The organism is Halorhodospira halophila (genome assembly GCF_016653405.1).
GTDB classification, from domain to species: domain Bacteria; phylum Pseudomonadota; class Gammaproteobacteria; order Nitrococcales; family Halorhodospiraceae; genus Halorhodospira; species Halorhodospira halophila_A.
Genome location: NZ_NHSN01000029.1, coordinates 1 through 47,677, shown reverse-complemented (window position 1 = coordinate 47,677; position 47,677 = coordinate 1). Strand labels below are relative to the sequence as shown.

General features: G+C 69.4%; 45 protein-coding genes and 1 tRNA gene. 21 read left to right on the top strand and 25 right to left on the bottom strand.

The window, feature by feature from the left end; all coding sequences use genetic code 11:
• Positions 1-146: 146 nt before the first annotated feature.
• Positions 147-359 carry a type II toxin-antitoxin system HicB family antitoxin gene (locus CCR79_RS11795; RefSeq protein WP_201172998.1) on the top strand — a complete coding sequence of 71 codons (213 nt, stop codon included), beginning with the start codon at positions 147-149 and terminating at the stop codon, positions 357-359.
• Between the two features lie 48 nt (positions 360-407).
• Here CCR79_RS11795 and CCR79_RS11790 read toward each other — a convergent pair.
• From CCR79_RS11790 to CCR79_RS11735, 12 genes are all read right to left on the bottom strand, one after another.
• Positions 408-483: transfer RNA gene (locus CCR79_RS11790), tRNA-Lys, on the bottom strand.
• 52 nt (positions 484-535) lie between these two features.
• Positions 536-1,276, bottom strand: coding sequence for a tol-pal system protein YbgF (ybgF, locus tag CCR79_RS11785; protein WP_201172997.1), 741 nt, complete (start codon positions 1,274-1,276; stop codon positions 536-538).
• A 15-nt stretch (positions 1,277-1,291) separates the two neighbouring features.
• Positions 1,292-1,909, bottom strand: a complete 618-nt coding sequence (gene pal, locus CCR79_RS11780) for a peptidoglycan-associated lipoprotein Pal (protein WP_201172994.1) — start codon at positions 1,907-1,909, stop codon at positions 1,292-1,294.
• 23 nt (positions 1,910-1,932) lie between these two features.
• Positions 1,933-3,210, bottom strand: a complete 1,278-nt coding sequence (tolB, locus tag CCR79_RS11775; RefSeq protein ID WP_345941499.1) for a Tol-Pal system beta propeller repeat protein TolB — start codon at positions 3,208-3,210, stop codon at positions 1,933-1,935.
• A gap of 33 nt (positions 3,211-3,243) precedes the next feature.
• Positions 3,244-4,062 (bottom strand): cell envelope integrity protein TolA, encoded by an 819-nt coding sequence (locus CCR79_RS11770; RefSeq protein ID WP_242510923.1) that lies wholly within the window; start codon positions 4,060-4,062, stop codon positions 3,244-3,246.
• A 10-nt stretch (positions 4,063-4,072) separates the two neighbouring features.
• Positions 4,073-4,489, bottom strand: coding sequence for a protein TolR (gene tolR / locus CCR79_RS11765; RefSeq protein WP_201172989.1), 417 nt, complete (start codon positions 4,487-4,489; stop codon positions 4,073-4,075).
• A 59-nt stretch (positions 4,490-4,548) separates the two neighbouring features.
• Entirely contained in the window at positions 4,549-5,247 is a 699-nt protein-coding gene (gene tolQ / locus CCR79_RS11760; protein ID WP_201172987.1) for a protein TolQ, read from the bottom strand.
• A 120-nt stretch (positions 5,248-5,367) separates the two neighbouring features.
• Positions 5,368-6,408, bottom strand: coding sequence for a Holliday junction branch migration DNA helicase RuvB (gene ruvB / locus CCR79_RS11755; protein ID WP_201172985.1), 1,041 nt, complete (start codon positions 6,406-6,408; stop codon positions 5,368-5,370).
• 2 nt (positions 6,409-6,410) lie between these two features.
• Positions 6,411-7,025, bottom strand: a complete 615-nt coding sequence (gene ruvA, locus CCR79_RS11750) for a Holliday junction branch migration protein RuvA (RefSeq protein ID WP_201172982.1) — start codon at positions 7,023-7,025, stop codon at positions 6,411-6,413.
• Positions 7,022-7,525 (bottom strand): crossover junction endodeoxyribonuclease RuvC, encoded by a 504-nt coding sequence (gene ruvC, locus CCR79_RS11745; RefSeq protein ID WP_201172980.1) that lies wholly within the window; start codon positions 7,523-7,525, stop codon positions 7,022-7,024. The genes ruvA and ruvC overlap by 4 nt, the downstream gene beginning before the upstream one ends.
• A gap of 3 nt (positions 7,526-7,528) precedes the next feature.
• Entirely contained in the window at positions 7,529-8,272 is a 744-nt protein-coding gene (locus tag CCR79_RS11740) for a YebC/PmpR family DNA-binding transcriptional regulator (protein ID WP_201172977.1), read from the bottom strand.
• Positions 8,273-8,355: 83 nt separating this feature from the next.
• Positions 8,356-10,089 (bottom strand): AMP-binding protein, encoded by a 1,734-nt coding sequence (locus tag CCR79_RS11735; RefSeq protein ID WP_201172974.1) that lies wholly within the window; start codon positions 10,087-10,089, stop codon positions 8,356-8,358.
• A gap of 134 nt (positions 10,090-10,223) precedes the next feature.
• Between CCR79_RS11735 and pabB the strand changes: the two genes are divergently transcribed.
• On the top strand, positions 10,224-11,552 hold the full coding sequence (pabB, locus tag CCR79_RS11730; protein ID WP_207190385.1) for an aminodeoxychorismate synthase component I: 1,329 nt from the start codon (positions 10,224-10,226) through the stop codon (positions 11,550-11,552).
• On the opposite strand, the gene CCR79_RS11725 is transcribed toward pabB, so the two are convergent.
• The gene (locus CCR79_RS11725) at positions 11,536-12,381 is read right to left on the bottom strand and encodes an HDOD domain-containing protein (RefSeq protein ID WP_201172968.1); all 846 of its coding nucleotides are present in this window, start codon (positions 12,379-12,381) and stop codon (positions 11,536-11,538) included. The two genes, pabB and CCR79_RS11725, sit on opposite strands and share 17 nt — an antisense overlap.
• A gap of 142 nt (positions 12,382-12,523) precedes the next feature.
• Here CCR79_RS11725 and phaR point away from each other — a divergent pair, with 142 nt between their 5' ends.
• A complete protein-coding gene (gene phaR / locus CCR79_RS11720; RefSeq protein WP_201172965.1) occupies positions 12,524-13,054 on the top strand; it encodes a polyhydroxyalkanoate synthesis repressor PhaR in 531 nt (176 codons plus the stop codon).
• Between the two features lie 264 nt (positions 13,055-13,318).
• Positions 13,319-14,065 carry an acetoacetyl-CoA reductase gene (phbB, locus tag CCR79_RS11715; RefSeq protein ID WP_201172951.1) on the top strand — a complete coding sequence of 249 codons (747 nt, stop codon included), beginning with the start codon at positions 13,319-13,321 and terminating at the stop codon, positions 14,063-14,065.
• 368 nt (positions 14,066-14,433) lie between these two features.
• Here phbB and CCR79_RS11710 read toward each other — a convergent pair whose 3' ends face one another.
• From CCR79_RS11710 to CCR79_RS11700, 3 genes are read right to left on the bottom strand one after another with little or no spacing between them, the layout of a single operon-like run.
• Positions 14,434-15,474 (bottom strand): alpha/beta fold hydrolase, encoded by a 1,041-nt coding sequence (locus tag CCR79_RS11710; RefSeq protein WP_201172949.1) that lies wholly within the window; start codon positions 15,472-15,474, stop codon positions 14,434-14,436.
• A complete protein-coding gene (locus tag CCR79_RS11705; protein ID WP_201172939.1) occupies positions 15,474-16,259 on the bottom strand; it encodes a poly(R)-hydroxyalkanoic acid synthase subunit PhaE in 786 nt (261 codons plus the stop codon). The genes CCR79_RS11710 and CCR79_RS11705 overlap by 1 nt, the downstream gene beginning before the upstream one ends.
• Positions 16,260-16,311: 52 nt before the next feature.
• Positions 16,312-17,772, bottom strand: a complete 1,461-nt coding sequence (locus CCR79_RS11700) for a M48 family metalloprotease (RefSeq protein WP_201172936.1) — start codon at positions 17,770-17,772, stop codon at positions 16,312-16,314.
• 103 nt (positions 17,773-17,875) lie between these two features.
• On the opposite strand from CCR79_RS11700, the gene CCR79_RS11695 reads away from it, so the two are divergent.
• Positions 17,876-18,973: an AI-2E family transporter gene (locus CCR79_RS11695; RefSeq protein ID WP_201172930.1), complete on the top strand. Its 1,098-nt coding sequence runs from the start codon at positions 17,876-17,878 to the stop codon at positions 18,971-18,973.
• Between the two features lie 30 nt (positions 18,974-19,003).
• Here the strand turns inward: CCR79_RS11695 and CCR79_RS11690 are convergent, their stop codons facing one another.
• Both CCR79_RS11690 and CCR79_RS11685 read right to left on the bottom strand, forming a co-directional pair.
• Entirely contained in the window at positions 19,004-20,338 is a 1,335-nt protein-coding gene (locus CCR79_RS11690) for a PhoH family protein (RefSeq protein ID WP_201172927.1), read from the bottom strand.
• A gap of 45 nt (positions 20,339-20,383) precedes the next feature.
• A complete protein-coding gene (locus CCR79_RS11685) occupies positions 20,384-20,911 on the bottom strand; it encodes a glycine cleavage system protein R (protein WP_201172925.1) in 528 nt (175 codons plus the stop codon).
• A gap of 160 nt (positions 20,912-21,071) precedes the next feature.
• Between CCR79_RS11685 and dapA the strand changes: the two genes are divergently transcribed.
• From dapA to CCR79_RS11660, 5 genes are all read left to right on the top strand, one after another.
• Complete coding sequence (gene dapA / locus CCR79_RS11680; RefSeq protein WP_201172922.1) at positions 21,072-21,959, top strand: 4-hydroxy-tetrahydrodipicolinate synthase; 888 nt, start codon at positions 21,072-21,074, stop codon at positions 21,957-21,959.
• A gap of 20 nt (positions 21,960-21,979) precedes the next feature.
• Complete coding sequence (gene bamC, locus CCR79_RS13720) at positions 21,980-22,555, top strand: outer membrane protein assembly factor BamC (protein ID WP_201172920.1); 576 nt, start codon at positions 21,980-21,982, stop codon at positions 22,553-22,555.
• Between the two features lie 2 nt (positions 22,556-22,557).
• Positions 22,558-26,457, top strand: a complete 3,900-nt coding sequence (purL, locus tag CCR79_RS11670; protein ID WP_201172919.1) for a phosphoribosylformylglycinamidine synthase — start codon at positions 22,558-22,560, stop codon at positions 26,455-26,457.
• A gap of 99 nt (positions 26,458-26,556) precedes the next feature.
• On the top strand, positions 26,557-27,450 hold the full coding sequence (galU, locus tag CCR79_RS11665) for a UTP--glucose-1-phosphate uridylyltransferase GalU (protein WP_201172918.1): 894 nt from the start codon (positions 26,557-26,559) through the stop codon (positions 27,448-27,450).
• A 32-nt stretch (positions 27,451-27,482) separates the two neighbouring features.
• Entirely contained in the window at positions 27,483-28,472 is a 990-nt protein-coding gene (locus tag CCR79_RS11660) for a quinone oxidoreductase family protein (RefSeq protein ID WP_201172917.1), read from the top strand.
• Positions 28,473-28,711: 239 nt separating this feature from the next.
• Here CCR79_RS11660 and CCR79_RS11655 read toward each other — a convergent pair whose 3' ends face one another.
• Genes CCR79_RS11655 through CCR79_RS11645 form a run of 3 tightly spaced genes read right to left on the bottom strand, consistent with a single transcriptional unit; the run spans position 28,712 to position 31,726 of the window.
• A complete protein-coding gene (locus CCR79_RS11655; protein WP_345941498.1) occupies positions 28,712-29,650 on the bottom strand; it encodes an ArsA family ATPase in 939 nt (312 codons plus the stop codon).
• A gap of 25 nt (positions 29,651-29,675) precedes the next feature.
• Positions 29,676-29,954 (bottom strand): cory-CC-star protein, encoded by a 279-nt coding sequence (locus tag CCR79_RS11650; RefSeq protein ID WP_201172916.1) that lies wholly within the window; start codon positions 29,952-29,954, stop codon positions 29,676-29,678.
• Positions 29,951-31,726 carry a carbon starvation CstA family protein gene (locus CCR79_RS11645; RefSeq protein ID WP_201172914.1) on the bottom strand — a complete coding sequence of 592 codons (1,776 nt, stop codon included), beginning with the start codon at positions 31,724-31,726 and terminating at the stop codon, positions 29,951-29,953. Before CCR79_RS11645 ends, CCR79_RS11650 begins: the two co-directional genes overlap by 4 nt.
• 95 nt (positions 31,727-31,821) lie before the next feature.
• Between CCR79_RS11645 and CCR79_RS11640 the strand changes: the two genes are divergently transcribed.
• On the top strand, positions 31,822-32,268 hold the full coding sequence (locus CCR79_RS11640; protein WP_201172912.1) for a universal stress protein: 447 nt from the start codon (positions 31,822-31,824) through the stop codon (positions 32,266-32,268).
• A gap of 21 nt (positions 32,269-32,289) precedes the next feature.
• Here CCR79_RS11640 and CCR79_RS11635 read toward each other — a convergent pair whose 3' ends face one another.
• Both CCR79_RS11635 and CCR79_RS11630 read right to left on the bottom strand, forming a co-directional pair.
• On the bottom strand, positions 32,290-32,655 hold the full coding sequence (locus CCR79_RS11635; RefSeq protein ID WP_201172910.1) for a hypothetical protein: 366 nt from the start codon (positions 32,653-32,655) through the stop codon (positions 32,290-32,292).
• A 125-nt stretch (positions 32,656-32,780) separates the two neighbouring features.
• Positions 32,781-33,251: an Hsp20/alpha crystallin family protein gene (locus CCR79_RS11630; RefSeq protein ID WP_201172908.1), complete on the bottom strand. Its 471-nt coding sequence runs from the start codon at positions 33,249-33,251 to the stop codon at positions 32,781-32,783.
• A 95-nt stretch (positions 33,252-33,346) separates the two neighbouring features.
• Between CCR79_RS11630 and CCR79_RS11625 the strand changes: the two genes are divergently transcribed.
• The 3 genes from CCR79_RS11625 to CCR79_RS11620 are packed head-to-tail and all read left to right on the top strand — an operon-like array spanning position 33,347 to position 36,728.
• On the top strand, positions 33,347-34,237 hold the full coding sequence (locus CCR79_RS11625) for an ion transporter (RefSeq protein ID WP_238633495.1): 891 nt from the start codon (positions 33,347-33,349) through the stop codon (positions 34,235-34,237).
• Positions 34,212-34,424: a heavy-metal-associated domain-containing protein gene (locus CCR79_RS13715; protein WP_011814972.1), complete on the top strand. Its 213-nt coding sequence runs from the start codon at positions 34,212-34,214 to the stop codon at positions 34,422-34,424. Before CCR79_RS11625 ends, CCR79_RS13715 begins: the two co-directional genes overlap by 26 nt.
• A gap of 30 nt (positions 34,425-34,454) precedes the next feature.
• Complete coding sequence (locus CCR79_RS11620) at positions 34,455-36,728, top strand: heavy metal translocating P-type ATPase (protein WP_238633496.1); 2,274 nt, start codon at positions 34,455-34,457, stop codon at positions 36,726-36,728.
• Between the two features lie 10 nt (positions 36,729-36,738).
• Here the strand turns inward: CCR79_RS11620 and uvrA are convergent, their stop codons facing one another.
• Positions 36,739-39,561, bottom strand: coding sequence for an excinuclease ABC subunit UvrA (gene uvrA, locus CCR79_RS11615; protein ID WP_201172904.1), 2,823 nt, complete (start codon positions 39,559-39,561; stop codon positions 36,739-36,741).
• A gap of 228 nt (positions 39,562-39,789) precedes the next feature.
• Between uvrA and ssb the strand changes: the two genes are divergently transcribed.
• Positions 39,790-40,272, top strand: a complete 483-nt coding sequence (gene ssb / locus CCR79_RS11610; protein ID WP_201172894.1) for a single-stranded DNA-binding protein — start codon at positions 39,790-39,792, stop codon at positions 40,270-40,272.
• A 169-nt stretch (positions 40,273-40,441) separates the two neighbouring features.
• Here ssb and CCR79_RS11605 read toward each other — a convergent pair whose 3' ends face one another.
• A complete protein-coding gene (locus CCR79_RS11605) occupies positions 40,442-40,966 on the bottom strand; it encodes a hypothetical protein (protein ID WP_201172886.1) in 525 nt (174 codons plus the stop codon).
• A 185-nt stretch (positions 40,967-41,151) separates the two neighbouring features.
• On the opposite strand from CCR79_RS11605, the gene CCR79_RS11600 reads away from it, so the two are divergent.
• From CCR79_RS11600 to CCR79_RS11575, 6 genes are all read left to right on the top strand, one after another.
• Positions 41,152-41,604, top strand: coding sequence for a hypothetical protein (locus CCR79_RS11600; protein WP_201172883.1), 453 nt, complete (start codon positions 41,152-41,154; stop codon positions 41,602-41,604).
• Positions 41,605-41,693: 89 nt separating this feature from the next.
• A complete protein-coding gene (locus CCR79_RS11595; RefSeq protein ID WP_201172999.1) occupies positions 41,694-42,314 on the top strand; it encodes a methyltransferase in 621 nt (206 codons plus the stop codon).
• Between the two features lie 86 nt (positions 42,315-42,400).
• Complete coding sequence (locus CCR79_RS11590; RefSeq protein WP_201172880.1) at positions 42,401-43,411, top strand: SDR family NAD(P)-dependent oxidoreductase; 1,011 nt, start codon at positions 42,401-42,403, stop codon at positions 43,409-43,411.
• 30 nt (positions 43,412-43,441) lie between these two features.
• Positions 43,442-44,785 (top strand): UDP-glucose dehydrogenase family protein, encoded by a 1,344-nt coding sequence (locus CCR79_RS11585; protein WP_201172875.1) that lies wholly within the window; start codon positions 43,442-43,444, stop codon positions 44,783-44,785.
• 82 nt (positions 44,786-44,867) lie between these two features.
• Positions 44,868-46,463, top strand: a complete 1,596-nt coding sequence (gene pgi / locus CCR79_RS11580) for a glucose-6-phosphate isomerase (RefSeq protein ID WP_201172872.1) — start codon at positions 44,868-44,870, stop codon at positions 46,461-46,463.
• 217 nt (positions 46,464-46,680) lie between these two features.
• Positions 46,681-47,643: a metal ABC transporter solute-binding protein, Zn/Mn family gene (locus CCR79_RS11575; RefSeq protein ID WP_201172869.1), complete on the top strand. Its 963-nt coding sequence runs from the start codon at positions 46,681-46,683 to the stop codon at positions 47,641-47,643.
• Positions 47,644-47,677 lie beyond the last annotated feature (34 nt).

Genomic DNA, 47,677 nt, shown 5'->3' with positions numbered 1-47,677 from the left:
ATTAACCGCAAGACGGTGGTGGTCCACACCGAGGATCACCGTCAGTGGAAAGTCTCCCCCGGGCTCATCAAGATGCTCCGGGATGTCCAGTGATCCCCGTCAACGACGTCACGGAATGACCGCTTACTTAGCGCTGGGGGAGACTGATGTCGATTAAGTACGAGCTGATCATCTACTGGAGCGATGGGGACCAGTCCTTCGTCGTGGAGGTTCCGGAGTTGGCGGGCTGCATGGCGGACGGGGAAACCTACGAACAGGCCGTGGCGAACGTTCAGCTGGTCATCGAGGAGTGGATCGAGACGGCGCGGGAGCTTGGCCGGCCAGTCCCCGAGCCGCGAGGGCGTTTGATGTATGCATGACAAGGGCCCATCGCGAATCGCGTGGGTGACCACCAGGGAGAGGGAAGTTGGTGGGCCGTGCAGGATTCGAACCTGCGACCAGCGGATTAAAAGTCCGATGCTCTACCAGCTGAGCTAACGGCCCACCGGAGCGCGCATTCTAACCAAGCTGCCGCCTGCAGGGAAGCGCCCGGCGGCTATTCGTCCTCGGGCAGCAGACGGCGGATCTCCGCGACCCGCTGTTGCGCCAGGTTGGCGGCGGTGCTGTCCGGGTGCTCCTCCTGGACAGCCTCGAGCTTGTCGCGGGCGTCCTCCAGTCGATCCTCCTCGAAGGCGATGTAGCCGAGCTTCAGGCGGGCGTCCGGCACCTTGTCGCTGTCGCCGTACTCGTCGATCACCCGTTCGAAGTGTTCGCCGGCGGCCTCGAAGTCGCGCTCGGCGTAGTACGTCTCGGCGATCCAGTAGACGGCGTTGGCGGCGTAGTCGCTTTCCGGGTCGGCTTCAAGGACGCCACGGAAGCCCTCGCGGGCGTCCTCGTAGAGGCCGTCGCCGAGCTGGCGGAAGGCCGCCTGGTAGAGTTCCCCGGCGTCGGCGTCCTCTTCGCTGGCCTCGCTGTCCGGGCCGTCGAGGTCGGGGATGGGGACCTGCTCCTGCTCCTGGGCCAGCCCGCGCTCCTGAAGCTCGCGCAGCCGGTCGTCCAGGTCGGCGTAGTGTTCGCGCTGGCGTTCCTGGAGTCGGCGGACCTGGCGGTCGAGGCTCTCGATATCGCCCCGCAGCTCGCGGTTTTCCTGCTTGATGCGCTCGACGTCGCGGACCAGTTCGGCCAGTCCGCGTCCGTCGAGCAGGTCCTCGAGGCGGTCGAGGCGCTGCTCGACGTCCTCGGCCACGGCAGGCGCGGCGAAGGCCAGAAGTACGGTGATGGTGGCGATCTTTCGCATAGCCGGTGTACCGCGTTAGCGCTCGTAGAGCAGCTCCGCGCGGCGGTTTTCCGCCCACGCGTCTTCGTTGGATTCGTCGATCAGCGGGTCTTCCTCGCCGTAGCTGACCACCTCGAGCTGGTCCGAGCGGGCCCCGTTGGCGCGCAGGAGCCGTTCGACCGCCTCGGCGCGCCGCTCGCCCAGGGCCAGATTGTACTCCCGCGAGCCGCGCTCGTCGGTATGGCCCTCGATGGTCATCCGCTCGTCGGGGTGTTCGCGCAGGAACTCGGCATGGGCCTCGAGGACCGGTATGTCCTCGTCGCGGATGTCGCTGGAGTCGAAGGCGAAGTGCACGCGCCGGGTCGCCAGCGGGCTGTCGGGCTCATCCAGGACGGCGGCGTCCAGCGGGTCGTCGGGGTCCAGCCCCTCGGCGCGTGCCCGCTCCAGGCGTTCTTCGTCGGCATCGCTCGGGTCTTCCAGGGCCTCGGCCTCGGTCGGATCGAAGTCTTCCGTTTCCAGTTCGGTCTCTTCGCCGGGTGCGGTCTCCGGGTCCTCGATCCAGTGGGCGCAGCCGGCCAGCAGGGCCAGGCTGGCTGCCAGCCCCAGGGTGCGCAGGGGGCGGAGCGCGACGTTTCGGTGGCTTCTGGCGGTCATGGTGTCTCGTCCTCGCAGGTGGTTTACCAGGCCGGTTCGCGTACGCGGGTATCCGGTCGTTCGGTGGACTCCAGTGGGGCCACCGCGCCGCCGATGACCGAGGCTGTGGCCAGTCGCTGCCCCTCGGTGCCGCCAGCGGTGTAGATGACCAGGTCACCGTTGGGGGCGAAGCTCGGCGATTCGTCGGCCGGCCCGTCGCTGATGATCTGCACCGCCTCGGTCTCCAGATCCTGCAGGGCGATATAGTACTGCCCGTCGTGGCGGTGAACCATGGCCATCCGCTCACCGTCGGGTGAGATGCTCGGCCGGGCGTTGTACGCCCCCTCATAGGTAACCCGTTCCGTCTCGCCGCCATCCGGCGTGGTGCGGTAGATCTGTGGCCGTCCGCCCCGGTCGGAGGTGAAGTAGATCCACTCGCCGTCGGGGCTCCAGGTGGCCTCGGTGTCGATGGCCCAGTGGTCGGTGACGGGGCGGACCTCACCGCTGGCTAGGTCGATCAGGTAGATGTTGGCGGCGCCGTCGCGCGACAGGGTGACCGCCAGCCGGTCGCCGTCCGGTGACCAGGCCGGGGCGCTGTTGATCCCGCGGAAGCTGGCTACCTGCTCGCGCTCTCCGGTGCGGATCTCCTGGACGAAAACCTCCGAGCGGCGGCCTTCAAAGGAGACGTAAGCCAGGCGGTCCCGCGACGGTGACCAGGCGGGCGAGAGCAGTGGCTCATCGGAGGTCAGGATGGTCTGTGGCCGGTGTCCGTCGGAATCGGCTACCACCAGTCGATGTTGCCGGCCCTCGCCGTCCTCGCGCTGCTCGACTGCGACGTAGGCGATCCGCTTGGTGAAGGTGCCTGGGCGGTCGGTGATCGCCTCGTAGATGCGGTCGGAGATGGTGTGGGCCAGGGTGCGCAGGTGGCGCTCTTCGGCGCGGTAGCGCCGGCCGTCGGTCCGCTGTCCCTGGAAGGCGTCAAGGAGTTCGAAGCGCACCTCGTAACGGCCGTCGGTGGCATTATCGATGCCGCCGACCACCAGATGGTCCACGCCCTGGGCGCGCCAGGTGGAGAAGCGCACGTCCTCCATGCGCCCCGGGGTGGCCACCAGGTCGTCCTCCGGCAGGACGTCGAAGCGGCCGGTGCGGGCGAGGTTGGCGGTGATGATCGGGGCGATCCCGGTCTCCGGGTCGGCGCCATCGGCGCGCTGGAACGGCACGACGGCGATGGGGGTGGCGCCCTCGATGCCGCCGATGATGTCGATCACCACGTCATCGGCGCTGGCCTGCCCGGGCAGCATCAGCAGGGCTGCCAGGTACACGGTGCTCCATACTCGGTTCAGTCGCGTCACGGCTTAACTCCGGTCCGGTGCGAATCGGAAGGTTATGGTCTGCATGCGCTCCTGCAGCGCGGCCTCGTCGGGGAAAGGCACCGGCGAGGCGGCCTGGACGGCGCGCTCGACGGAACGGTCGAAGCCGGAGTCACCGCTGCCGCTGACGACCTCGACCCGGCGCACGTCGCCGCTTCGCGAGAACGACACCCGGATGACCGCCTCGAGCCCCTCGGGCGTGCCGGTGGGGCGTCGCCAGTTGCGCTCGACAGCCTCGGCGATCGCCGCGGTGTAGCGCTGCTGCTGCCCCTGCAGTCGGCGTTGCTCCTCGGCCTCCTGGCGGGCCGCTTCCTGGCGCTGGCGTTCGGCTTCGAGTTCCTGCTGGCGCTGCGCCTCGCGCTCTTCCGCCATGCGCTGGCGGATCTCCTCGCGAAGCCGCTCCTGCTCTTCCGCCCGCTGCTCGGCTGGATCCGGCTCGGGCTCCGGTTCCGGCTCCGGTTCGGGCTCGGGCTCCGGCTCTGGCTCTGGCTCCGGCTCCGGCTCCGGCTCCGGTTCTGGCTTCGGCTCGGGTTCCGGCTCCGGCTCGGGCTCCGGCTCCGGTTCTGGCTCCGGTTCCTGACGCCGCTCCATCTCCGCCTCCACGGCGGCGCTGTCCACCGCGGTGGCCTCGATGACCGGGCCGTCGAACGAGGGGGCTTCGGGGGTGCGGGTGCAGGTTGCGAAGTTCGCACCCACCACCGTGAATACCGCCACATGCCCCAGGGTGGAGTAGATCACAAAACGCGACGGGCTGCTCGCCAGCCGGCGCGGCAGTCTGGGGGTTGGCACTCTCAGCCAGCGCATGGGCAGGGCCTCATCCCGCGTCGGGGGCCGGGCCGTTGTCCGGTGGCTGACTCATCAGTCCCACACTCGGCACCCCGGCTGCCTGGAGTTCGGCCATCAGGGCCACGACCTCGCCGTAGGCCACTTGCTGGTCGCCGCGCAGTAGCACGCGTCGCTCCGGATCGTCGCTCATGATCCCGCCGACCTGCTCCAGGAGCTCTCCCCGGGAGAGGGGCTCCTCAGGGTCGTCGGCAAGGTTGAGGTAGACCCGGCCTTCGGCGTCGACACTGACGATCAGTGGCTCCGCTTCGTCCTCGTCCAGCGGCGAGCTGCTCACCTGCGGCAGATCCAGGTCGACGCCGTGGTAGAGCAGCGGTGCGGTGACCATGAAGATCACCAGCAGCACCAGCATGACGTCGATGTACGGGACGACGTTGATCTCCGACATTGGCCGCCGACGGCTGCGGCGTGTCCCGGTCGGTGTCACCCGTGCCAAGGCGTGCCCTCCTACCTGGCCGGCGCCGCGCCGGCCGCATGCGTATGCCGCTCGAGGATGCTGGTGAACTCCTCGACGAAGGTCTCGTAGCGGTTGGCGAGCCGCTCGGCGCGGTTGGCGTAATGGTTATAGGCGATGACCGCCGGAATGGCCGCGAACAGCCCCAGGGCGGTGGCGATCAGGGCCTCGGCGATGCCCGGCGCCACGGTGGCCAGGGTCGCCTGCTGTTGCCCGGCCAGGGCGCGGAACGAGTTCATGATGCCCCACACGGTCCCGAACAGCCCCACGTACGGGCTGACCGAGCCCACCGTGGCCAGGAACTGCAGGTGGCGCTCGGCGTTGTCCAGTTCGCGGCTGACCGATACGCGCATGGCGCGATGGGCGGCCTCGACCACTGCCGCCGGCGGGGCTCCGCTCTGCTTGCGCATGCGCGAGAACTCCTGAAAGCCGGCGCGGAAGATACGCTCCATGCCGGCGTGCTCGCCGGGGCCCTCGTCGCTGAGCCGGCGGTAGATCTCGGCCAGGTTGCCGCCGGCCCAGAACTCCTCTTCGAAGCGGATGGCGGTCTGCTCGGCGCGCTTGAGGATCAGGCGCTTGTAGAGGATCAGCGCCCACGAGGTGATCGAGGCGAGGATCAGCGACAGCATCACGGCCTGCACCAGCAGGCTGGCGTCGAGGATGAGACGGATGACAGAGACGTCGGCGGTCATGGTTGTCGTTCGCGCTGGCAGGGCCGGAGGATCGAATTTAACGACAGCTAGTTACAGAAACAAGTTCCACTGGAATGACAAGTGCCGGGGCGTCGTCGCCCGGTCCGCGCTCCCGGCGAGTTACCCGAACAGGTCGCCGGAGCGGGTTGGTTGCCCGGGCACACCGAGCAGGGTGTAAGCGTGCTCGGTAGCCACCCGGCCGCGCGGGGTGCGCATCAGGTAGCCCTCCTGGATCAGGTACGGCTCGACCACGTCCTCCAGGGTGCCGCGCTCCTCGCCGATGGCGGTGGCGAGGTTGTCCAGCCCGACCGGGCCCCCGCCGAACTTGTGGACCACCGCCTCGAGCAGGCGCCGGTCTTGTTCGTCGAGGCCGTTGCGATCGACGTCGAGCAGCTCCATGGCGTCCGCGGCGACCTGCTGCGTAATCCGCCCGTCGGCCCGCACCTCGGCGAAGTCGCGCACCCGGCGCAGCAGGCGGTTGGCCACCCGGGGCGTGCCGCGGGCTCGGCGGGCGATCTCAGCGGCGCCGTGCGCCTCGGCGCTGACCCCCAGTCGGCCGGCCGAGCGCTCGACGATGCGCGTCAGCTCGTCCACCGGGTAATAGGCGAGGCGCTGCACGATGCCGAAGCGGTCGCGCAGCGGCGAGGTCAGCAGGCCGGCCCGTGTGGTGGCCCCGACCAGGGTGAATGGCGGCAGGTCGAGCTTGATCGAGCGCGCTGCCGGCCCCTCGCCGATGACGATGTCGATCCGGAAATCCTCCATGGCCGGGTAGAGCACCTCCTCGACCACCGAGGAGAGCCGGTGGATCTCGTCGATGAACAGGACGTCGCCGGGCTCGAGGTTGGTCAGGATGGCCGCCAGGTCACCGGGGCGGTCGAGGACCGGTCCGGAACTCTGGCGGAGGTTGGCGCCCATCTCGGTGGCGATGATGTTGGCCAGCGTGGTCTTGCCCAGCCCCGGCGGGCCGAAGAGCAGGGTGTGGTCCAGCGGTTCGTTGCGCCCCCGGGCGGCGTGAATGAAGATCTCCAGCTGTTCGCGCACCCCGGCCTGGCCGACGTACTCGTCCAGGCTCACCGGGCGCAGGGCGCGCTCCAGCGCCGCCTCTTCGCCGTTGCCGGCAGCGTCGATGATGCGCTCGGGCGGTCCGTGTTCGTCGCTCATGATCACCCCCCTCGCGGCACGGCGCGCTGAAGCGCACGCCGGATGATCGCTTCACAGCCAAGGCCCGGCTCGGCCGCGCCGCGGGCCATGCGCGAGGCTTCGGGCGGTTTGTAGCCCAGAGCGACGAGGCCCTCAACGGCCTCGCCCACCGGGTCATCCCCGCCTGCGGGCTGGTCGGCCTGCTGCGTGGCGGTGCCGGCGCCGCCGGAGGCGATGCCTTCGAGTCGGTCGCGCAGTTCGACGATGAGTCGCTCGGCGGTCTTGCGGCCGATTCCCGGTACCTGAGTCAGCCGTTTGGGGTCGTCGTCGCGGACGCAGCGGACCAGCTCCTCGCCGTCGACACCGGAGAGCAGGGCCAGGCCCAGCTTGGGCCCCACCCCGGAGACCCGGATCAGCCGCCGGAACAGGTCGCGCTCGGTGCGCGCGCGGAAGCCAAACAGGGTCTGCCCGTCCTCGCGGACGCTGAGGTGGGTATGCAGAATGACCTCCTGGCCGGTCTCGGGGAGGGCCTCGATGGTGGACAGCGGTGCCTCGACCTCGTAGCCGAGCCCGTTGACCTCGACCACCAGGGTGGGGGGGCGCTTCTCGAGCAGGGTACCGCGCAGTCGGGCGATCATCGCGGGGCTCCGGAGGCGGCCTGCGCCAGCGGCGCGCTGCGGTGATGGGCGTGGCAGAGGGCGGCGGCCAGAGCGTCGGCGGCGTCCTCGGCCGGGTTGGTGCGCAGACGCAGCAGCGCCCGGACCATGTAGCCCACCTGGCCCTTGTCGGCGCGGCCGCTGCCTGCGACGGCCTGCTTGATCCGCGCCGGCGCGTACTCGGCCACCGGCAGTCCGGCGTGGACGCAGGCGGTCAGCGCGGCGCCGCGGGCGTGCCCGAGCTTGAGCGCGGTGTCGGCGTTGCGGTGGACGAAGACCTGCTCGAGGGCGACCTCGTCGGGGTGGTGCTCGGCGATCAGCCCGGCCAGGCCGTCGAAGATGCGGCCCAGTCGCTCGGCCAGTCCAGACTGCCGGGGCAGGCGCAGCGTCCCCTCAGCCACCAGGCGACAGGGCCGGCCGTCGTCGACGATCCCGTAGCCGGTGACCCGCGAGCCGGGGTCGATGCCGAGGATGCGGGTCATCGCCTAGCCTTCTTCGTAGGCCTCCGCCGGCAGGTCGGCGTTGGTGTAGACGTGCTGCACGTCGTCCAGATCCTCCAGGCGCTCGATCAGCTTGGCGGTGCTGCGGGCGTTCTCGCCCTCGACCTGTACGGTCAGGTCCGGGCGCTGGGTCACGTCCGCCTGGGCCGGCTCCAGCCCGGCGAGGATCAGCGCATCGCGCACGCCCCGGTAGGCCTCCGGGGTCGTGAGCACCTCCAGCGAGCCGTCGTCGTTCTCTACCAGGTCATCGGCGCCGGCCTCCAGGGCGACTTCGAGCACTTGGTCGCCGTCCGTGCCCGGGGCGAAGATCAGCACACCGCGCTCCTGAAAGAGATAGGCGACCGAGTTGTCGGTGCCCATCTTGCCGCCGTGCTTGCTGAAGGCGTGGCGAACCTCGGAGACGGTGCGGTTGCGGTTGTCGGTCATGCAGTCGACCATGATCGCCGAGCCGCCGGGGCCGTAGCCCTCGTAGCGGATCTCCTCGTAGGCCTCCGCCTCCTCCAGGCCGGCGCCCTTCTTGATGGCGGCGTCGGCGCGGTCCTTGGGCAGGTTCACCGCGAAGGCGCGGTCCAGGGCCAGCCGCAGCCGCGCGTTCATCTCCGGGTCGGGCCCGCCAAGGCGCGCCGCGACGGTGATCTCGCGGATGTGCTTGGTGAAGATCTTGGACCGTTTGGCGTCCTGCGCCCACTTGTGGCGCTTGATGTTGGCCCACTTGCTGTGTCCAGCCATGGATCCTCTACAGGCTTGCTCGTCGGGGGGTCGCTCGAGCGCGTCAGGATACCACGCCCGCCGGGTTGGCTCCGAGGAGCCGCTTACGCCGCGGCCGGCTCGATCACGGCCCGGGCGTCCTCGCGCAAGTCGCGGCGCAGTAGCTTACCCACGGCGGATTTGGGTAGGGCGTCGCGGAAGATCACCCGCCGGGGTACCTTGTAGTTGGTCAGCTGCTGCCGGGCGAAATCGATCAGCTCCGGCTCGGTGAGTTCCTCGTCGCCGGGCGTGACCACGAATGCGACCACCGTTTCGCCCGCCTCGCCCCGCGGCGCGCCGACTACGGCGACCTCGGCCACGGCCGGGTGCTCGGCGAGGGCCTCCTCGACCTCATTGGGGTACACGTTGAAGCCGGAGACGTCGATCATGTCCTTCTTGCGGTCGACGATGTGGATGTAGCCGTCGCTGTCCATGTAGCCGATGTCACCGGTGTGGAACCATCCTCCGCGCAGTGCCAGGCGGTTCTCCTCGGGGCGTTGCCAGTAGCCTTCGAACACCTGCGGGCCGCGGCCGACGATCTCGCCGGTCTGGCCCTGGGGGACGGGCTGGTCGTTGTCGTCGACGATGCGCACATCCGTGCCGGGCAGTGGAACCCCGACACTGCCCAGGCGGTTCTCGCCGTGGGGCGGGTTCACCGCCAGGACCGGGCTGGTCTCGGTCAGTCCGTAGCCTTCGAGTGGGGTGTGGCCAAGGAGCGACCGCCACTGTTCGGCGGTGCTGCGGTGCAGGGCGGTGCCGCCGGCGATGGCGAAATCCAGGTGCCTTGGCGGGTTGTTGCGGAACCACTCCGCCTGCAGCAGGCCGTGGAAGAGCAGGTTGACCGCCGAGAACTTGCTGACCGGGAACTGTTCGAAGGCCTTGCGCAGCTTGTCCACCGGTCGCGGCGAGGGGCAGAGGATGTTTCGGCAGCCGTAGTGGTGGAAGGTCAGCAGATTAAAGGTGAAGGCAAAGATGTGGTAGAGCGGCAGCGCGGTCAGGACCACGTCCTGCCCCGGGCGGATGGCGTCGCCGGCCATGGCGCTGATCTGGCCGAGGTTGGCGAGGATGTTGCGGTTGCGCAGCTCTGCGCCCTTGGGTAGCCCGGTGGTGCCGCCGGTGTACTGCAGCAGGGCGAGGTCGTCGGCGCCGCGCTCGGGCCAGGGCTGCGGGCCCAGGTGTTCGCCGCGGCTCAGGACCGCCCCGAGCCGGCGGGCGTTCGGCGGTGCTGCCGGGATCTCGCGCTTGGCCCGCAGCACGCCGTGGACCAGTCCGCGTTTGAGCCAGGGGAAGAGGTCGGCGATGCCGGTCAGCACCACTTCCTCGACCGCGGTTCCGGTCAGGGCGCCGGAGAGCTTGTCGGCGAAGAGATCGACGATGACCAGCACGCGTGCGCCGCTGTCGCTCAGCTGGTGCTGCATCTCCCGCGGGGTGAAGAGCGGGTTGATGTTCACCAGCACCGCGCCGGCGCGCAGAGTGCCGAAGACGGCGATCGGGTAGGGGAGGGAGTTGGGCATCTGGAGCGCCACCCGGTCGCCGGGGCGGATCCCGGCTTCGGCGATCAGCCAGGCGGCGAAGCAGTCGGCCAGGCGGTCGACGGTGGCGAAATCCAGGCTGGCATGCAGGCCGTTCTCCAGGCAGGCGGTGTAGGCAGGCAGCCGCGGGGTTTGCTCGGCCCGCCGCCGGGCGATGTCCGCCACCGTGGTCAGTTCCTGCAGCGTCGGGTCGGTGCCGTGACGGGTGCCGTAGCAGCGCTCCCAGGGGCGGGCATCGTAGAATGCGGCGGCGCCTTGATCGCTCATGGTTCTCCTCCGTCGACCGTAGGTTTTTTTTGTCGTTGTGAGGTTAAACGATCTGATCTGTCCGGAGCACCATCACTGTGTCTGCACCCCTGCGAATCCGAACCCTGCCGTACATCGCTGATGGACCCGCGGCCATGCGCGCGCTTGGCGGCGAGGCGTGGTCGGCGTGGCTCGATTCGGGCCACGGTGGCTGCGCCGGAGCGCGCTACGACATCCTCGTCGCCCGGCCGACGGTTACCCTGGTCGCCGCCGGCGGGCAGACCACCATCCGCCGCGGCGGGCGAGTAGAGCGCCGCGGCGGCGATCCGCTGGCGCACCTGGCCGCCGAGCTCGATGCCCTCGGGCCGCTGCCGGTCGATGGCCGCTGGCCGTTCACTGGCGGCGCAGTGGGGTATTTCGGCTACGATCTGGGGCGGCGGCTGATGGGGGTGGGGGGACCGGACCCCGGCATGCCCGAGATGGCGGTGGGCATCTACGAGCAGGCGGTGATCACCGACCATCATCACGGCTGCAGCATGGCGGTGGGGCGGCGCCTCGATGAGGACTGGTTGGCCGATATGGCGCGGCGCCGGGAGGCGGGTGGCAGCGTGCAGCCGTGGTCCACGGCCGGAGCGCTCCGGCGCGAACCGGAGGCCGACGGGTACGCCGCCGCCTTCCGGCGGGTGCAGGCGTATTTGCACGCCGGCGACTGTTATCAGGTAAATCTGGCCCGCCGCTTCTCGGTGCCCTACCGGGGCGATCCGCGGGCCGCCTACCTCGCCCTGCGCGCCGCTTCGTCGGCACCGTTCGCGGCGTGGCTGCGCTTCCCCGGGGGCGATGTGCTCAGCCTGTCGCCGGAGCGTTTCCTGCATCTCGATGGCGATGGGGGAGTGACCACGGAGCCGATCAAGGGCACCCGGCCGCGGGCGGCCGATCCGGCTGAGGATGCGGCGGCCCGGCGTGATCTGTTGGGCAGTGCCAAGGACCGGGCCGAGAACGTGATGATCGTGGACCTGCTGCGCAACGACCTGGGCAAGGGGTGCGCGGTGGGCAGCGTGCGGGTGCCCTCGCTGTGCCGGGCGGAACGCTTTGCCAGCGTGCACCATCTGGTCAGCACCGTGACCGGACGCCTGGCGCCGGGGCGGTGTGCCACCGATCTACTGCGTGACTGCCTGCCCGGCGGTTCCATCACCGGTGCGCCGAAGCGCCGGGCCATGGAGATCATCGCCGAGCTCGAGCCGGGGCCGCGCGGTGTTTACTGTGGGGCCATCGGCTACCTGGGGCTGGACGGGCGCATGGACACCAGCATCGCCATTCGGACCGCCACCTGTCGCGGCGGGACCATGACCTACTGGGCCGGCGGGGGCGTGGTAGCGGACTCCACCGCCGAGGCCGAGCTGCAGGAGACGGAGGACAAGGCCGCCGGCTTCCTGTCACTGGCCGAAGGCGGAGGGCCCGCGGCGGCGGTCAGTCGTCGCCGCTGAGCAGCTGCGCGAAGGCTGCCAGGGCCTCGTACTCCTCGCGGCAGGCGGTGCTCACGCGTTCGAGTTTGCGCTGCGGGATGGGCGGGGCGTCGGCGCACTGCTCCGGATCGAAGCCCCGTTGCAGCCACTCGTTGGCGAACCGGATGGTGGCCACCAGGTCCGCGTGGGGGCCCTCGTAGCGGTCGCGGTGGGCGTTCTCGGTGGCGACGGCGATCGGCTCGGGGATCGACCACTCGCGCAACAGCAGTGCGCCGGCCTCGCCGTAGTCGCAGCCGAGCGCCTGGTAGGTCAGTCCGGCCAGCGAGCGCTCCGGGTCCGCCTCATGTTCGGCGAGGATCTCATCCATGGTCTGCGGGAAGATGTGGACCAGCAGGAGCAGGCCGATGCTGTGCAGGACGCCGCCCAGATAGGCGGCGTCGCGGCTCTCGCGCGGCGCGGCATCGGGGGCGAGGCGGGCGGCACAGAAGGCGGTGCCCAGGGCCTCGTGCCAATAGCGCTGCAGCTGGAAGTGTGGGCACTGGGCGGTCCGGAAGAGTTCGTTGAGCAGCAGCGAGGTGGCGAGCACGCGTACCCGGTTGAGCCCGATGCGCATGATCGCCTGCTCGAGCGAGTAGACGGTCTCGCGCCGGGAGAAGAAGGCGTAATTGGCGATGGCCACGATGCGCGCCGCCAGGCCCGGCTCGCGGGCCAGGGTTTCGGCGACATCACTGATGTTGACCTCGTTGTGGCTGGTGGCCACAAGGATGTCGTGAGCGACGTAGGGCAGGGCGGGCAGGGTCTCGGAATCACCCAGCCGCTCCAGTGTGGCCACCCGGTCGGCGTTGCCCATGAGAAACCTCGGTTGCGGTTCGGTGGGGCCAGCCTGGGGGGTCGGGCCAGCGCCGCGTGAAAGTTCTCCCCCATGTTAGCAACTCGCTTGACACTCTACGCACCGCAGCATAGGGTTCGGTTGCCCGCGCCGGAGGCCCTGAATGTCAGATACCCGGATCATCAAGAAGTACCCCAACCGCCGCCTCTACGATACGGCGATCTCGAGCTATATCACCCTGGCCGACGTCAAGCGCCTGGTGCTCGAGAGTGTCGACTTCCAGGTCGTCGACGCCAAGACGCGTGAGGACATTACCCGCAGCATCCTGCTCCAGATCATCAGCGAGGAGGAGGAGGAGGGCGAGCCGATCTTCTCCAGCCAGCTGTTGGCCCAGTTGATCCGGGCCTACGGCGGCAACATGCAGAACATGCTCACCAGCTATCTGGAGAAGAGCCTGGAGCTCTGGGCGGATCAGCAGCGCGTCTTCCAGCAGCGTACCCGCGAGTTCATGGACCATAACCCCATGAACATCATGACCCAGTTCGCCGAGCGTAACCTGGCCCTGTGGCGCCAGATGAGCGGGATGGACAGCAGCCGCGACGAGGAAGGCAGCCGTGACGAGGAAGGCAGCGGCGGGTTCGAGGATCCGCCCGCCTCCAACCGGGGCCCCGGTCGCCACCGCCAGGATCAGTAAAGCTGAATAACTGACCCCGCCAAGGCTTTCCGGCTTTCCAGGGTGCGCTGTGCCGGGTGATTTCGCAGGTCTCCCGTAACCCCTCCAGATTCCGCCCTGCGCCGTCGTTGGCCGGGCTTGCCGGCCCGCGTTGACACTCGCTGCGGCGCAGCATAAGCTTCTTAGGCGCAGCATATGCTGCGATGCACAAAAGTGGTGCAGCGCGGCATCCGGCCGTGCGCCCGCTGCGTGCAAGTCCAATGCAGAAAAGCGAGGAATACCGATATGGCAGGTCGTTTGGCCCTGGTAACCGGAGGCAACGGTGGCATCGGCACCGCTGTCTGTCGCGAACTCGCCGCGCAGGGATATCGCGTGGTCACCACCTGCGTGGACGCCAAGGCGGAGCGCGTTGAGGATTGGCAGGCGCAGCTGCGCGAGGAGGGCTACGAGGTCGGCTACGTTGAGTGCAACGTGGCGGATTACGAGTCCTGCCAGCGCATGGCCGAACAGATGAAGCAGGCCTACGGCGAGGTGGAGGTGCTGGTCAATCTCGCCGGCATCACCCGTGACGCCTTTTGCCACAAGATGGAGCACCAGGACTGGCAGGATGTCATCGACATCAACCTGGACAGCGTGTTCAACGTCACGCGCCAGTTCCTCAACGGCATGCGGGATCGCGGCTTCGGGCGCATCGTCAATGTCGCCTCGGTGAACGGTCAGACCGGGCAGTTCGGTCAGGCGAACTACTCCGCGGCCAAGGCCGGCATGCACGGCTTCACCATGGCGCTGGCCAAGGAGAACGCACGTAAGGGTGTCTCGGTGAACACCGTCTCACCCGGGTACGTGGCGACGAGCATGACGGCGGCGATCCCGGATAACGTGCGCGAGCAGATCGTTTCGCAGATCCCGGCGGGCCGCATGGCCGAGCCCGGTGAGATCGCGCGGGTGATCGGCTTCCTGGTAGCGGACGAGTCGGGCTACATCACCGGCGCCAATGTGCCGGTCAACGGTGGTCAGTTCTGCAGCTTCTGAGCCGGTTTGGCCCGCCCCGGTGATCAGCGATTGCTCAGGGGCGGGCAGTATTTGACAGCCCAATGTGACGGGGCTATCATGTTGCGTAGCAACAATGCCGCGGCCCACCCGGCGCGCCGGACTCCGGCGGCCAGGCGCCAAGCGGGCCTGCGGTGAGGCTCCTGAAGGAGCCAAAGTTTTGTTAGCCGGTCTCCTCCTGGCGGCGTCTCCTCCCCGGAGACAATTGTCGCCAACTCCTTGCCCCCTCTCTGAGGGGGTTTTTTTTTGGGCGCAGCCCCGGCTCAACCGCACCCGGTATGGGCTGGAGATTGTGGTGACGCCGGGCGTCGGCTGCAAGCATTCTCGATGCGGCGCTGCATCATCGGCGTCTACTCCGCCAGCCAGGCCACGATCCGTGGCAGGAGTTCGGCGTGGGCTCGGCGGCTGATAAACACGCCCAGGTGCCCTCCGGGAAAGGCCAGTTCGCCGTAGTCCGTTGAGCCGATGTGGTCCCGCAAGGCGCGCGCGGCATCGGCCGGGACCAGGTGGTCCTGTTCGGCGTAGACATTGAGGGTCGGGTGCTCGATGTTGCCCAGGTGCACCGGCCGGCCGTTAAGGGTCAGCGTGCCACGCAGCAGCCCGTTGCGCTGGTAGCACTCGCGGCCGAATTCGGCGAAAGCGGTGGCCGCCTGGTCGGGGCTGTCGTACATCCAGCGCTCCAGGCGCAGGAAGTCGTGGAGGGCCTCCGGGTGGCCGGCCAGCTCGGGCAGGTCCATGTAGCGCTGGGCGAGCAGGCGGTAGGGCTTGAGGGCGACAAACACGCCGTTGAGCCACTCCGCCGAGATGTTGCCGAGGGTTTGTGTCGCCTGGTCGAAGTCGACCTCCTGAGCCATGCGGCTGAGGTTGTCCCCGGGGGTGTGGAAGTCCACCGGGGTCACCAGGTTCACCAGCCGGTGGACGCGGTGCGGCTGCAGCGCGGCCAGACACAGCGCGAAGACGCCGCCCTGGCAGACGCCGAGCAGGTCGGGGGAGGCGCCCTCGCTGGTGGCCACCTCTGCGGCCGCCGCGGCAAGGAACTCGTCGATGTAGTCCGCCAGGCCCAGGAAGCGGTCGGCGCCCTTCGGGTAGCCCCAGTCGAGGAGGTAGACCGGGTGGCCGGCCCGGGTCAGGGCGGCGATGAGCGAGCGGCGCTCGGTGAGGTCGAGGATGAAGGGGCGGTTGACCAGCGAGTAGACGATGAGCACCGGCCGCTGGCCGGTGCTGCGCGCCGGGGCGTAGCGGCGCAGGTGCATGCCCGGCCCCGGTTCGGCGTGGAGGGTGAAGGGGGTTGCGCCCCGGGTGTCCACGGGTAGCTCGGCCCCCTGCTCGAGGGTCTCGATCAGGCGGCGCTGCCAGTCGGTCAGGCCGCTGTCGGGTGGGTTCTCGGCCATCACTGCTCCCGTCGCCCTGCTGTGCGTTCGGCCCGCAGGGCCTTCACCTCTTCGCGCAGGCGTGCCACCTCTTCGCGCAGGGCGGCCAGCTCGTCGCCCTGCGCCGTGCGGCGCTGGCCGCGCTCGAGCTCGACCAGGCGGCGCTGGGTATCGAGGAAGTCATCCCGGTTGGGCAGGTCCAGGGTGCGCAGCCCGGTGTCGAGCTGCTCTTGGTAGCGGCCGACGAGCTCGGTGGTGGCGTTGGTCAGCCGGCCGAAGGCCGAGGCCCACTGCTGTGAGGCCAGGGTCTGCTCGTAGCAGGCCTCGCTGTCGGTCAGCCACCACTCGTAAAGCGCCCGGTAGCTCTCCGGTAGCGACTGCTGTGGGTCCTGTGCGGCTGTCTGCAGGTGCTGCTCCAGGGTGTCGAGCCCAGTGCGGGCCGATTCGAGCAGGATCCGGGCGCACTGGGCGTGGGCGTGCAGGTAGCGGTCCAGGGCGATCTGCAGTCCCTGGGTGCGCTCGAGGCCGTGCTGCCAGGGGCCGAGCCGGGCGAGGGTCTGCAGCCACGGCGCCAGCCAATTGGGGTGTTCGTCTTCGGGGGGGTCGCCTGTTCTGGCCGCGCCGGGCACGGTGTTCAGGCCGGCCAGGGTGGTGTCGAGCTGGGCGCGCAGGCTGCCGAAGGCGGCCGCGCAGGCCGGCCCCGGCGTGCCACCGTCGGCCTCCAGCGCGCGCCAAAGCACGCCGACGGGCGTGGCATCGTTCATGCGTAGGATCCAGTCGCTGTCGAAGGCTTCGCCGGACGCCATTAGCGCGCTCCCAGGGTGCCGCGGCAGTCTACTAAGTCCGCGGAACCACTGGCTAGTCCGCGCTGCGCTGCGTCCAGCGTTCCTTGAGCGCCTCGGCGCGGGCGCGCTGGTAGCGATCCTCGCCGGCGTGGCGAATGGCGTTGTTCAGTTGAGCCACGGCCAGGTTCTGCTCGCCGCGGGCGCGATAGTGCTCGGCCAGGGCGATGTAGCCCTCGGCCTCGCGCCCGGAGGCGTGGGCGGCGTCGGCGAGCAGGCGGAGCAGCTGCGGCGATCCGCCGGACCCGCGGGCGGCGCGGGCCAGCACCCGGCGGGCCTGTTCGGCGTCGTCGGTCGCCAGCAGGGTCTCGGCCAGGCGGTAGGTGGTGGCCCAGCTGCCCGGGTAGAGGGAGCGGGCCTCACGGTAGGTGGCCAGCGCCTGCTCGGTGTCGCCGGCGGCGCGCAGGATCTCGGCGCGGCCGAGGAGCACGTAGAGCCGCTCGCCCTCAATGGCGCTGAGGCTGTCGAGCAGTGCCAGGGCCTGGGCGTGCTGGCCCGACTCGCGGGAGAGTGCCAGGGCCAGGCCGTAGAGGGCGGCGGCCCGCGCGGTCGGGTTGTCGGCACTGCGCCGCAGCTGGTCCTGCATGAACGCCACCGCGCTGGTGCTGCGGTCCTCGTGGGTGAAGACCTGCTGCCGGGCGCGGATGAAGGCGTGGTGGCCGCTCTCATAGATGGCGCCACCCTCGAGGCGTTCGGCCAGGCGCTGCGCCTCGTTGAGGCGCCGCTCGGTCAGCGGGTGAGTGCTGAGATACTCCGGCGGATCCTCGGCGAAGCGGGAGGCCTCGGCCAGACGCTCGAAGAATCCGGGCATGCCGTGCGGGTCGAGACCCGCCGCGACCAGATTGTGCAGGCCGACCCGGTCGGCCTCCTGCTCGTGGGCGCGGGAGTGGCTCAGCTGCTGCTGGATGGGGGCGGCGATGCCGGCCATGGCTGCGGCGCTGCCTGCCTGAGGGTTCTGCGAGCCGACCAGAATGGCGGCCAGGACCGCGGCGGCGGTCTGCAGATTGAGCTGCTGCGACTGGGCGTACTGCCGGGCGATGTGGCGCTGTGTGACGTGGGCGATCTCGTGGGCGAGCACGCCGGCGAGTTCGCTCTCGGTGCGGGTTTCGCGGATCAGCCCGGTATGCAGCCCGATGAACCCGCCGGGCAGGGCGAAGGCGTTGATCTGGTCGTCCTCGACCAGGAAGAAGCTGTAGCCGAACCCCGGCTCGTTGCTGTGCGCCGCCAGGCGTTGCCCGAGGTTCTGCAGGTACTCGTTGGTCTCCGGGTCCTCGTGCAGCGGCAGGTGCTGCCGGACCTGGCGCATGATTTCGGTGCCGAGTTCGCGTTCCTTGTGCACGGGCAGGGCTTCGGCGCCGGGTACGCCGAGCTGCGGCAGCTGGACGCCGTCCGCCTGGGCCGGCTGCAGGGCCGGGGCGGTGAGCAGTAGCGCAGCCAGCAGCAGGGCCGAGGCCGTTCGGAGGAGGCGATCGAGCATGGTTATATGATGAGACCGGTCGCCGCGGATGCGAGTTCCCGCGGGCGCAAGGATGATCCCGCTACGTTATCATCAATGCGCGATCCGCGAAGGAGATGCGCCCTTGGAGCTGATACGTAGCTGGCTGCGCCGCACATTCAACGATCCTCAGATCGCTGCCTTCATCATCCTCATGGTGGTCGGCCTAGGGGCGCTGCTGATGCTTGGCAGCATCCTTGCGCCGGTGATCGCCGCCGTGGTCATCGCCTATCTGCTCGAGGGCGTGGTGCGGGCGTTCGAGCGCTTTGGGGTGCCCCGGATGCTGGCGGTGGTGATCGTGATCCTCTTCCTCACCACCTTCCTGATCCTGGTGCTATTCGCGCTGATCCCGCTGCTCTACCGCCAGGTGGGGCAGCTGGTCGATCAGTTGCCGGCGATCCTCGCCCAGGGGCAGATGCTGCTCCTGCAGCTGCCCGAACACTACCCGCAGCTCTTCTCCGAGGCTCAGATCCGCGAGATGCTGGATACCGCCCGGCGCGAGATCACCGATCTGGGGCAGCGGGTGGTGGCCTCGGTGACCGTGCAGTCGCTGATGATCCTCGGCACCCTGGTCATCTATGCCGTGCTGGTCCCCTTCCTGGTCTTCTTCCTGCTCAAGGACAAGCGGCTATTGCTGCAGTGGGTCAGCAACCATATGCCGCGCCACCGCGCCTTCGCCTCGGAGGTCTGGCTCGACGTCGATCAGCAGATCGGCAACTACGTCCGCGGCAAGTTCATCGAGATCGTGATCGTTTGGGCGGTGACCTACATCACGTTCTCGGTCCTCGGTCTGCCGTTCGCCATGCTGTTGGCGGTGGCCACCGGGTTGTCGGTGATCATCCCTTATATCGGCGCCTTCGTGATGACCGTGCCGGTGGCGCTGATCGCCTACTTCCACTTCGGGGTCAGTCAGGAGTTGGTCTACGTCCTGGTGGCCTACACGATCATTCAGGTCCTCGACGGCAATGTGCTGGTGCCGCTGCTCTTCTCCGAGGTGGTCAACCTCCACCCGGTGGCGATCATCGTCTCCATCCTGGTCTTTGGCGGGATCTGGGGGTTCTGGGGGATCTTCTTCGCCATCCCGCTGGCCACCTTCATCCAGGCGATCATCAAGGCCTGGGTGCGACGGCGCAAACCGCCGGATGAAGAGTCCGCGGGGGTTGAGGAGGAGCTGGTGCCCTGAGCCGGGCGGGTTCCCCGTGGCCGCGGCGGGTCAGAGGACGTCCGAGGCGTAATCGGCCAGCCGCGAGCGCTCGCCCCGACGCAGGGTCACGTGGCCGCTGTGGGGCCAGTCCTTGAGGCGGTCGACCACGTAGGTCAGCCCCGAGGTGCTCTCGGTCAGGTAGGGGGTGTCGATCTGGCCGATGTTGCCGAGGCAGATCACCTTGGTGCCCGGGCCGGCCCGGGTGATCAGGGTTTTCATCTGTTTGGCGGTGAGGTTCTGCGCCTCGTCGAGGATGACGAACTTCTCCAGGAAGGTCCGCCCGCGCATGAAGCTCATCGAGCGGATGCGCACCCGGGAGTGGAGCAGGTCGGCGGTGGCCGCCCGCGCCCAGTCGCCGCCAAGCCCGCTGTCCGGCGCGCTGAGCACCTCCAGGTTGTCCATCAGCGCCCCCATCCAGGGGGTCATCTTCTCCTCTTCGGTGCCCGGGAGGTAGCCGATCTCCTCGCCGATGGCCACGGTGGCCCGGGTGGCGATCACCTCGCGGTAGCGGCCCTGGTCCATGGTCTGCGCCAGTCCGGCGGCCAGGGTGAGCAGGGTTTTGCCGGTGCCGGCGGCGCCTAGCAGCGAGACCAGGTCGATCTCCGGGTCCATGAGCAGGTGCAGGGCAAAGTTCTGCTCGCGGTTGCGGGCCCGGACACCCCAGACCGCGTTGCGTTCGCGGAAATCGGCCACCGGCGCGAGCACGGCGTGCCGGTCCTCGAAGCCGCGCACCACACCCTCGAAGCCGTCCTCGGCGTAGAGGCACTGGTTGACCCGCCACACGGTGTCCTCGGGCACCGGTACCCGGTAGCCGCGCTCGTGGGCGCGGGCCCGTTGCCACACGTCCGCCGGGATGGCCTCGACGCCCGTCGGCAGCAGATCGACGTCGTCGATGACCCGGTCGCTCTCGTAGTCCTCGGCGGCGATGCCGGCCACCTGGGCGCGGATGCGCAGGTTGATGTCCTTGGAGACTAGGACCGGGGTCTGCGCCCGGCCCTCGCGCAAACGTCCGGCGGCGGCGAGGATGGCCGAGTCGCCGCGGCCGTGGCCCTCGGTCTCGAAGAACAGCCGCCCGGACGGCTCGCCCGGGGCGCCGCTGCCCAGGGCGACGCCGTCGTGCAGAGAGCCGGGGGTGTGGCCGGCGAGCAGGTCGTCGAGGAAGCGGCTGACCTGGCGGGCGTTGCGCGCCACCTCGGAGAGCCCCTCTTTGGCGGCGTCGAGTTCCTCGAGCACCGCCGAGGGCAGGCAGACGTCGTGCTCCTCGAAGTGGAACAGTGCGGTCGGGTCGTGCACCAGGACCGACGTGTCGAGCACGTAGATGCGTTCGGCGAGCGGCTGGTTCATGGCGGTTTCATCCCCGTGCCGGGGTTGCTTGTTCCGGGGCGACGGCTACTTGGCCGGCTCCATGATGGCGTCCAGATTGAACTGGTCGCAGAAGTCCATGAACTCGTCGCGCAGGCTGGCGATGTGTACGCCGGCCGGGACGTCCACGGTCAGGTAGACCGAGAACATCGGAGTGCCCGTGTGCGCCGCCGCGTAGCTGGCGGTGTTCATGTCGCGGATGTTGATCTCGCGCGTGGCGAAGAAGTTGGCGAGCTCGGCGACGATCCCCGGGTGATCGAGGGCGACGACCTCCACCGAGTAAGGCAGCAGCTGCTCACCGGTGCTAGCCGGCTCAGTGCGCTGGATATGGATCTCCAGGCCCATACGCCGCGCCGAGTGGGGCAGGCTGGTCTCGAGCTTGGCCAACTCGTTCCAGCGCCCGGAAACCATGAGGATCATGGCGAACTCGCCGCCGAGCACGCTCATGCGGCTGTCGGCGATGTTGCAGCCGGTTTCGGTAACCGCGCCGGCCAACTCGCGCACGATGCCCGGGCGGTCGTGCCCGAGGGCGGTGATGACCATCAGGTTGTGCATCGCACTGCTCGCCCTGCTTGGGTGTGCGGCGGCAGTCTAGCACGGAACTTGGCCTGGATGGGGCGCGCCGCCCGGCGTCATCCTTGCTTGGCGCCGCGCACCCCGCTTAGTACCATGAGTCCCTTGCCGATCTGACTCGAGACCGATGACGGAGGTGGTGATGTTCCGCGGCAGCATGGTGGCGATGGTCACCCCGATGAAGGCGCAGGATGGAATTCGGGACGCCGTGGACGAGAAGGCGCTCAAGCAGCTCGTCGAATTCCACGTCGAGCAGGGCAGCGACGCCATCGTGGCCGTCGGCACCACCGGCGAGTCGGCCACCCTCGATTACGAAGAGCACCGGGACGTCATCCGCGCCACGGTGGAGGCCGCTGCGGGCCGGATCCCGGTCATCGGTGGCACCGGCGCCAACTCGACCTGGGAGGCCATCGAGCTGACCCGCAGCGCGATGGAAGCCGGCTGTGACGCGGCGCTGCTGGTGGTGCCCTACTACAACAAGCCCACCCAGGAGGGGCTGGTCCAGCACTTCACGGCCATCGCCGAGGCGGTGCCGATCCCGCAGATCCTCTACAACGTGCCCGGGCGCACCGGCTGCGACATGCTCCCCGAGACCGTCGCCCGCCTGGCCGATCTGCCCAACGTGGTCGGCCTCAAGGAGGCGCAGGGTACGGTCGAGCGCGCCGAGGAGGTGATCCGGCTCTGCGGCGATCGGCTGGATGTCTTCGCCGGTGACGACTTCAACGCGCTGGGCATGATGCGCGTCGGCGGCAAGGGGGTCATCTCGGTGAGCGCCAACGTGGCGCCGCGGCAGATGCGCGAGCTCTGCGCCGCCGCGCTGAGTGGCGACATGGAGAGCGCCGAGGCCATCAACGAGCGGTTGACGCCGCTGCACCAGGCGATGTTCTGCGAGCCGAACCCGGTGCCGGTCAAGTGGGCGGTGGAGCAGCTCGGCATGGCCGACTCGGGTATGCGGCTGCCCATGACCCGCTTGACCGACGCCGGTCAGGCGCGGGTCCGGCAGGCGATGATCGACGCCGGTCTGCTGTGAGGGGAGCGACCGCCAGGGGCGTGCGCTGGCTCCCGGTGGCGCTGCTCGCCGCCGGGCTGCTTGGCGCCTGTGCCACCGACCCGCTGACCCGCGACGAGGCCGAGTACCCCGACCACCTGGTCATCCCGCCGGATCTGGTCGGTGAGCCGGACCCCGCCGCAGCGGAGCCGCCGGCCGCGGAGCCGGACGCCGACGAGGAGCTGCCGGTGGACGTCGAGCGCACCATCCCCTCGCGGCTCACCGAGGTCGACGGCGATCCGCGGCTCGCCTTGGGGATGGGGATCAATCAGGCCTGGACCGGTACCGGCGCCGCGCTCAATCGTCTGGATTTCACCGTGCTCGAGCGCCAGCGCGACGAGCTCTACTACCTGATCCGCTACGAGCCGCGGGCGGACGAGGAGATCGAGCAGCCCGGCCTGTTCGCGCGCTGGTTCGGCGGGGCCGAGCGCATCGACACCGCGCCGCAGCGCTTCCGTATCCAGATCGCCCGTGAGGACGGGCAGGTGGTGGCCAGGGTCCTCGACGAGGACGGCGAGCCGGCCGCACAAGCGGTCGCCGAACGGCTGCTGACCCTGCTCGATCGCCAGCTCTACTGACCATGTTGCAGATTCCCGGAAAACGCGCCCTCTCCCCCTTCCGCCTCGACAAGCTGCGTGACGAGCTGCGCACCGCCTGTGCGGCGGTGCACGCCGTCGACGCCATGCACTGCCACTTCGTGGCCACTGAACGGCCCCTTTCCGAAGCGCAGCACGAGGTTCTGCTGCAGCTGCTCGACTACGGGGCCGACTACCCGGCGCCGGCCGGTGCCGACGGCGAGGTAACCACGCTTCTGGTGGTGCCGCGCCCCGGCACCGTCTCGCCGTGGTCGAGCAAGGCTACGGACATCGCCCGCAACTGTGGGCTCAGCGATGTCGAGCGTATCGAGCGTGGCACACTGTTTCGCATCATCAGCGACGGCCCCCTGACCGGGGCTGCGCGTCAGGCCGTTGTTGCGGCGATCCACGACCCGCTGACCGATGCCGTGCTCGACGGCCCGGAGGAGGCCGAGGCGCTGTTCCGGGACAGCCAGCCGCGCCCGGTGGCCGAGGTCGACGTCCTTGGCGGCGGGCGCGAGGCGCTGACCCGGGCGGATGCCGAGCTGGGTCTGGCGCTGGCCGAGGACGAGATCGACTACTTGCTCGAGAGCTACGACGGCCTGGGGCGCAACCCCACCGACGTCGAGTTGATGATGTTCGCCCAGGCGAACTCGGAGCACTGCCGGCACAAGATCTTCAACGCCGACTGGGTCATCGACGGTGAGGCGCAGCCGCAGTCGCTGTTCGCCATGATCCGCCGCAGCCACGAGGCCAGCCCCGGTGGCGTGCTCTCGGCGTACAGCGACAATGCCGCCGTGGCCGCCGGTTTCGAGGCCCGGCGCCTGCACGCCGGGGCCGACGGATGCTACCGCGAACACCCTGAGCCGGCTCACCTGGTGATGAAGGTCGAGACCCACAACCACCCGACCGCGATCGAGCCGTTCGCCGGTGCCGCCACCGGTGCCGGCGGCGAGATCCGTGACGAGGCGGCCACCGGCGTCGGTGGTCGCACCAAGGCGGGGCTGACCGGCTTTTCGGTGTCCAATCTGCGCATCCCCGGCTTTCAGCAGCCGTGGGAAGGCCCGGAAGCCCGGCCGCGGCGGATCGCCTCGCCGCTGGCGATCATGCTCGATGGCCCCCTGGGGGCAGCCGGCTACAACAACGAGTTCGGGCGGCCGGCGCTGAGCGGCTACTTCCGCACGCTGGAGCTCGCCGCGCCGGCGGCCGGCGGCGGCGAGCAGGTGCGTGGCTACCACAAACCGATCATGATCGCCGGCGGCATGGGCAACATCCGCGACGATCACGTCCATAAGCGCCATCTGCCTGCGGGGACGCCGGTGGTGGTGCTGGGCGGACCGGCCCTGCTCATTGGGCTGGGCGGCGGGGCGGCCTCGTCGGTGGCCAGCGGCAGCGGCGACGAGGCGTTGGATCTCGCCTCGGTGCAGCGCGACAACCCCGAGATGCAGCGGCGCGCGCAAGGGGTGCTGGACGCCTGCACGGCCCGCGGCGACGGCAATCCGATCCATTCCATCCACGACGTGGGCGCCGGCGGCCTGTCCAACGCCATCCCCGAGATCCTCGACGATGCCGACCGCGGCGGGCGCGTCGAGCTGCGTACGATCCCCATCGACGACCCGGGCATGTCGCCGCTGGAGATCTGGTGCAACGAGTCCCAGGAGCGCTACGTCCTGGCTGTGGACCCCGAGCGGCTGGCCGAGTTCGAGGCGCTGTGCGCCCGCGAGCGCTGCCCCTACGCCGTGGTGGGTGAGACCACCGATGCCCGCGAGCTGGTCGTCGGCGACGGCTACTTCGACAACACGCCGGTGGACCTGCCCATGGAGCTGCTCCTGGGCAAACCACCCAAGATGTTGCGCGATGTCCGCCGCCGGGCTGTGGCCGGAGCGCCGCTGGATCTGGGCGGGGTGACCGTGGTCGAGGCGCTGGAGCGGGTGCTGCAGCTGCCCGCCGTCGCGTCCAAGGAGTTCCTCATTACCATCGGCGATCGGACCGTCACTGGGCAGGTGGTGCGGGATCAGATGGTCGGCCCTTGGCAGGTGCCGGTGGCCGATTGCGCGGTCACCGTCTCGGACTATCGCGGCTATGCCGGCGAGGCCATGGCGGTGGGCGAGCGGCCCACGGTGGCCATCCTCGACGCCCCGGCCTCCGGTCGGCTGGCCGTGGCCGAGGCCCTGACCAACCTGGCCACTGCCGGGGTGGGGCGGCTTGCTGCGGTGAACCTCTCCGCCAACTGGATGGCTGCCTGCGGCCACGACGGCGAGGACGCCGCGCTGTATGACACGGTGGCCGCCGTGGGTCGGGATCTCTGCCCGGAGTTGGGGGTGGCCATCCCGGTGGGGAAGGATTCGCTGTCCATGCGCACGGTCTGGGAGGAAGCCGGCGGGCAGCGCTCGGTAACGGCGCCGGTCTCGTTGGTGGTCTCTGCCTTCGCCCCGGTTGCCGACGTGCGCCGGGCGGTCACGCCGCAGCTGCAGCCGCAGCCGGACACCGTTCTGGTGGCGCTGGAACTCAGCGGCGAGCGGCATCGTCTCGGCGGCTCCGCCCTGGCGCAGGTCTACCGTCGCATCGGCGAACGCCCGGCGGATCTGGACAGCCCGGCGGCGCTGCGCTGGGCCTTCGACCACGTACAGGACCTACTCGCCGAGGGGCGCATCCTGGCCTGTCACGATCGCTCCGACGGCGGCCTGCTGGTCACCCTCTGCGAGATGGCCTTCGCCGGGCGGTGCGGTTTCGAGGTGGATCTGGACGCCGTTTCCGGCGAGGGCCCGGACGGGCTCCTGTCTGCCGCCTTCAGCGAGGAGCCCGGCCTGGTCCTGCAGCTGACCGCTGCCGAGGCCGATGCCCTGGAATCCGCCGCCGCCGATGCTCCGGAGGGCGTCCGGGTGCGCCGGCTGGGGCAGCCGCGTGCGGACGATCGAGTGGTGGTCCACGGCGCGGGGGGCGCGCTGCTGGATCGGCCCCGGCGGGAGCTGCAGCGGATCTGGGCCGAGACCAGCTACCGGATGCAGGCTCTGCGCGACGACCCCGAGTGCGCCGCCGAGGCCTTCGACGCCATCCCGGACAGCGACGATCCCGGCCTGACCGCTACGCAGGCAGTTTTCGATCCGGCCGAGGATGTGGCGGCCCCGTACATCGCCACCGGAGCGCGGCCTCGCGTGGCGGTGCTCCGCGAGCAGGGCGTCAATGGCCACGTGGAGATGGCTGCGGCCTTCCATGCCGCCGGTTTCGAGGCCGTAGACGTCCACATGAGCGATATCCTCGGCGGCAGCGACGACCTGACCGGCTACCACGGGTTGGCCGCCTGCGGCGGCTTCTCCTTCGGCGACGTCCTCGGTGCAGGGGGCGGCTGGGCCAAGAGCATCCGCTTCCACGACGGCGCCCGGGAGGCCTTCCAGGCCTTCTTCCACCGTCCGGATACCTTCACCCTGGGCGTGTGCAACGGCTGCCAGATGCTCGCCCATCTGCGCGATCTCATCCCCGGCGCCGGGGCCTGGCCGCGTTTCGTGCGCAACCGCTCGGAGCAGTTCGAGGCGCGTCTGGCCCTGGTCGAGGTGGTGGACTCGCCCTCGGTGCTGCTGCGCGGCATGGCCGGCTCGCGCCTCCCGCTGGCGGTGGCCCACGGCGAGGGTCGGGTGGACTTCAGCGCCGGCGACGCGGCGGCGGCCCGGCCGGTGCTGCGCTACATCGACGGCGACGGCCGGCCGGCGAATGCCTATCCGGCCAATCCCAACGGCTCGGCCGGGGGGATGACCGGTTTCACCAGCGACGACGGCCGGGCGACGATCCTGATGCCGCACCCCGAGCGGGTGTTCCGGAGCGTGCAGTACTCCTGGCATCCGCCCGAGTGGGGCGAGGACGGCCCCTGGCTGCGCATGTTCCGCAACGCGCGGGCTTGGGTTGGCTGAGATCGGCCCGTACCTTATCCGGTAGCGCCGCCGGCCGGAGCGCAGGGGCCGGCCGGCCGCCGGACAGGGAAAGACCGAACAACGTCAGGAGGTCGAATCTTGAGCGCCAACTACCCGATCCGAACTGTTGTCTTCCCGGTTGCCGGGCTCGGCACCCGCTTCCTGCCGGCCACCAAGGCCAGTCCCAAGGAGATGCTGCCGGTGGTCGACAAGCCGCTGATCCAGTACGCGGTGGAGGAGGCGGTGGCCGCCGGGGCCGAGTACCTCGTCTTTGTGACCGGCCGCACCAAGCGCGCCATCGAGGATCACTTTGACACCGCCACCGAGCTTGAGCGGGAGCTCGAGGCCAAGGGCAAGGAGAAGCTCCTCCAGCTGGTCAAGGATACTGTGCCTAAGGGGGTGAGCTGCATCTACATCCGCCAGGGCGAAGCCCTGGGGCTCGGTCACGCCGTGGCCTGTGCCCGGCCGGCGGTCGGTCGTCGCGAGCCGTTCGGCGTCATCCTCGCCGACGATCTGATCAATGCCGGCGACGACGCCCCGGCCCTGGCCCAAATGGCCGGAGTGGCGGCCTGGCGAGGCGGCTCGGTGCTCGGCGTCGAGCGCGTCCCGCAGGCCGAGACGGACAAGTACGGCGTCGTCGAGGGCGAGACCGTCGGCGACGGTGTCACCGCCGTCAGCGCCATGGTCGAGAAGCCCAGCCCCGCCGAGGCGCCGTCCAACCTGGCGGTGGTCGGGCGCTATATCCTCTCGCGCAACATCTTCCACCACCTGGATCGGACCCGCCCCGATCACCGCGGCGAGATCCAGCTGACCGACGCCATCGTCTCGCTGATGGCCGAGGAGCCGGTGTACGCTTACGAGTACGCCGGCGAGCGCTACGACTGCGGCAGCAAGTTCGGCTACCTGCAGGCTACCGTGGCCTACGGGCTCGAGCACCCGGAGCTCGGCCCGGATTTCCGGGACTATGTCAGAGGGTTGGGGGACGACGCCTGAGCGGCTCCCGCCCCGGCCAACAGGAGGACGCCATGGCCCGCGCCGTCCGCATCCAGCAAACGGGTGGCCCCGAGCAGTTGCAGGTCGAAGAGGTTGAGGTGCCCGCCCCGGGCGCCGGCGAGGTGCTGCTCCGCCAGACTGCCTGCGGGGTCAACTTCATCGACTGCTACCACCGCAGCGGGCTGTATCCGCTGCCGCGACTGCCGCACGGCATCGGCGTGGAGGCCAGCGGCGTGGTCGAGGCGGTTGGCGAGGGGGTCCGCGAGGTGCAGGTGGGCGAGCGCGTGGCCTACGCCACGCCGCCGCCGGGGGCCTACGCCGAGGCCCGCATCCTGCCGGCGGAACGGCTGATTCCGGTCCCCGACGAGATCGACGATGCGGTGGCCGGCGGCACCACCCTGCGCGGCCTGACCGCCTGGCTGCTGCTGCACCGCACGTTCACGGTCCGCCGTGGGCACACGTTGCTGGTCCATGCCGCCGCCGGCGGCGTGGGGCAGATCCTCTGCCAGTGGGCCGACGCCCTCGGGGCCACCGTGATCGGCACCGTGGGCGATGAGGAGAAGGCGCAGGTGGCTGCGGAGCACGGCTGCCACCATCCGATTGTCTACACCCGGGACGACTTCCGCGAGAAGGTCGAGGCGATCACCGGTGGCCGGGGTGTGGACGTGGTCTACGACTCCGTGGGGGCGGCCACGTTTGAGGGGTCGCTGGACTGCCTGCGCCCGCTGGGGCTGATGGTCAGCTACGGGAATGCCTCTGGGGCGCCGCCGGCGATTGAGCCGGGGTTGCTGGCGCAGAAGGGGTCGCTGTTCCTGACCCGTCCGGTGCTGTTCCACTACATCGCCGATCGCCACGAGTTGCTGGCCGGCGCCTCGGCGTATTTCGATGCGCTCACCCAGGGCGTGATCGAGCCCCGGGTGGGGCGGCGCTACCCGCTGGAGAAGGCGGCGCAGGCCCACACGGATCTGGAGGCCCGGGCGACCAGCGGGGCCACGGTGCTCGATCTCGGCGCAGCGGGTTGACCCCGGCGCGGGGGATGCCCCGGGTCCGCCGGCGTCGAACGAGCGCGCCCCTGCGGGGTTCCCTGCGCTGCTCACCGGCGCGGGGCCGCTCGCTTAACTCGCGGCGCTGCCGCGCCGCTCGGACAAAACCTCGCTGACCAGCGCGAACCCGCAAAGGTTCGCGCTGGCCCCCGCGCCGGCTGCGCTGCTCGGCGCGCTCAATGACGCCGGCGGACCAGGGGGCCTCCCCCGCGCCGGGGTCAGTCCCGCAGATGCCCGGCAACGGCACGGAGGTCGTCCAGGTCGCGCACGTCGGCGGCGCGAAGCGGCACGTAGTAGCGCCGCCGATCGGCAAAGTGCTGCTCGATCGCCGCCAGGTGCTCCGCCTCGGCCTCGCGGCGGCGGGCGACGAAGGTGCCGTCGGCCTCCTCCGGCAGCACCTTGTTGATCACCAGCGCCCCCACCCGCAAGCGGTGGCTGTCGAGTTCCGCCAGCGCGCGCCGCGTCTCCTCCACCGGCAGGTGTTCCGGGGTGAGGACGAAGACGAAGGCCGTCATGGCCGGATCCAGCATCAGATCGCGGACCGCCGCGATCCGCCGGCGCCGCTCGCTGAGTAGATCGTAGAGCGGATCCTCGGGCACCTCGCCATCGCCGAGCCACTGCGAGCGCTCGCGGTTGTGCTCCGTGCGCCGGCGCAGCAGGCCGTCTACCCAGGCGCCCATGAGCTCCGGCAGGGTCAGTAGCCGGATGGTGTGCCCCGTGGGTGCGGTGTCGAAGACCACTTGATCGTAGCCCTGCGCCTCGCCCGGGTGCGCCTCGTCCAGCAGGATCCCCACCATGCGGTCGAACAGGGCCGCCTCGTACGCCCCGGGGGCGCGGCCGGCCATGTCGATCTGCCGTTCCGCCTCCTCGATCATGGTCGAGCGGACCGTGGCCCGGATGTTCTGCTTGACCTGCTCGATGTAGCGGGCGCACTCGGCGTCCGGGTCGATCTCGATGGCATCGAGGTTCCCGGCCACGCGGGTGGGCTCCCCGCCGAGGGGGCGGCCGAAGGCGTCGCCCAGGTTGTGGGCCGGGTCGGTGGAGACCAGCAGGACCCGTTGCCCGCTGTCCGTCGCGGCCATTGCATGGGCGGCTGCCGTGGTGGTCTTGCCCACGCCGCCCTTGCCGGAGAAGAACAGGATCGGTTCGCTGATCACCGCTTGGCCTCCCGCGGTTCGTCGTTCAGCAGCACCGGATGTGGTCCAGCGGCGAGTGATCCATCCCCATGCGCTGGTGCCACTCATGGTAAGACTCGATCAGTGCCGGGTAGAGCTCCAGGGTGTAGTAGGAGGCCGGGTTGGGGAGGCCCATGGCCTCCCCGAAGAGCATCAGCAGGATCAGGTCCTCCTGGTCCTGCAGCTCCCGCTTGACCTCGGCGTCGTGGCCGAGGCGCAGCGACTGATCGTAGCCGCGCAGCAGCTGCTGAAGCCGTTCCCACCAGGAGCCGTCCGTGGCGCTCATGACCGCCCCTCGCGCTCCGGCTCTTCGTCGGCCGGGTCCCGCAGCGCCTCGAGTTCGTCACGGCTGCGGAACAGCCGCACCGCCTCGAGCAGGATCCAGATGGCGAAGCCGAGGATCACCGCGCCCAGGCCGAAGAGCAGCCACTCGGCGTCGGCTTCGCGCAGGCCGGACCACTCGAGGACCACCTGCTCGGTCATCGCCCAGATGGTCATCGCCAGCAGGAAGACCATCGGGATCAGCGTCGGGATGGGGCTGCGGCCCTTCCGGTAAAGCCACAGCGAGATCAGCATCAGGGTGATCCCGGCCAGCAGCTGGTTGGAGGTGCCGAACAGCGGCCAGAGCAGATAGCCGCCGGAGCCGAGCCCCTCGCCGCCGTCGGGGACCAGCACCAGGAAAGCGGTCAGGCCCACGGCCAGCGAGGTGGCCACGTGGCGGCGGGTGAGGTTGGGGATGCGGTACTCGGTGCCCAGCTCGCCGATGATATAGCGCAGCAGGCGCACCGCCGAGTCCAGCGTGGTGGCGGCGAAGCAGACGATGATCAGGGCGACGATGGTGGCGGCCACGTCGGAGGGGATGCCGATGCCGCCGGCCAGTTGCGAAGCCCCCTCGACGAAGTTGCCGACACCGGCCTGGCCGGCGGCGGCGAAGCTCGAGTAGCTGTCGGTGAACTCGGCGGTGCTGGCGAACAGCGTGGCTACGGCGATGATGGTGATCAGCGCCAGGGTGCCTTCGCCGAGCGCCCCCAGGTAGCCCACCGTGCGGGCGTCGGTCTCCTTGTCCAACTGCTTCGAGGACGTCCCCGAGGCCACCAGGCCGTGGAAGCCGGAGATGGCGCCGCAGGCGATGGTGATGAACAGCAGCGGGAACCAGGAGGTGGTCGCCTCGGTGTTGTAGGCCGGGGCCGTGACCTCGGGCTGCATCACGAACAGGCCGAGGTAGAGGATGCCCAGGCCGACGACCAGCTGCTGAGCGTTGATGTAGTCCCGCGGCTGCAGGAGCTTCCACACCGGCAGGGTGCTGGCGAAGTAGACGTAGGCCAGCAGGACCAGGATCCACACCAGGAAGCTCGCCGGTGTGGCCTCCAGCCCGAACAGGGCTGTGGTCTCGCCCTCGCCGCCGAACCAGCGCACCAGGTCGATCTGCAGGAACTCGTAGTGCGTGGTGAGGATCGCCGTTCCGTACATGATCACCAGTGCGATCAGCGACGGCACCAGCAGGCTGCCGCCGCGGCGCAGGACCATGTAGCCGATCCAGATCGCCACCGGCACCTGCAGGACCACGGGCAGGACGGCCGCCGGGTTGCTGATGAACAGGTTGGCGATCACCCAGGCGAAGACCGCGTTCACCATCAGGATGAGGATCAGGATGATGAACAGGAACAGGAGCTTGGCGCGGCGGCCGATAAGGCGGTTGGCCATGGTGCCCACCGACTGACCGCGGTGGCGGTTGGAGAGCACCAGGGCGCCGAAGTCGTGCACGCCGGCGGCGAAGACGGTCCCCAGGGCCACCCAGGCCAGCGCTGGTCCCCAGCCCCAGTACATGGCGATGGCCGGCCCGACGATGGGCGCGGCGCCAGCGACCGAGGTGAAGTGGTGCCCCCAGAGCACCCACTTGTTGGTGGGGACGAAGTCGACGCCGTCCCGGTAGCGGTGGGCGGGGGTGGTGAAACGCGGATCCAGGCGGTAAATCCGCTCCGCCAGGAATCGCGAGTACCAGAGCCAACCGAAGATGTAGAGGGCGACAACGGCAACCGCAAGCCAGATGGCATTCATTTCGCCTTCCTTTCCCCGTAGTCTGTGCCGGTGGTTAACGGACTATAATTCACACGGTACGCCGAAAAACAGCCTGCACGACCCAAGGGGGACTTATGAGTTCGATAGTGGTTGGCATGGACGGCTCCACAGGCGCGCAGCGTGCCCTGAACTGGGCCGTCAATGAGGCGGCGCTGCGCCGGTGCCCGGTACGCGCGGTCTACGTCATCGACCGGCGCTACCTGGATTCCGATCTCGGCGTTCTGGTTGCCCCCGCCGCCTCGGAGTTGGAGGCGGAAGCGCAGGCGATCCTCGATCGGGCGGTCAACGGGGTCGGCGAGCTCCCCGAGGGCGTCGAGATCCGTAAGGAGGTGGTGCACGCCGAGCGCCATGGGATCGTCGGCACGCTGCTCGACCAGGCGGGGCAGGATGCCGAGCTGTTCGTGGTGGGCAGTCGGGGCCACGGCGGCTTTGCCGGGCTGCTGCTCGGCTCGGTGAGCCACCAGGTGCTTCAGCACGCGACCTGCCCGGTGGTGGTGGTCCCCCACGGGCGTGACGCCTAGAAGGTTCGCAGCGCCCCGGGCCTAGCGCTGCGGGAAGCGCCGCCAGGCGTCGCGGCCGTAGATCTCCGGGAAGGTGCCGAGGATCTCCGACTGCTCTTGGCGGATGCCTTGCTGGAGTTCGCGGAAGCCGGCCTCGAGTTCAGCGTCGCGGCCCAGGTTGCGCATCTCGGTGCCCGTCGCACGCATCTCCTCCCGGGCCTGGCGGTCGCCGGCGTCCGGGTCCATCTGATATCCGCCGGGCCACTGGCGGGGATCGCTGTAATCCGGCCGCGGCTCGGCCTGCTCCGCGGCGGGTGGTTGCCCGTAGCCGGTGCAGCCGCCCGCCATCAGGGCGGCGAGCAGCAGGGATCCGAGGCCGATCGCCGTTGTCCAGCTTCGATCCTTCATCCTTGGCAGTATGCGATGCGCCACGCCGTCGGGGAACCCCCGCCCGACGTCGTCGATGGGCGCGGTCCGGCACGAAAAAAGCCGCGGCGGGGCCGCGGCCGGTGGAGTGGTCGGCGCGCCGGAGGTTACCCGTCGTCGGCTTGGACCTGGATGCGCTTGGCGGGCTCTTCCTGGCGCTTGGGGACCGTCACCTCCAGGACGCCGTTGCGGGCGCGGGCCTGAATCCCTTCCGCGTCCACGTTGTCGGGCAGCGTGAAGCGGCGGAAGAAGGTGCCGCGGACCCGCTCCATGCGCTTCCAGTTGGCGCCGCTCTCCCTCTCCTCGGACTCGCGCTGGCCCTTGATGGTCAGCATGCCGTTGTCCATGGCTACCTCGATCTCCTCGGGGGAGACGCCGGGCAGGTCCACGTGGACCACGTAGTTCTGCTCATCCTCGTGGATATCCACGGCCGGCAGCCAGTTGCTGGCGGTCTCGCCGTTGTCGTCGCCGGCTTGCGCCATGGCGCCTGGGCGAGCCGAGCCCGGTGCAAAGATCCGGTCCAGGTCGCTCTGCAGGTCGCGCAGCGTGCTCCAGGGGTCGTAACGCATGATGGCCATACGCATCACCTCCTGTCTGGTTATACTGGGGGGTTCTTCGGAGCGGGGCCCGGTGGGCGGCGTCCCCGTCCGTAACAGTAAGGATGGAGGCGGGTTTGGCTTTTTCAAGTGGCCGCGAGCCGGGGGCGCGCTCCCCGCTCCGGAAATGGCACGCGCGCCTGCAGGCGCTGGTCGAGGCGCCGCTTTTCCAGAACACGGTCATTGCCGTGATCTGCATCAACGGTGTCACTCTGGGGCTGGAGACCTCCGACGACCTGGTGGCCTGGAGCCGCGGCGCCATCCCGCTGATCAACGAGATCATCCTCGCCTTCTTCGTCGTGGAGATCACGCTGCGGGTCGTCGCCTGGGGGCCGCGCTTCTTCCGCGGGCCCTGGAACCTGTTCGATTTCGGTATCGTGGCCATCTCTCTGGTGCCCGACGCCGGCGCCTACACGGTGCTCCGCGCGCTGCGCATCCTGCGCCTGCTGCGCCTGCTCTCTCAGGTATCGCGGCTGCGGGTGATCGTCGAGTCGCTGCTGCGCGCGCTGCCGGGCATCGGCTGGATCGGTGCGCTGCTCGGGCTGGTTTACTACGTCTTCGCCGTGATGGGTACCGAACTCTACGGCGACACCTTCCCGGACTGGTTCGGCAGCATCGGCGCGAGCATGTACACGCTGTTCCAGGTGATGACGCTGGAAAGCTGGTCGGAGGCCATCGCGCGGCCCGTCATGGAGGAGCACACCGGGGCCTGGTTCTACTTCGTGACCTTCATCTTGGTTTCAGCGTTTACCGTTCTGAACCTTTTCATCGGTATCATCGTCAATAGCATGCAGTCCCTGCACTGGGAAGAAGAGGAAGAGAAACGGGTGGCCACGGAGCAGAAAGCGCACGACGAGCGCGAGGAGATGCTCCGCCACCTGCGCGAGTTGCACGCGAAAGTCGATAGGCTGGAGCAACGGGTCCAAGCAGACGGAGCGAGTCATGGAAACGGTCAGAATCCGGATTGAGGGCATGAGTTGTGCCCATTGCGAGGCCTCGGTGCGCGAGGCTCTGGAGAGCCTGCCCGGGGTCGAGCGGGTGGTCAGCGTCAGCGCTGAGGACGACGAGGCCGCCGTGGAAGGGCGTCCCGATCCGGCGATGGTCGCCCAGCGCCTGGAAGAGCTGGGCTTTACCGGTATGGTGACCGACGATTAGCGTCCCGATATTCGGGCGCGAGGAGGCTGATTGGCCGAGGCGCGCGTTGAACTGAGCGTTGAGGGCATGTCCTGCGCCTCGTGCGTGGCGCGGGTGGAGCGCATTGCCCAGCGTCTGCCGGGGGTCAGCGAAGCCTCCGTCAGCCTTGCCACCGAACGGGCCAGCATCGCCTACGATCCGGCCCGTGTGAGTCCCGCTACGATCGCTGAGGCCCTGACCCGGGGTGGGTTTCGGGCCTCGCCGCGGAAGAGTGACGAGGCCGCCGCTGCGGGTCGCGATCGGGAGCTGAGCGGTCTGTGGCGTGATCTGGTTTTGGCCGCTGCACTGACCGTCCCGCTGGTCCTGGTGGCCATGGGCCCGATGCTTTGGCCGGCCCTGGCGGATGCCATGGCGGCACTGGCGCCGGATCGGGCCTGGCTGTGGGTCGAGTGGGCGCTGGCCACGCCGGTGTTGGCCTGGGCGGGGCGGCGTTTCTTCAGCCACGGCTTGCCCGCACTGCGCCGGCTGGCCCCCGAGATGAATACCCTGGTGATGCTCGGTACCTCGGCGGCGTGGTGCTACTCCACCGCGGTGTTGGTTGCCCCCGGGCTGTTTCCCGAGGAGGCCCGCGGCGTCTATTTCGAGGCGATCGGCGTGATCATCACGCTGGTTCTCGTCGGGCGCTACCTCGAACTCAAGAGCCGCGGGCGGGCCTCCCAGGCTATTCAGCGGTTGATGGCCCTGCAGGCCCCGACGGCCCGGGTGGAGCGCGATGGCGCGGTTCGCGAGGTCCCGGTTGAGGAGGTGCAGCCCGGCGAGCGGGTGCTGGTGCGCCCCGGCGAACGGGTGCCGGTGGACGGCGAGGTCATCGAGGGCTCGAGTTACGTCGACGAGTCCATGGTCACCGGCGAGCCGGTGCCGACGGCCCGGGGCGCCGGGGACGAGGTCATCGGTGGCACCATCAACGGCAGCGGCGCATTTGCCTTCCGGGCCACCCGGGTCGGGGGCGACACCGTCCTTGGCCAGATCGTGCGCATGGTCGAGGGGGCCCAGGCCTCCAAGCCGCCCATCCAGTCCCTGGTGGACCGGGTGGCCGGGGTGGTCGTCTGGGGGGCCATCTTCCTGGCACTGGGCGCGGTGGTGCTGTGGACCATGCTGGGGTTCGGTATCGATCACGCCCTGGTCGTGGCCGCGGCGGTCCTGCTGATCGCCTGCCCCTGCGCCATGGGTCTGGCCACGCCCATGGCCATCATGGTGGGCACCGGGCGGGGGGCCGAGCAGGGCATCCTCTTCCGCCGGGGGGCTGCCTTCCAGGCCTCGGCGGGGATCGACACCGTGGTCCTGGACAAGACCGGGACCCTGACCGAGGGGCGTCCCGCCCTGACGGAGCTGGTGCCCGGCGGCGACTGGCAGTACGACGAGGTCCTGGCGCAGGCCGCTGCCGTGGAGGCGCACAGCGAGCACCCGTTGGGTGTGGCCGTGGTGGCGGCCGCGCAGGAGCGGGGGCTGGCGGTACCGGCCGCCGAGCAGGTCGAGGCCGTGGCCGGCTTCGGTATCCGCGGTCGGGTCGCCGGCACCGATGTGGCCGTCGGCGCGCGGCGCTATATGGAGCAGCTGGGCGCGGACATCGAGCCGGATCAGGCGGCGGAGGCCGACGCCCTGGCCCGGCGTGGGCGGACGCCGATGTACGTCGCCGTCGACCGTCGCGTCGCCGGTCTGGTGGCGGTCTCCGACCCGATCAAAGATGGCGCGGTGGACGCCGTGGCGGCCCTGCAGGGGCTGGGGCTGCGCACGGTGATGCTCACCGGCGATGACCGCGCCACCGCCGAGGCGGTGGCCGCCGAGCTGGGCATCCGCGAGGTGCGCGCCGAGGTGCTGCCAGCGGACAAGGAGACGGCGATCCGGGATCTACAGGCCGAGGGGCGGCACGTGGCCTTCGTCGGTGACGGCATCAACGACGCGCCGGCCCTGGCGCGGGCGGACGTGGGGGTGGCCGTGGGCACGGGCACCGACGTGGCCATCGAGGCCGGCGACGTGGTGATCATGGCCGGCGATCCGCGCAGCGTGGCGCGCGGTCTGGGACTGGCCCGTCAGACCTTCCGGACCATCCGGCAGAACCTGTTCTGGGCTTTCGTCTACAACGTGACCCTGATGCCGGTGGCCGCGGGGGCGCTGTACCCGTTCTTCGGTGTGCTCCTCTCGCCGATGATGGCCGCCGGGGCGATGAGCCTCTCGAGCCTGCTGGTGGTGACCAACAGTCTGCGGTTGCGCCGGACGGTGCTGCCCGGCGGAGGGCTGGAGCCGGCGCCGGCGCCGGGGCGCTGAGCCGGGCCGCTCAGCCGCCGAGCAGCGGGCCCAGGTAGGCGGCGGTGTGGGATGCCTCTGCGGTGGCGACGGTCTCCGGCGGGCCGGCCGCCAAGACCTGCCCGCCGCCGTCGCCCCCCTCCGGGCCGAGGTCGATGATCCAGTCCGCGCAGCGCATGATGTCCAGATCGTGCTCGACCACCACCACTGTGTTGCCGTGGTCGCAAAGGCGCTGGAGCACCGCCAGCAGCTGCTCCACGTCGGCGAAGTGCAGCCCGGTGGTCGGCTCGTCGAGGATGTAGAGGTTGCGGCCGTGCTCGCGCCGGGAGAGCTCCCGGGCCAGCTTCACGCGCTGCGCCTCGCCGCCGGAGAGGGTCGTCGCGCTCTGCCCCAGGCGCAGGTAGCCCAGGCCCACCTCGCGCAGGGTTTCAAGCTTGCGCCGGATGCCGGGGACCGCCTCGAAGAAGTCGTGGGCCTGGTCCACGGTCATCTCCAAGACCTCGTGGATGGTGTAGCCGCGGTAGCGGATCTCCAGGGTCTCGCGATTGAAGCGGGTGCCGTGGCAACTATCGCAGGCTACGTAGAGATCCGGCAGCAGGTGCATCTCGACGCGCACCACGCCCTCACCCTGGCACGCCTCGCAGCGCCCGCCCTGGACGTTGAACGAGAAGCGCCCCGGCTTGTAGCCACGGGCCCGTGCCTCGGGCGTGGCCGCGAAGAGCTCGCGCACCGGGCCGAAGACCCCGGTGTAGGTCGCCGGATTGGAGCGCGGCGTCCGGCCGATGGGGCTCTGGTCGATATCCACCACCTTCTCGAAGTGCTCAAGCCCTTGGAGGCCGTCGTGCTCCGCAGGGCTGGTCTGGGCGCCGTTGAGATCGCGGGCGGCGCTGCGGTAGAGGGTGTCGTTGATCAGCGTCGACTTGCCGGAACCGGACACCCCGGTTACGCAGGTCAGCAGGCCCACGGGGATTTCGGCGCTCACGTCCTGCAGGTTGTGGCCGCGGGCGCCGGTGATCCGCACCCAGCGTTCGTCCTCCGGCGGTCGCCGGCGCTGCGGCAGCGGGATGCTGCGCCGGCCGCTGAGGAAGGCACCGGTGACCGAATCCGGGTGCTCGGCGACCGCCTGTGGCGGGCCCGCGGCCACGACCGTGCCACCGTGGACGCCCGCTCCGGGCCCCATGTCGATGATGTGATCGGCGGCGCGCATGGCATCCTGCTCGTGCTCGACCACGATGACGCTGTTGCCCAGATCGCGGAGCCGGCGCAGGGTGTCGAGTAGCCTGCCGTGGTCACGGGGGTGGAGCCCGATGGAGGGTTCGTCGAGGACGTAGAGCACTCCCACCAGGCCGGCGCCGATCTGGCTGGCCAAGCGGATGCGCTGGGCCTCCCCGCCGGATAGCGTTTCCGCCGCCCGGTCGAGGGTCAGGTAGCCCAGCCCCACATCCTCCAGGAACCCGAGACGCTGCCGGATCTCCTCGAGGATTGGCCGGGCGATGGCCCCGCGGGCGCCCTCCGGCTCCAGGGCCCGCGCACGCTCGCGGGCAACATGGATCGGCAGCGCCGCGATCTCTGGCAGGTTGTAGCCCTCCACCCGCACGTTCCGGGCGCGCTTGTTGAGCCGTCCGCCGCGGCACTCCGGGCAGGTGCGTTGCGCCATGAAGCGGCCCAGCTCTTCTCGCACCGTGGCGGAGTCGGCCTCGCGGAAGCGTCGCTCCAGGTTGGGGATGACACCTTCGAAGGGGTGGACCCGCTCCGTGTGACCGTTGCGGCCGGGGTAGCGGAAGGTGATCGGCTCGTCCCCCGAGCCGTAGAGGATGCAGTCCCGGGTCGGCTCCGGCAGTTCGGCCCACGGGGTCTCGAGGCTGAATCCGTAGTGCGCGGCCAGCCCCTCCAGGATGGCGAAGTAGTAGAGGTTGCGCCGGTCCCACCCGCGGATCGCTCCTTCGGCGGGCGTGAGCTGGGGGCGGCTGACCACCCGCTCCGGGTCGAAGAAGTGCTGTGTCCCCAGGCCGTCGCAGGTCGGGCAGGCGCCTTCCGGGTTGTTGAACGAGAACATGCGCGGCTCCAGCGGCTCCACCGCGTGGCCGCACTGCGGGCAGGCCGGCTGCGCGGAGAAGGCCAGCGGCTCGCGCTCGGGCGCGTCCATCCAGGCGGCCCGTACGACGCCTTCGCCGATGCGAAGCGCCGTCTCGATGGAGTCGGCCAGCCGCCCGGCCAGGTCGTCGCGCACGCGGAAGCGGTCGATCACCGCCTCGATGTCGTGCTTGCAGTCCCCATCGAGCTGGGGTAACGGGTCGAGCTCGACGACCCGGCCGTCGATCCGCACGCGGATGTAGCCCTGGCTGCGCAGCTGTTCCAGCGTGCGCTGCTGTTCGTCCGGGTGCCAGTCGGCTGCCGGGGCGAGCAGCATCATCTTGGTGCCCGCGGGCTCGGCGAGGATGCGATCGACCATCTCCGAGACGCTGCTCGCCTCCAGCGCCACCTGGTGCTCGGGGCAGTAGGGGGTGCCGGCGCGGGCGAAGAGCAGGCGCAGGTAGTCGTGGATCTCGGTGACGGTGCCCACCGTGGAACGGGGGTTGTGGGACGCCGACTTCTGCTCCACGGAGATCGCCGGGGAGAGACCCTCGATGTGGTCCACGTCGGGCTTGTCCATCATCGACAGGAACTGCCGCGCATAGGCCGAGAGGGACTCGACGTAGCGCCGTTGCCCTTCGGCGTACAGGGTGTCGAAGGCCAGCGACGACTTCCCGGAACCCGAGGGCCCGGTGATCACCACCAGGCGGTTGCGCGGGATGTCGATATCCAGGTTATCGAGGTTGTGGGTGCGGGCGCCGCGGATGCGGATATGGTCCATGCTGCTCTCGACGCGGGATAGCGGGCGAACCCTCTACGGTATCGCGCCGCCGGCATCCTGTCAGGTTGCCGGTGCCAAGGGGGTCGGTTTCGCCGCGCCGGCAAAACCTTTACATTGAGGCCACCTGCGGGGTGACGCACAGGGAGGGTGTGCACCCTGCTCGCCCGACCGCCCAGCGGTTCTCGATCCCACTGTTCAGTAAAGCATTTTTTTTGGAGGAGCACGGCCATGGCCAGCAGAGGTGTCAACAAGGTCATCTTGATCGGCAACCTGGGGAGGGACCCCGAGGTTCGATATACCGCGTCGGGTAGCGCGGTGGCCAATCTCGCCCTGGCAACCTCGGATACCTGGCGCGACCGTCAGACCGGTGAGCAGCAGGAGCGCACCGAGTGGCATCGCGTGGTCATGTTCAACCGGCTTGGCGAGATCGCCGGCGAGTATCTGCGCAAGGGCAGCAAGGTCTATATCGAGGGGCGCCTGCAGACGCGCAAGTGGCAGGATCAGAATGGCCAGGACCGCTACACCACGGAGATCGTCGCCAACGAGATGCAGATGCTCGACAGCCGAAGCGGCGGTGGTGGTGCCCCGATGGGCGGCGGCGAGCAGCGCCCGGCCCAGGCCCCAGCGGGGGATGCCGGCGGCGGCAGCGGCGGTAGCGGCGGCGGCATGCAGGAGGCGCCGGCGGATTTCGACGACGACATCCCGTTTTGAAGGACATGCGCCAAGACTCGTAAAGATTCTTGGGATCTCTAGGCTGGGGCGTCCGCGTAGCGCGGGCGCTCAGCCTCTGCCTACCCCGCTTTCGAGCGTCAACAACGGTCTTAGTTGATAGCCCCGGGTTCTCTCGCCCGCGTTGCCGGGCGTGCGGTGCAGGCCCCGCTTACTGGCCGGATTCCGTCAGGGACAAGGTGACCAGCAGCTGGCGCTTCGCGGCGTCCGTGCGTACCTCCGTGACACAGACCCGGTTGAAGACGCCTGTGGGCAGCGGGCCGGACCACTCCTGCTGATCGAGCCACCGGTGGATGTGCACGCGGGCCCGGGTGCCGATGATCTCCATCTCGGGCATGCGGCCGAGCGCCTTCAGGACGAAGGGGGCAGCGAAGAAGGGCGTGGTGCGCTCGAGGTGCAGCTCTACGCAGGGACCGGCGGTCCCCGGCGGTGGCGCCACGGCGATGAAGGTCACCGAGAAGGGGATCCACACCCCCTTCCTTTTCTCGCCGCTGACCACGATGCGCCCACCTTGGCGGATGCGCAGGGCCAGGTGGCGTAGGCTGGGGTCCCGGACCCCGGTGACCGTGCGCGCCATGGCGCGCTCCGGGATGGGGACGCAGACGCTACGCTGGCGCAGCCGCTCCACGATGCGCGAACCGGTCCGGATCAGCTCCTCGGGGTGCAGGTGTTCCATCCTCGCTCCTGGCGGCTCGGGTTGGCCGGCGGGGTTCCGTCCCGCGGGCCGGGCCAGTATGCCACTACGCTAGGGGGTGGCGGCGAGCCGTGCGCCTTTGGCTCGGCTGTCGGATGCGCGTCGCCGGTGCGATCCTGGGCGATCACGCATCGGTACGGGTTTGGGTTCCTCTGGAGGAGATGAGCATGAAGCGGTGCATTCGCTGGTCCGTTTTGATCCTGGTCCTGGCGCTGCTGGCCGCCGGTTGCGAGCGCGGCCAGTCCGGCCCCACCGAGCAGGAGGTTCGCGAGCTGCTGTTCGAGGACGACTCCGAGCTCTACCTCGGCGACGTGAAGGTCTTCGAGTTGGTGGACTTCGAGCTGGTCTCCACCCACGAGCGCGACGACGGCTCCTACCTGATCCGCGTGCGCAAGGAGGTGGCCATCACCGAGGATGGTGTCGAGTTGTTGCGCGATCCCGGGGCCTTCGGCGACCGGGCCTTCAGTACCGATACGCCGCTGGACAGCCTGGAGATGGTCCTCTCGCTGTGGGGGTTCGCCCTGCGCCAGGCCGGCCAGGTGGAGCCGGGCAGCACCATGGAGCACAAGGACGAGCTGGAACTGGTGCGGACGGATCAGGGCGAGTGGCGGATCTGGTAGGATCCCGGGCGGTCGGCGCGGCGGTCCGGTACGGGCGCTCGCCGGCCCGCAGCAGTCAGCCGCCACCCGTGAGGCCCCCCATGCGAGGCATCCGCAGTGCCGTTTACGACGCCTTGATCCTCCGGCTTACCGCCCGCTGGTACGCGGCGGTGCTTGAGCAGCTGCCGGCGGGGGCGCATGTGTTGGATGTCGGCGTCGGGACGGCAGGCGCCTTGCTGGCCAACGCCGGGCAGTTGCGCGAGCGGGATCTGCGGGTGACCGGGGTCGATATCGACGGCGACTACATCGAGCGGGCCCGCCGCCGGGTTGCCGCCTCCGCGGTGGCCGATCGGGTCACGCTTCGCCACGAGTCCGTCTACGACCATCATGGCGGGCCCTACGACGCGGTCTACTTCTCGGCCAGCTTCATGCTCCTGCCGGAGCCGGAGCGGGCCCTGCGCCACGGCTGCAAGCTCCTGCGTCCGGGAGGACGCCTGGTGTTCACCCAGACCATCCAGCGGCGGCGTGCTCCGTGGCTCGAGCGCCTCAAGCCCATGCTCAGGCGCCTGACCAGCATCGATTTCGGGCGCGTGACTTATGAGGAGCCGTTCCGGGCCCAGCTTCGGGCCGCTGGCCTCGAGCTGGAGCGCTTCGAAACCCTCGCCGAGCACGGCGGGCGCGCCTCCTGTTTGGTGCTGGCCCGGCCGGGGGGCGACGCGTCGGGTACCTGAGCCACCGCCCTGTACGGCGCATGGGGCGTCGGGTACGCTAGAGCCCGTTTGATCCCCGGTCCATCTGCGCGAGAGGAAGGATACCCGTGCGAATCCTCGTCACCGGCGTGGCCGGTTTCATCGGCATGCATTTGGCCCGGCAGCTGATCGAGGCGGGCCATCAGGTCGTCGGCATCGACAACCTCTGCGACTACTACGACGTCACCCTCAAGCAGGCGCGCCTCGACGAGCTGCGCCGCTGCGGCGGGGACTTCTACTTCGCCCGCGTCGATCTCGCCGATGCCGCGGGTATCGACGCGCTCTTCCGCGAGGGGCGTTTCGATCGCGTCATCCATCTGGCCGCTCAGGCCGGGGTGCGCTACTCGCTGGACAATCCGCGCGCCTATCTGGACAGCAACCTGGTGGGCTTCGGCAACATCCTCGAGGGCTGTCGCCACCACGACGCCGGGCACCTGGTCTACGCCTCGTCGAGTTCGGTTTACGGCGCCAATACGCGCATGCCGTTCTCGGTCCACGACAACGTGGACCATCCAGTTTCGCTCTATGCGGCCACGAAGAAGTCCAACGAGCTGATGGCGCACACGTATGCGCACCTCTATCGCCTGCCGGTGACCGGCCTGCGCTTCTTCACCGTCTACGGCCCTTGGGGGCGCCCGGACATGGCGCCCTTCAAGTTCACACGGGCGATCCTCGCCGGGGAGCCTATTGAGGTCTACAACTACGGGCGCATGCGCCGTGACTTTACCTACATCGACGACATTGTCGACGGCGTCCTGCGCGTGATGGACACCCTGCCGGAGCCGGACCCGGCATTCTCCACCGATGCTCCGGACCCGGCGCGCAGCAATGCCCCCTACCGGGTCTACAATATCGGCAATCACCGGCCGGTGGCCCTCGAGGATTTCATCGCGGTGCTCGAGCAGGCCTGCGGGTGCCGGGCGGAGCGCCGGGAGCTGCCCATGCAGCCGGGGGACGTGGCCGCGACGTGTGCTGAGATCGACGATCTGACCGCCGCCACGGGGTGGCAGCCCCGCACGGAACTCGAGCAGGGGCTGCCGCGGTTTGTGGCCTGGTATCGAGCGTTTTACGGGGTCTGAGAGCAGGCCCCTCATGGAGTGGAGTGAATCATGAAGGTCACGATCTTCGGCAGCGGCTACGTGGGTCTGGTTACCGGGACCTGTTTCGCCGATGCCGGCAACGATGTCGTCTGTGTTGATATCGACGCGGAACGGGTGGCGCAGCTTCGGAGCGGCGAGGTTCCCATCTATGAGCCGGGACTCGACGAGATGCTCTCCTTCAACCAGGAGGAGGGCCGGTTGCGCTTTACCACCGACGCCGCCGAAGGGGTTCACCACGGGCTGTTCCAGTTTATCGCCGTGGGCACGCCGCCGGACGAGGACGGCTCGGCGGATCTGCAGCATGTGCTCGCCGTGGCCCGCAGCATCGGTCAGCACATGAACGACTACCGCGTGGTGGTCAACAAATCCACCGTGCCGGTGGGCACGGCGGACCGGGTGCGCGCCGCCCTGGGCGAGGAGCTCGCCGCCCGTGGGGAGCAGCTCGAGTACGACGTCGTCTCCAACCCGGAGTTCCTCAAAGAGGGGGCGGCCATCGACGACTTCGTCAAGCCGGACCGCATCATCGTGGGCACCGACAATCCGCGCACCGGCGAGTTGATGAAGGCCCTCTACGCCCCGTTCAACCGCAACCACGACCGGCTGCTGACCATGGATGTGCGCGCCGCGGAGCTGACCAAGTACGCCTCCAACGCGATGTTGGCGACCAAGATCAGCTTCATGAACGAGCTCTCTAGCCTGGCCGAGCGCCTGGGGGCCGACATCGAGCAGGTTCGGGTGGGGATGGGCTCCGATCCGCGGATCGGCTACCACTTCATCTACCCGGGGTGTGGCTACGGCGGCTCCTGTTTCCCCAAGGATGTCAAGGCACTGACACACACCGCCCACGAGTACGACTACCGGCCCGAGCTGCTTGAGGCGGTGGAGAACGTCAACGACCGGCAGAAGCGGTTGCTGGTGCGTCGGCTGCACGCCCACTTCGGGGAAGATCTTGCCGGGCGTACCTTCGGTCTCTGGGGGCTGGCATTCAAGCCGAATACCGACGACATGCGCGAGGCCCCCAGCCGTGTGGTCATGGAGGCGCTCTGGGAAGCCGGCGCGCGGGTGCAGGCCTACGACCCCGAAGCGATGGATGAGGCCGAGCGCGTCTACGGCAACCGCCAGGACCTGGAACTCTGCGACAACCTCTACGATGCCGTGGAGGACGCCGATGCGCTGATCGTCTGCACCGAGTGGCAGGTCTTCCGCAGCCCTGATTTCGAACGTATCCGCGATGCCCTGCGCCAACCGGTGGTGTTCGACGGGCGTAACGTCTACCCGCCATCGATGATGGAGGCCCTCGGCTTTACCTACTACGGTATGGGGCGGGGCGAGAGCATCCGCCGCCCCCTCTAGGCGGGGGTGCCGCGGGGCTTGAAACCGGCGGCGGCTGCCTCGATGACCGAGGGTGTGTGAGGCGATAGAGGATGGACCGTGCATGACGACCGCGCTGACGCACTCTCCGGTCTGGCAAGAGTTGCTTGACCAGGATGATGCCGGGCACGCCGGTGCGCTCCTTGAGACCGATCCGGGACGCGCCGAGCGGTACTGCTTGGACCACGACGATCTGCGCGTGGACCTTTCGCGCCACCCGCTCACCGATGCCACCTGGGAGCGGCTGCTGCGCCTGGCCGAGGAGCGCGGGCTGCCCCAGCGCATCGAGGCGCTGTTCTCGGGAGAGACGGTCAACGAGTCGGAGGGTCGGCCGGCCCTGCACACGGCGCTGCGCAGCAGTCCCGACGCCTGCGTGAGGGTGGACGGCGAGGACGTGATCCCGGCGGTCCACGAGGAGCTGAGGCGCATGGGCGCCTTCGTTGAGGCGCTGCGCGGGGGCGGGATCTGTGGCTACGACGGCCGGCCGCTGCGCCATGTGGTGAATATCGGGATCGGCGGTTCCGAGGCCGGAGTGACCATGGCCCACCAGGCCCTGGCCGATGGCGACGAGCCGCTGCGGCTGCATACCGTCTCCGGGGTCGATGGCCGCGAGCTGGCGGCTGTCTGGGACCGTATCGATCCGGCTGAGACCCTCTTCTGTGTCGCTTCCAAGTCTTTCTCCACCCTGGAGACACTGACCAACGCCCGGACCGCCTGGGCGTGGCTGGAAGCCGAGGCCGGGCGTCCGGTGCCTGAGCAGTTCGTCGGCATCTCGGCCAGCGATACCGCCATGGCCGAGTTCGGCATCCCCGCCGAGCGCCGTTTCCGGATCTGGGAGTGGGTCGGCGGGCGCTACTCGCTACCGTCGGCCATGGGGTTGCCACTGGCGGCGGTCATCGGCATGGAACGCTTCAACGAGTTGCGCCGCGGCATGCGCGCCATGGACGAGCACTTTCGCAGTGCGCCGGCGGCGCGGAACATCCCGCTGCTGTTGGGGCTCCTCGGGGTCTGGCAGATCAGCCTGCGCGGCGCCACCGGGCATGTGGTGCTGCCCTACCATCCGGGGCTGCGCCGGTTGCCCGCCTATTTGCAGCAGCTGGATATGGAAAGCCTCGGCAAGTCGGTCACGCGGGACGGGCAGCCGGTCGATTACCCCACCGGCACCAGTTGCTGGGGCGAGGTGGGCATCAACGGGCAGCACTCCTTCTTCCAGTGGCTGCACCAGGGCACCGGCCGGGTGATCGCCGAGTTTCTGGTCCCGGTGGAGGAGAGCGGGCTGCCCGGGCGCCACGCCGGGCTGAACCTGGCCAGTGCCCTGGGGCAAGTCCAGGCGCTGTGCCAGGGGCAGGCCCCTCGGGGAGAAGGGCCGGAGGCCGAACATCACCGCTATGAGGGCAATCGACCGGTCACGCTGGTCCTCTTCCGTCGGCTCGATGCCTTTACGCTGGGGCGGTTGCTCGCGCTGCACGAGCACCGGGTCTTTGTCCAGGCGAGCGTCTGGGGGATCAACCCGTTCGACCAGTGGGGGGTCGAACTCGGTAAGCGTGTGGCCAAGGAGTTGGCACCGGCTGCCTGCGGCGAGGCGCCACCGCCTGCGGAGGCGGATGCCGCCACCCGTCTTGCGCTGCGCTGGGCCGGGTCGCCGGGTACCGGGGCGTAGCCCTGCGGGCGTGTTGACATCTCTTTTGAGCGCTTCTAAAGTAAGAATCAAAGATTAGAAGCGTTCAAAGGTGTAGCCATGAAGCCCGCAACCGCGCTCCGTAGCCGGATCGCCCGCAGTGCGCGCCGCCCGGCGGCCAATCAGTCGTGCTGTGGCTGCCACGGGCGTCGGCGCGGGTGGCTGGACGTGGGCGATCGCAGCAGGGAAACTGACCAGCATGAAAGACATCGACAAGCCGAAGGGGCCGGTTACGCCTGGGGGCAGGCGTGGCTGGCGGGTGGCCCGCGCTAGGCACGGGTTGCTGGGGCTAGCTGCCGCTTTGGTGCTGATCCCATGGAGCGCCGCGGCCGCGGAGCAGCTGCGTGTGGCTGCCACCTTCACCATTCTGGCGGACCTGGTTGAGCAGGTCGGTGGGGAGCGGGTGACGGTCAGCAGCCTCACCCCGGTGGACGCCGAGGTTCATGAGTGGGAGCTGCAGCCGAGCAACTTCCGGGATCTTGAGCGGGCCGACTTGGTCTTCTACAACGGCTACGACTTGGAGCAGTGGATGCGCCAGGTGCGTGCCACTGCCGGGGATGGCGTGCCGGTTATTGCCGTGGCCGAGCGCTCTGGTCATGCGACCCTGCCGATCCGTACCGGCGACTTTGAGGGCGATCCGGATCCGCATCTGTGGATGGATCCGCGCGCCGTCGAGGGCTATGTGGATGCCATCCGCGACGCCCTGATCGAGCTCGACCCCGAGGGCAAGAACGTCTACCGCGACAATGCGGCCGCTTACCGGGACGAGCTGGAGGCGCTCTACGAGGAGCTCAAGGAGCGCCTCGAGGCCGTCCCCGAGGGGCGGCGCTTCCTGGTCACCAGCGAGGCGGCCTTCCCGTATTTCGCCGACGCCTTTGGCTTCGAGCACGATGGGATCTGGGGCACCAACGCCGAGCAGGAGGGGTCGCCCCGGCAGATCATGCGGGTCATCGACCGGGTCCGCGAGTGGCAGCCGGCAGCGGTGTTCTGGGAGAGCACCATCTCGGATCGCCACGTCCGATCGGTGGCCGACGAGACCGGCACCGAGATCGCTGGTCCCCTCTACGTCGATTCGCTCAGCGGACCGGATGGTCCGGCCGCCAGCTACCTGCAGCTGATGCGCCACAACGCGACGACCATCGTCCGCGCGCTGACGGAGTAGGGCGGGGCGGTTTGGCGGATCACGCGGGTAGACC

Coding starts and splice junctions, on each gene's coding strand:
- CCR79_RS11795 (WP_201172998.1), top strand. CDS start 147: ATGTCGATTAAGTACGAGCTGATCATCTACTGGAGCGATGGGGACCAG.
- ybgF (WP_201172997.1), bottom strand. CDS start 1,276: ATGCGAAAGATCGCCACCATCACCGTACTTCTGGCCTTCGCCGCGCCT.
- pal (WP_201172994.1), bottom strand. CDS start 1,909: ATGACCGCCAGAAGCCACCGAAACGTCGCGCTCCGCCCCCTGCGCACC.
- CCR79_RS11770 (WP_242510923.1), bottom strand. CDS start 4,062: ATGCGCTGGCTGAGAGTGCCAACCCCCAGACTGCCGCGCCGGCTGGCG.
- tolR (WP_201172989.1), bottom strand. CDS start 4,489: ATGTCGGAGATCAACGTCGTCCCGTACATCGACGTCATGCTGGTGCTG.
- tolQ (WP_201172987.1), bottom strand. CDS start 5,247: ATGACCGCCGACGTCTCTGTCATCCGTCTCATCCTCGACGCCAGCCTG.
- ruvB (WP_201172985.1), bottom strand. CDS start 6,408: ATGAGCGACGAACACGGACCGCCCGAGCGCATCATCGACGCTGCCGGC.
- ruvA (WP_201172982.1), bottom strand. CDS start 7,025: ATGATCGCCCGACTGCGCGGTACCCTGCTCGAGAAGCGCCCCCCCACC.
- ruvC (WP_201172980.1), bottom strand. CDS start 7,525: ATGACCCGCATCCTCGGCATCGACCCCGGCTCGCGGGTCACCGGCTAC.
- CCR79_RS11740 (WP_201172977.1), bottom strand. CDS start 8,272: ATGGCTGGACACAGCAAGTGGGCCAACATCAAGCGCCACAAGTGGGCG.
- CCR79_RS11735 (WP_201172974.1), bottom strand. CDS start 10,089: ATGAGCGATCAAGGCGCCGCCGCATTCTACGATGCCCGCCCCTGGGAG.
- pabB (WP_207190385.1), top strand. CDS start 10,224: ATGCGCGCGCTTGGCGGCGAGGCGTGGTCGGCGTGGCTCGATTCGGGC.
- CCR79_RS11725 (WP_201172968.1), bottom strand. CDS start 12,381: ATGGGCAACGCCGACCGGGTGGCCACACTGGAGCGGCTGGGTGATTCC.
- phaR (WP_201172965.1), top strand. CDS start 12,524: ATGTCAGATACCCGGATCATCAAGAAGTACCCCAACCGCCGCCTCTAC.
- phbB (WP_201172951.1), top strand. CDS start 13,319: ATGGCAGGTCGTTTGGCCCTGGTAACCGGAGGCAACGGTGGCATCGGC.
- CCR79_RS11710 (WP_201172949.1), bottom strand. CDS start 15,474: ATGGCCGAGAACCCACCCGACAGCGGCCTGACCGACTGGCAGCGCCGC.
- CCR79_RS11705 (WP_201172939.1), bottom strand. CDS start 16,259: ATGGCGTCCGGCGAAGCCTTCGACAGCGACTGGATCCTACGCATGAAC.
- CCR79_RS11700 (WP_201172936.1), bottom strand. CDS start 17,772: ATGCTCGATCGCCTCCTCCGAACGGCCTCGGCCCTGCTGCTGGCTGCG.
- CCR79_RS11690 (WP_201172927.1), bottom strand. CDS start 20,338: ATGAACCAGCCGCTCGCCGAACGCATCTACGTGCTCGACACGTCGGTC.
- CCR79_RS11685 (WP_201172925.1), bottom strand. CDS start 20,911: ATGCACAACCTGATGGTCATCACCGCCCTCGGGCACGACCGCCCGGGC.
- dapA (WP_201172922.1), top strand. CDS start 21,072: ATGTTCCGCGGCAGCATGGTGGCGATGGTCACCCCGATGAAGGCGCAG.
- purL (WP_201172919.1), top strand. CDS start 22,558: ATGTTGCAGATTCCCGGAAAACGCGCCCTCTCCCCCTTCCGCCTCGAC.
- CCR79_RS11660 (WP_201172917.1), top strand. CDS start 27,483: ATGGCCCGCGCCGTCCGCATCCAGCAAACGGGTGGCCCCGAGCAGTTG.
- CCR79_RS11650 (WP_201172916.1), bottom strand. CDS start 29,954: ATGAGCGCCACGGACGGCTCCTGGTGGGAACGGCTTCAGCAGCTGCTG.
- CCR79_RS11645 (WP_201172914.1), bottom strand. CDS start 31,726: ATGAATGCCATCTGGCTTGCGGTTGCCGTTGTCGCCCTCTACATCTTC.
- CCR79_RS11640 (WP_201172912.1), top strand. CDS start 31,822: ATGAGTTCGATAGTGGTTGGCATGGACGGCTCCACAGGCGCGCAGCGT.
- CCR79_RS11635 (WP_201172910.1), bottom strand. CDS start 32,655: ATGAAGGATCGAAGCTGGACAACGGCGATCGGCCTCGGATCCCTGCTG.
- CCR79_RS11630 (WP_201172908.1), bottom strand. CDS start 33,251: ATGGCCATCATGCGTTACGACCCCTGGAGCACGCTGCGCGACCTGCAG.
- CCR79_RS13715 (WP_011814972.1), top strand. CDS start 34,212: ATGGAAACGGTCAGAATCCGGATTGAGGGCATGAGTTGTGCCCATTGC.
- uvrA (WP_201172904.1), bottom strand. CDS start 39,561: ATGGACCATATCCGCATCCGCGGCGCCCGCACCCACAACCTCGATAAC.
- ssb (WP_201172894.1), top strand. CDS start 39,790: ATGGCCAGCAGAGGTGTCAACAAGGTCATCTTGATCGGCAACCTGGGG.
- CCR79_RS11605 (WP_201172886.1), bottom strand. CDS start 40,966: ATGGAACACCTGCACCCCGAGGAGCTGATCCGGACCGGTTCGCGCATC.
- CCR79_RS11600 (WP_201172883.1), top strand. CDS start 41,152: ATGAAGCGGTGCATTCGCTGGTCCGTTTTGATCCTGGTCCTGGCGCTG.
- CCR79_RS11585 (WP_201172875.1), top strand. CDS start 43,442: ATGAAGGTCACGATCTTCGGCAGCGGCTACGTGGGTCTGGTTACCGGG.
- pgi (WP_201172872.1), top strand. CDS start 44,868: ATGACGACCGCGCTGACGCACTCTCCGGTCTGGCAAGAGTTGCTTGAC.
- CCR79_RS11575 (WP_201172869.1), top strand. CDS start 46,681: ATGAAAGACATCGACAAGCCGAAGGGGCCGGTTACGCCTGGGGGCAGG.